This window comes from Massilia sp. CFBP 13721, from assembly GCF_014842025.1.
Taxonomy (GTDB): Bacteria; Pseudomonadota; Gammaproteobacteria; order Burkholderiales; family Burkholderiaceae_D; genus Telluria.
In genome coordinates this window covers 57,672-108,940 of record NZ_JACYUY010000022.1, presented here as the reverse complement: position 1 = coordinate 108,940, position 51,269 = coordinate 57,672, and the positions used below count along the sequence as shown (strand labels likewise).

44 protein-coding genes and 2 pseudogenes (1 of these 46 only partly in view) are annotated in these 51,269 nt (G+C 65.2%); 29 read left to right on the top strand and 17 right to left on the bottom strand.

What is annotated here, in order from left to right; all coding sequences use genetic code 11:
- Nucleotides 1–365 (top strand): annotated as a pseudogene (gene gyrB, locus IFT60_RS19525) (DNA gyrase subunit B); the annotation flags it as partial.
- 53 nt (nt 366–418) lie between these two features.
- Here the strand turns inward: gyrB and IFT60_RS19520 are convergent.
- A complete protein-coding gene (locus IFT60_RS19520; RefSeq protein WP_192054671.1) occupies nt 419–1,705 on the bottom strand; it encodes an MFS transporter in 1,287 nt (428 codons plus the stop codon).
- 336 nt (nt 1,706–2,041) lie between these two features.
- Entirely contained in the window at nt 2,042–2,446 is a 405-nt protein-coding gene (locus tag IFT60_RS19515) for a very short patch repair endonuclease (protein WP_192054669.1), read from the bottom strand.
- 262 nt (nt 2,447–2,708) lie between these two features.
- Between IFT60_RS19515 and IFT60_RS19510 the strand changes: the two genes are divergently transcribed.
- Entirely contained in the window at nt 2,709–3,905 is a 1,197-nt protein-coding gene (locus tag IFT60_RS19510; protein WP_197986398.1) for a DNA cytosine methyltransferase, read from the top strand.
- A 5-nt stretch (nt 3,906–3,910) separates the two neighbouring features.
- Here the strand turns inward: IFT60_RS19510 and IFT60_RS19505 are convergent, their stop codons facing one another.
- From IFT60_RS19505 to IFT60_RS19490, 4 genes are all read right to left on the bottom strand, one after another.
- The gene (locus IFT60_RS19505) at nt 3,911–4,591 is read right to left on the bottom strand and encodes a GIY-YIG nuclease family protein (protein WP_192054666.1); all 681 of its coding nucleotides are present in this window, start codon (nt 4,589–4,591) and stop codon (nt 3,911–3,913) included.
- A 202-nt stretch (nt 4,592–4,793) separates the two neighbouring features.
- The gene (locus IFT60_RS19500; protein ID WP_192054664.1) at nt 4,794–5,945 is read right to left on the bottom strand and encodes an acyltransferase family protein; all 1,152 of its coding nucleotides are present in this window, start codon (nt 5,943–5,945) and stop codon (nt 4,794–4,796) included.
- Nucleotides 5,946–6,078: 133 nt separating this feature from the next.
- The gene (locus tag IFT60_RS19495) at nt 6,079–6,642 is read right to left on the bottom strand and encodes a flavin reductase family protein (protein WP_192054662.1); all 564 of its coding nucleotides are present in this window, start codon (nt 6,640–6,642) and stop codon (nt 6,079–6,081) included.
- A 2-nt stretch (nt 6,643–6,644) separates the two neighbouring features.
- Nucleotides 6,645–8,273: an ATP-binding domain-containing protein gene (locus IFT60_RS19490; RefSeq protein ID WP_192054659.1), complete on the bottom strand. Its 1,629-nt coding sequence runs from the start codon at nt 8,271–8,273 to the stop codon at nt 6,645–6,647.
- Between the two features lie 132 nt (nt 8,274–8,405).
- On the opposite strand from IFT60_RS19490, the gene IFT60_RS19485 reads away from it, so the two are divergent.
- From IFT60_RS19485 to IFT60_RS19440, 10 genes are all read left to right on the top strand, one after another.
- Complete coding sequence (locus IFT60_RS19485; RefSeq protein WP_192054656.1) at nt 8,406–8,876, top strand: Rrf2 family transcriptional regulator; 471 nt, start codon at nt 8,406–8,408, stop codon at nt 8,874–8,876.
- Entirely contained in the window at nt 8,854–9,765 is a 912-nt protein-coding gene (locus tag IFT60_RS19480; RefSeq protein WP_192054653.1) for an NAD(P)/FAD-dependent oxidoreductase, read from the top strand. The genes IFT60_RS19485 and IFT60_RS19480 overlap by 23 nt, the downstream gene beginning before the upstream one ends.
- Before the next feature lie 90 nt (nt 9,766–9,855).
- Complete coding sequence (locus IFT60_RS19475) at nt 9,856–12,315, top strand: PAS domain-containing protein (protein WP_192054651.1); 2,460 nt, start codon at nt 9,856–9,858, stop codon at nt 12,313–12,315.
- Nucleotides 12,316–12,415: 100 nt separating this feature from the next.
- Nucleotides 12,416–14,287 carry an AI-2E family transporter gene (locus tag IFT60_RS19470; protein WP_192054648.1) on the top strand — a complete coding sequence of 624 codons (1,872 nt, stop codon included), beginning with the start codon at nt 12,416–12,418 and terminating at the stop codon, nt 14,285–14,287.
- 66 nt (nt 14,288–14,353) lie between these two features.
- On the top strand, nt 14,354–15,001 hold the full coding sequence (locus tag IFT60_RS19465) for an HAD hydrolase-like protein (RefSeq protein ID WP_192054646.1): 648 nt from the start codon (nt 14,354–14,356) through the stop codon (nt 14,999–15,001).
- 270 nt (nt 15,002–15,271) lie between these two features.
- Nucleotides 15,272–15,739 (top strand): MarR family winged helix-turn-helix transcriptional regulator, encoded by a 468-nt coding sequence (locus IFT60_RS19460; protein ID WP_192054644.1) that lies wholly within the window; start codon nt 15,272–15,274, stop codon nt 15,737–15,739.
- On the top strand, nt 15,736–17,796 hold the full coding sequence (locus tag IFT60_RS19455) for an FUSC family protein (RefSeq protein WP_192054641.1): 2,061 nt from the start codon (nt 15,736–15,738) through the stop codon (nt 17,794–17,796). The genes IFT60_RS19460 and IFT60_RS19455 overlap by 4 nt, the downstream gene beginning before the upstream one ends.
- Nucleotides 17,793–17,999, top strand: coding sequence for a DUF1656 domain-containing protein (locus IFT60_RS19450; protein WP_192054639.1), 207 nt, complete (start codon nt 17,793–17,795; stop codon nt 17,997–17,999). Before IFT60_RS19455 ends, IFT60_RS19450 begins: the two co-directional genes overlap by 4 nt.
- A 3-nt stretch (nt 18,000–18,002) precedes the next feature.
- A complete protein-coding gene (locus IFT60_RS19445; RefSeq protein ID WP_229510998.1) occupies nt 18,003–18,887 on the top strand; it encodes an efflux RND transporter periplasmic adaptor subunit in 885 nt (294 codons plus the stop codon).
- A complete protein-coding gene (locus IFT60_RS19440; protein WP_192054635.1) occupies nt 18,884–20,314 on the top strand; it encodes an efflux transporter outer membrane subunit in 1,431 nt (476 codons plus the stop codon). Before IFT60_RS19445 ends, IFT60_RS19440 begins: the two co-directional genes overlap by 4 nt.
- 234 nt (nt 20,315–20,548) lie before the next feature.
- Here IFT60_RS19440 and IFT60_RS19435 read toward each other — a convergent pair whose 3' ends face one another.
- The 3 genes from IFT60_RS19435 to IFT60_RS19425 are packed head-to-tail and all read right to left on the bottom strand — an operon-like array spanning nt 20,549 to nt 24,316.
- Nucleotides 20,549–22,759, bottom strand: coding sequence for a xanthine dehydrogenase family protein molybdopterin-binding subunit (locus IFT60_RS19435; protein WP_192054632.1), 2,211 nt, complete (start codon nt 22,757–22,759; stop codon nt 20,549–20,551).
- Entirely contained in the window at nt 22,756–23,748 is a 993-nt protein-coding gene (locus tag IFT60_RS19430; RefSeq protein ID WP_192054630.1) for an FAD binding domain-containing protein, read from the bottom strand. Before IFT60_RS19430 ends, IFT60_RS19435 begins: the two co-directional genes overlap by 4 nt.
- A 10-nt stretch (nt 23,749–23,758) precedes the next feature.
- Complete coding sequence (locus IFT60_RS19425) at nt 23,759–24,316, bottom strand: (2Fe-2S)-binding protein (RefSeq protein ID WP_192054628.1); 558 nt, start codon at nt 24,314–24,316, stop codon at nt 23,759–23,761.
- A 169-nt stretch (nt 24,317–24,485) separates the two neighbouring features.
- Between IFT60_RS19425 and IFT60_RS19420 the strand changes: the two genes are divergently transcribed.
- Nucleotides 24,486–24,908: a hypothetical protein gene (locus IFT60_RS19420; protein WP_192054625.1), complete on the top strand. Its 423-nt coding sequence runs from the start codon at nt 24,486–24,488 to the stop codon at nt 24,906–24,908.
- On the opposite strand, the gene IFT60_RS19415 is transcribed toward IFT60_RS19420, so the two are convergent.
- The 3 genes and pseudogenes from IFT60_RS19415 to folE form a co-directional block, all read right to left on the bottom strand.
- Nucleotides 24,909–25,538, bottom strand: a complete 630-nt coding sequence (locus IFT60_RS19415; protein WP_229510996.1) for a phosphatase PAP2 family protein — start codon at nt 25,536–25,538, stop codon at nt 24,909–24,911.
- A gap of 207 nt (nt 25,539–25,745) precedes the next feature.
- A pseudogene (locus tag IFT60_RS19410) lies at nt 25,746–26,021 on the bottom strand (transposase); the annotation flags it as partial.
- 69 nt (nt 26,022–26,090) lie between these two features.
- The gene (folE, locus tag IFT60_RS19405) at nt 26,091–26,657 is read right to left on the bottom strand and encodes a GTP cyclohydrolase I FolE (RefSeq protein ID WP_192054621.1); all 567 of its coding nucleotides are present in this window, start codon (nt 26,655–26,657) and stop codon (nt 26,091–26,093) included.
- A 147-nt stretch (nt 26,658–26,804) separates the two neighbouring features.
- Here folE and IFT60_RS19400 point away from each other — a divergent pair, with 147 nt between their 5' ends.
- Nucleotides 26,805–27,725, top strand: a complete 921-nt coding sequence (locus tag IFT60_RS19400; protein WP_192054620.1) for a hypothetical protein — start codon at nt 26,805–26,807, stop codon at nt 27,723–27,725.
- A gap of 6 nt (nt 27,726–27,731) precedes the next feature.
- Here the strand turns inward: IFT60_RS19400 and nudC are convergent, their stop codons facing one another.
- Entirely contained in the window at nt 27,732–28,550 is an 819-nt protein-coding gene (gene nudC / locus IFT60_RS19395) for an NAD(+) diphosphatase (RefSeq protein WP_192054619.1), read from the bottom strand.
- 311 nt (nt 28,551–28,861) lie between these two features.
- On the opposite strand from nudC, the gene IFT60_RS19390 reads away from it, so the two are divergent.
- From IFT60_RS19390 to IFT60_RS19375, 4 genes are all read left to right on the top strand, one after another.
- On the top strand, nt 28,862–30,211 hold the full coding sequence (locus IFT60_RS19390) for a N,N-dimethylformamidase beta subunit family domain-containing protein (RefSeq protein ID WP_192054618.1): 1,350 nt from the start codon (nt 28,862–28,864) through the stop codon (nt 30,209–30,211).
- A gap of 54 nt (nt 30,212–30,265) precedes the next feature.
- Nucleotides 30,266–31,330: a glycosyltransferase family 9 protein gene (locus tag IFT60_RS19385; protein ID WP_374001181.1), complete on the top strand. Its 1,065-nt coding sequence runs from the start codon at nt 30,266–30,268 to the stop codon at nt 31,328–31,330.
- Between the two features lie 334 nt (nt 31,331–31,664).
- Nucleotides 31,665–33,449, top strand: a complete 1,785-nt coding sequence (locus IFT60_RS19380; protein WP_192054616.1) for a glycoside hydrolase family 2 protein — start codon at nt 31,665–31,667, stop codon at nt 33,447–33,449.
- 295 nt (nt 33,450–33,744) lie between these two features.
- Complete coding sequence (locus IFT60_RS19375) at nt 33,745–34,575, top strand: AraC family transcriptional regulator (RefSeq protein ID WP_192054615.1); 831 nt, start codon at nt 33,745–33,747, stop codon at nt 34,573–34,575.
- Nucleotides 34,576–34,887: 312 nt separating this feature from the next.
- Here IFT60_RS19375 and IFT60_RS19370 read toward each other — a convergent pair whose 3' ends face one another.
- Nucleotides 34,888–36,063, bottom strand: a complete 1,176-nt coding sequence (locus IFT60_RS19370; protein ID WP_229510995.1) for an MFS transporter — start codon at nt 36,061–36,063, stop codon at nt 34,888–34,890.
- Nucleotides 36,064–36,542: 479 nt separating this feature from the next.
- On the opposite strand from IFT60_RS19370, the gene IFT60_RS19365 reads away from it, so the two are divergent.
- Nucleotides 36,543–37,571 carry a lysozyme inhibitor LprI family protein gene (locus IFT60_RS19365; RefSeq protein WP_192054611.1) on the top strand — a complete coding sequence of 343 codons (1,029 nt, stop codon included), beginning with the start codon at nt 36,543–36,545 and terminating at the stop codon, nt 37,569–37,571.
- Here IFT60_RS19365 and IFT60_RS19360 read toward each other — a convergent pair whose 3' ends face one another.
- On the bottom strand, nt 37,572–39,527 hold the full coding sequence (locus tag IFT60_RS19360) for a DEAD/DEAH box helicase (protein ID WP_192054609.1): 1,956 nt from the start codon (nt 39,525–39,527) through the stop codon (nt 37,572–37,574).
- A 4-nt stretch (nt 39,528–39,531) separates the two neighbouring features.
- Nucleotides 39,532–41,328 (bottom strand): DEAD/DEAH box helicase, encoded by a 1,797-nt coding sequence (locus IFT60_RS19355; RefSeq protein WP_192054607.1) that lies wholly within the window; start codon nt 41,326–41,328, stop codon nt 39,532–39,534.
- A 150-nt stretch (nt 41,329–41,478) separates the two neighbouring features.
- Here IFT60_RS19355 and IFT60_RS19350 point away from each other — a divergent pair, with 150 nt between their 5' ends.
- The 9 genes from IFT60_RS19350 (at nt 41,479) to IFT60_RS19310 (ending at nt 49,560) form a co-directional block, all read left to right on the top strand.
- Nucleotides 41,479–42,024 (top strand): glutathione peroxidase, encoded by a 546-nt coding sequence (locus IFT60_RS19350; RefSeq protein ID WP_192054605.1) that lies wholly within the window; start codon nt 41,479–41,481, stop codon nt 42,022–42,024.
- A gap of 145 nt (nt 42,025–42,169) precedes the next feature.
- A complete protein-coding gene (locus tag IFT60_RS19345) occupies nt 42,170–43,084 on the top strand; it encodes a universal stress protein (RefSeq protein WP_192054603.1) in 915 nt (304 codons plus the stop codon).
- Between the two features lie 5 nt (nt 43,085–43,089).
- Nucleotides 43,090–45,990 carry a monovalent cation/H+ antiporter subunit A gene (locus tag IFT60_RS19340; protein ID WP_374001180.1) on the top strand — a complete coding sequence of 967 codons (2,901 nt, stop codon included), beginning with the start codon at nt 43,090–43,092 and terminating at the stop codon, nt 45,988–45,990.
- A complete protein-coding gene (locus tag IFT60_RS19335) occupies nt 45,990–46,334 on the top strand; it encodes a Na+/H+ antiporter subunit C (RefSeq protein WP_192054602.1) in 345 nt (114 codons plus the stop codon). Before IFT60_RS19340 ends, IFT60_RS19335 begins: the two co-directional genes overlap by 1 nt.
- Complete coding sequence (locus tag IFT60_RS19330; RefSeq protein ID WP_192054600.1) at nt 46,331–47,950, top strand: monovalent cation/H+ antiporter subunit D; 1,620 nt, start codon at nt 46,331–46,333, stop codon at nt 47,948–47,950. The genes IFT60_RS19335 and IFT60_RS19330 overlap by 4 nt, the downstream gene beginning before the upstream one ends.
- Nucleotides 47,947–48,465 carry a Na+/H+ antiporter subunit E gene (locus IFT60_RS19325; protein WP_192054597.1) on the top strand — a complete coding sequence of 173 codons (519 nt, stop codon included), beginning with the start codon at nt 47,947–47,949 and terminating at the stop codon, nt 48,463–48,465. The genes IFT60_RS19330 and IFT60_RS19325 overlap by 4 nt, the downstream gene beginning before the upstream one ends.
- Nucleotides 48,449–48,727: a K+/H+ antiporter subunit F gene (locus IFT60_RS19320; RefSeq protein ID WP_192054595.1), complete on the top strand. Its 279-nt coding sequence runs from the start codon at nt 48,449–48,451 to the stop codon at nt 48,725–48,727. The genes IFT60_RS19325 and IFT60_RS19320 overlap by 17 nt, the downstream gene beginning before the upstream one ends.
- Nucleotides 48,724–49,128 (top strand): monovalent cation/H(+) antiporter subunit G, encoded by a 405-nt coding sequence (mnhG, locus tag IFT60_RS19315; RefSeq protein WP_192054592.1) that lies wholly within the window; start codon nt 48,724–48,726, stop codon nt 49,126–49,128. The genes IFT60_RS19320 and mnhG overlap by 4 nt, the downstream gene beginning before the upstream one ends.
- Nucleotides 49,129–49,200: 72 nt before the next feature.
- Nucleotides 49,201–49,560 (top strand): DUF1428 domain-containing protein, encoded by a 360-nt coding sequence (locus tag IFT60_RS19310; protein ID WP_192054591.1) that lies wholly within the window; start codon nt 49,201–49,203, stop codon nt 49,558–49,560.
- A 58-nt stretch (nt 49,561–49,618) separates the two neighbouring features.
- On the opposite strand, the gene IFT60_RS19305 is transcribed toward IFT60_RS19310, so the two are convergent.
- Nucleotides 49,619–50,122 (bottom strand): single-stranded DNA-binding protein, encoded by a 504-nt coding sequence (locus tag IFT60_RS19305; protein WP_192054588.1) that lies wholly within the window; start codon nt 50,120–50,122, stop codon nt 49,619–49,621.
- Between the two features lie 521 nt (nt 50,123–50,643).
- On the opposite strand from IFT60_RS19305, the gene uvrA reads away from it, so the two are divergent.
- A protein-coding gene (gene uvrA / locus IFT60_RS19300) for an excinuclease ABC subunit UvrA (RefSeq protein WP_192054586.1) crosses the window boundary here: on the top strand, nt 50,644–51,269 show its beginning. 2,224 nt of this gene lie beyond the right edge of the window; the window shows 626 of its 2,850 coding nt (coding positions 1–626); the start codon lies at nt 50,644–50,646; the stop codon falls past the right edge of the window.

The following is a 51,269-nucleotide window of genomic DNA, read 5'->3' as shown; positions in this document are numbered from 1 at the left end:
GCGTACTGGCGAATGCCGCCGCCACCTTCCAGGGCCTGATGGGCGAAGGCGCCATCATGCGCCGCGGCGACGGCGAGAAGATGAAGGAATTCGCCGTGCGCGAATTCCATGAAGCGATGATCTGGCTGCGTGAAGAAGCCGAGCGCGGCGTGTCGAAGCAGCGTTACAAGGGTCTGGGCGAGATGAATCCGGAACAGCTGTGGGAAACCACGATGGACCCAACCGTGCGCCGCTTGCTGAAAGTGCAGATCGAGGACGCGATTGCGGCGGATCAGATCTTTACGACGCTGATGGGGGACGAGGTGGAGCCGCGCAGGAATTTCATCGAAAGTAATGCGCTGCAGGCGGGGAATATCGACGTCTGATTTTTCGGCAGCTCATCAAAAAGCCAACCCACGAGGTTGGCTTTTTTTCGTTCTCAGCTTTCTTCGGGAATCGGGTCAGTCACCAAGAAGTGATAGCACATCGCACTCATGAAGGCGATGCCAGCGCCCGTTAGCAAGGCTGGCACAAAAGACCAAGCCTGCGCAATATAGCCGGTGAGGATCGGCGCCAGCGCGCCGCCGAGAAAGCCGCCGAAGTTCTGCAGGGCGCCGAGCGAGGCGATTCGGCTACGCGGCGCCACCGCCGTGACGAGCGACCACGAGCATGCCGACGAGGCATTCGCCAGGAAGATCACGATCGAGATACAGGCCACGGCGACGGTATTGCTCTCGACCAGCGCGGCCGGAATCGTGAACGCCACCATGCCCAGCATGGACACCACCACTGCCCGGCGCCGGCTGGCGACTGGTGACGCCGCATGGCGCGTCACCCGGTCGGATGCCCAACCCGCCACCAGTGCGCCGGCAAAGCCACACAGGAACGGAACCGAGGCAGCGAACCCTGCCTGCGCCAGTTCCATATGGCGCTGGGTACGCAGATAGCCGGGCAGCCAGGTCAAATAAACCCAGTTCAGATAGACCGAGCCGAAAAAGCCGAGCAGCATGCCCCAGGTGGCGCGATACCGGAACAGCGCGCGCCAGGATGCAAAACTCGTCGCCGGCGCCGCCCCGGCCGCCTGCCCTTCGTCGAGATAAGCACGTTCGGCTTCGGACATCTGCGCACGAACTGGATCGCGGTACAGGCTGACCCAGATGAGCGCCGCGACCAGGCCGAGAGCACCTGTCATGAAGAAGGCCCAGTGCCAGCTGGTCGCCAGGATCAGCGGCGTCAGGATCAGAGGCGCAAGCGCGACACCGAGCGGCGATGCCGAGTTGTAGATGCCTGTCGGCGTGCCGCGTGCGCGTAGCGGAAACCAGTTGCTCACAACTCGTGCCGCCGCCGGAAATTGTGGCGCTTCCCCGATCCCAAGCACGATGCGTGCGACCACGAACCAGCCGAAACTAGCGGCGAGTCCGCCTGCCGCCTGCGCCACCGACCAGATTACCAGCCCTGCGCCGAGCAACCAGCGCGGGCCGATCTTGTCGACCAGGGCGCCGACTGGCAGCTGGCAGAGCGCATAGCTCCAGGAAAATGCGGAGAGCAGCAGACCCATCTGGCCGAGCGAGAGGCCGAGGTCGGCGCGGATGTATTCGTTGGCGACGGCCAAGGTGGCGCGGTCGAGGTAGTTGATGACGCCGGTGAGGACTAGCAGGATGAGGGCGACCGTTTGGCGGCGGCGGATGCGTAGGGGCGCGGCTTCGTAGGCGGAGGTAGCGTTCATTTCAGAATGCTACCAAATGAGCGTTGATAGGATGAAAGTTTTCTGAGGCTGCGATACCTCCACATGTACATCACCGAACCGCAACTGTACAATAGGCAGGTTGGTCCCAACGAGCGCTACCTGAAGGTAGAGGAAGCTCACACATGTAAAACAAAGTGCTTAGGCGCTACTGATCCTGGACAAAGTGCCGTCCAATAAGCGCGTAATTCCTGCCAATGGTTTTTTGTTAACGCACCACGTTTCGCCCCGACCGGAGTTATCATCCGGACGAGCCCAACCGCCATGATGAACGCCGTTGAACTCGACTGCAAACCGGAAAACGTGCCGTGCTCGGTTCTATGAAAGGAATTCTCCGATTCTTGTCATAAGCTCAGGATCGCGCAGTTCGCATTCCCACAGCACCATTACCCTCCATCCAGCGTCTACCAGAGCATGCACATTACGTTCGTCCCGCGCTTTGTTGGCACTAAGCTTAGCCATCCAAAAATCGACTCTTGATTTTGGAATTCTGGCATGTTGGCACGCAGGATGGGAATGCCAGAAGCAACCATGAACAAAAATTACTTTTCTACGACCAGAGAAAACAAGATCAGGCGAACCTGGCAAACCTCGAACATGCAGTCTGTAGCGGAACCCTGCACCGTGAATCATGCGACGTACCAGCATCTCAGGCCGGGTGCCCTTGCTCCGAACGCGGGACATGATGTCGCTTCGCATAGCAGCACTAATACTGTCGACCATTCTTGCTCCTTACAGCCGCTCGCTACCCCAAGCAGCATTCGCTAGCATTGATACGCCTCAACGAGGCTGAACCTCTTAGTTGGGGGAAGACGACAGATTTTTAAAGGTGCGCGCTAACACATGACGCACCTTATTTGGAATACTGTACAAACATACAGTAAAATGGCGTCATTCTGATTGCCAACCCACTTACTCTTATTTTTAGGAACGTTCGAGCGTAGTGTTTCAATTAACTTGACCCTATTTGTAGAACGAGAATGCTATGCCAATTAACTCGATTGAACTATTTGCTGGTGCTGGAGGATTAGCCCTCGGGTTCTCCAGTCACGATGTAATTCACAAGGCGATCGTAGAGTGGAACACACATGCGTGCAACACTATTCGACTCAACAAAGCCGAAAATGTCGACCCAGTAGCACATTGGCCTGATGTCAGTGAAGGGGATGTGCGGCAGTTCGATTATAGCCGCTTTAAAAATATTGACCTTATATCTGGGGGACCACCTTGCCAGCCGTTTTCACTTGGCGGAAAACACGGAGGCTTCCTTGACGTACGTGATATGTTTCCACAGGCAATCCGCGCTGTGCGTGAAACGCAGCCCCGTGCTTTCGTATTTGAGAACGTTCAAGGGCTTACCCGCTCTGCATTCTCGGACTATTTCAAATATATCCTATTGCAACTGACCTTCCCCTCGCTTGCTGCTCATGAGGGAGAAGAATGGTTAGTTCATCTATCGCGCCTTACTGAGCACAAAGCGTCAGGAGCGGCGAATGAGTATGACGTCGAATGGAAGTTGGTTAACGCCGCAAACTACGGTGTTCCACAAAAACGTATGCGGGTGTTTTTTGTAGGCTTCCGTAGAGATCTAAAGATAAAATTTGAATTCCCCTCGGAAACGCATAGCCAACACGCGCTACTCTATTCACAATGGGGAAGCGGTGAGTATTGGCGTGATCATCAGGTTGCAACAAAGGATCAGCCAAAACGACCAGTTAATATTGATCGCGTCCTGAAAGCGATCGAAAAAGCACATGCTGAGCGAGCACTCGAACGTTGGCAAACTGTTCGAGATGCGATCCGTGATTTACCTGACCCTGAGTTCAGTTCGTCTCTCCCATTGGTGCAAGCTCACAAATTCCAGCCTGGCGCGCGCTCATACCCAGGACATACTGGGAGCCCTTTGGATGAACCTGCAAAGGCGCTAAAAGCTGGCGACCATGGAGTTCCCGGTGGTGAAAACATGCTTCGCCGCCCAGATGGCAGCATCCGTTATTTCACAGTCAGGGAATCTGCAAGGATCCAAACATTTGATGATTCTTTCATTTTCGAAGGAACTTGGTCTGAAACCATGCGGCAACTCGGCAACGCAGTGCCGGTTCGATTAGCAGCCGTCATGGCAGGAGCGGTATGCGCTCACTTGAAGAGGTTGGATCAGAGAGCTCTGGACTTAGCGGCTTGATCAAATCAAGGATTGATTTCAAGCCCATGCGGATAACGTTTGCTTGTCTTGTAGAGTACCATTCCGTAGCTTATGATGGCTCCGCGCCAGCCGTTGCCGAGATGGCTAACAATAACTTGAAGTAGGTTATTTGCAGCAGGCTCAACCAACGCCACATCAATTCTCCCCGCAAGCTCGTCTGTCGGAACGTCGTACCGGAATACATAGGGCAGCTGGGATTTCATTGCAGCTAGCAAATGTCCCAGCTCAACGGTACCGTCTTGATCCAACCGAAGATTGATGCGAAAATTTTCGATAATTGGATGCTGCTGGTCGAACTTACCAGGCTTGGTTGTATCCCGCTCTTGTCCTGGATCTTTCGGGCCAAAGCCCGCTCCATTCCACATGCTAGCGTTCTGCTCTTTAAATAAACCAATCAATATACTTTCATTGGCAGCAGTGCTCATGCTTTTATCAAGTAACAAAGCCTTATAAGCGAGCAGGCTTAGATCGATGTTACGGCGTCCTCGCAGCTTGGCGAGGTGCTGCGACAATCGATCCTTAACGTTATTTGCCTTACCTATATACCGTGGAGCGCCGTTGTAGATCAATAGATATACTCCTTGCGCGGAGCGTGCATCTGCTTGAAATTCCTGTAAGTTCGCAATAGCGAGGTCGTTGAGAGGCGAAGCAGGCAGCGCTTCCAACGTATCCTTAAGTTGATAAGAAACTGTGCGAAGGAAATCGAAAACGTATAAGGAGTGCAAGTGGGGACCAAGTAGATGAGAAAAATATATACTACCTCATCAACACGGAACCGGCAAACTTGACTGTTGCGCTTTACATGGCTTAAGGGAATAAGCTAAATTATTTAGATGCTAGTTCATAGAGGATCAGTAATACTAGAGCTCATCGCAACACAATATCCTTTGCCGCCAACCCACGGAGCGCCTGCACCGCTCGCGATCCACCAGTTATCCGGGTCATTCGACCCAGCGGCGCTTCCACGCAACGGAAGAACATCGCGCCACCAGCAATACTAGCAGCCCATGCAACCACCGTCCCGATCAACTGCCACCCCGCCTGCGCTGGCACGAATTTATTAAAGCCGGAATTTACTATCAGGCAAACCGGAAAGTGCACAAGGAAGATCGAATACGAATTCTTGCCGAGCCAGTTCGCAACCGACCATCCAGCGCTTGAGCAAACCCTCACCCGCCCCAGCAACATCAGCACACACGCCACGCTTAGCGCCACCGCAATCCGGCTCCTGAAATCCAGCATCAACGCCACCAACGTCGGCACCGCCATCATCAAGAACAGCAGCAGCACCGCCCGCGGCCGGCGCGCCGCATCGCCCGCCCACCACGCCAGCATACCGAGCCCGTAACTGCCAAAGAAATACGGCGCCCACACATCCCAGTCCGCATCCCGGTTGAAATAGAACAGCGAGGAGACAACAACGACCGTCAGCACGCCAGGCACCAACCATAGCCTATGTGGACCATTAAACAAGCGCCCGCACAGCCACAGCAGCAACGCCGCCCCCGCATACAACTGAAAATCGATCGCCACATACCAGGCTCCAGCCGACAGCGATTCATACCCCAGCACGCTGTGCAGCAACAGCACATGCGCCGCCAGCTGCGACACGCTCGGCGCAGCGGAAATCGATTCATGCGTCATCCACATGGATGCAATGGCAGAGGCGCCGGCAGCGAGCAATGTGGCGACAATGAATGGCGGCGCCAGCTTGACGTAACGCCGCCATATCGCAGAAAGAGGATTACCCGGCCGCGCCACCCCATCCGGCGCCAGCGATTTGGCGGCGAGGAAGCCGCCGATGACGAGGAAGACCTGCACGGCGATGCGTGCGTCCCCGGCCAGCCAGTCGAATAGCGCCGGCGCCAGCGGCCGCGCGTGGTCCGCCATCGGCCCATAGAAGGCCAGGTGATGCAGCACGATCAGCTGCGCGGCGACCGCCTTTAACAGATTGATGAGTACAAATTGTGTTTGCTGCGACCCCGCTGCTGCGGGCGCTATGCGATCTTCTACTGCCATCCACATCCCGACGCTATCTTCAACAATGCTTCCCGACCCTACCGAAGCAAACTTGCTGCCGATACCGCCGACCGGCCGCCATCATAGCCGAGCGTGCCAAACTGTTACCACTCCGTACACAGTTTGAAACATGTTAAGGATCGAGCGCCAGGATCGCGGGCGTGCGGCGCCGCATGATTTTGTCCGGCACAAGGAATGTGCCGCCGCCCGCGTAATGCAGGGTGCGCGGATGGCGTGGCGTCGGTGCGACCCGCGCCGCGATCACTTCCCAGATGAAGAAGTTGTATTGATCGACCAGCCTGTCGTCGTGCAGGCGGCAGGCGAACTGCGCGTGGCATTCGGCGATGCCTGGCGCCGCGATACCCTGCTGCTGCTCCGGGCTCAGGCCGAGTCGTTCGAACTTGTCGCCGTCGCGTCCGGAACTGGTGCCGATCGCGACGACCTCGTCGATCAAGGCTGTTGTCGGCAGGTTGAGGACGCACTCGCGGCTGCGCCGCACCAGTTCGAAGCTACGGTTGCCCGAGGCGATCACGCAGCCGACCAGCGACGGCGTAAATTCCATCACCGTATGCCAGCCCAGGGTCATGATGTCGCGCTCGCCTTCATGGGCTGAACTCAGGAGCAGCAGCGGCCCGGACTCCAGGTAGCGCCGCACCTGTTCGACCGGGAAGTCGCGCTTGTTGACCTGGCGCCCCATGCCTACATGCGGTCCAGCAACTGCAACGACGCCCGATCACTCATCACCAGCACCAGTTTCAGCCTCGCCCGCGTCATCCCCACGAACAGTTTGCGCAGCACCGTCTCCGTCATTTCCTCGAAATCGATCTCGGTAAAAATCAGCGCCGGCGCGGATTGGCCCTTGAAACGGTAGACCGATTCCGCCAGCAGCCCGCCTTCGCGGAATACCGGGTTGCCGAACAGGTCATACGCGCCCGTGAACGATTTCAGCGTATGCGCGTCGCTCAGCTTATCCAGGTTGAGGATGGCCGACTTTTCGCGGCCGCGAAAGGAACACAGGGCGATGTCGTGGCGGCCGAAGCCGGCGGCCAGGCAGGAGGTGACCGCGCGCCGGGTCTGGGCCAGCATGGCCTCGACGTCGCCTTCGGGATAGGTCAGTTCCTCGATGTCCGCACCCTTGAAGGGACTGCCCGCTTCCACCGGTTCGCGCGCGGCGCCGATCGATTTCAGCATCTGCACGATCTGGCGCGGGCTGCGGTAGTTGGTGTCGGAATGGAGTTTCACCCAGCCGGGCAAGGCGACCATCTGCTTGCCATATAAATTCTGGTCGGGGTCTTCGAGCCAGATGGCGCGGCCGTCCGGCTTGACCATGCCGAGCACGATGTCGCGCCAGCTGGTCGAGAAGTCCTGGCCTTCGTCGACGATGAGCACGTCGTATTGCCAGGTTTCGGGCAGCGCTACTTCGGCCAGCGCGGTTTCGATGTCGTTCCAGACCGCGGGCGAGCCGTAGTCGGGCGTCTTGTCCTGGGCGCGCATCCAGGCGTCGCACAGCATGTGGAAGGTGGAGACGCGCCCGCCCGGCGGCACCAGCCGCTCGATGTGGTCGGCCAGCGGGCGGTTGAAGCAGACGTACAGCGGGCGCAGGCCGGCGTCGAGCGCGGCCTGGTATTCGGCCAGCGCCAGTTGCGTCTTGCCGCTGCCGGCGGTGCCGACCACGCGCAGGCGAAATGGTGAAAACTCGAGCCGGCGCGCCCAGGTGGCCAGGCCGCCGGAGAGGCGCGTCACCATTTTGGTGGCCGAGCCGATCATCGAGCTGGGGTCGGGGCGCAGGCTGAGGGTGTCGCCGAGGAAGCGGGTCACCTTGTCGAAGTCGTCGGTTTTATCGGTGATCGGCAGCGCTTCGCGGATGATCCGGCCGATGCGGCCCTTGTTGGTGGCGTCGATGATGTGGCTGGGATCGATGCCGGCCAGGTGCGGGTCGCGCACGGTGTAGTCGGGGCAGTACAGCAGGTAGTCGATCGACAGTTCGCCGTTGTAGCGCCGCGTGAGCCCTTCGATCGTGTGCAGGATGTGGGCGTGGATTTTACGGGGCTTGCCCTGGAAGTTCTTCAGCAGCCCATCGCGGGTTTCGTTGAGAAAGCCGGCGACCTGCTCGATCAGCAGCATGCGGCCGTTGGGGGCGAGGATGATGAAGTCGACGTCGCCGTACACCGAGTAGCCGTTCTCGACATTGGTCCAGTGGACGCCGTGGTAGATGTGGTACGGCGTGTCGCTGAGGCGCTGCTCGAGCAGGGACAGGGTTTCGATCTCGCGTGCGGCATTTCCGGTGACGGACATCTCGCGCCAGCCGGCAGGATGGATTTGGGCCATGGATCGACGCTTCGCAGAAGGGGAAGATGTCAAGATTGTAATGCTGTTCGACGGAAGGAAACACACCATTGAATACGCGACGCAGATAAACCCTCCGTGCACGCCGCGCCGTTTTGTACTATCATAAGTTACATGAGACGCGATTCCCGACTTTCCTCGATCCTGCACCTGCTGCTGCACATGGCCCACAGCGCACGCCCCCTCACTTCGGAGGAGCTGGCCGGCTTCCTGCAGACGAACCCGGTGCTGGTGCGGCGCACCTTGGCCGGCCTGCGCGAACGGGGCTACGTCGGCTCCGGCAAAGGCCATGGCGGCGGCTGGACCATCACGGCGGATTTAAAACAGGTATCGCTGCGCGACATCTACGAGGCGGTCGGCGCACCGACCGTGTTCGCGATGGGTAACCGGGTCGACCATCCGGAATGCCTGGTCGAGAAGGTAGTGAACCAGTCGCTGGCGAGCGCCTTCGACGAAGCCGAGGCGTTACTCATCAAGCGCCTGAGCGACGTTTCGCTGTTTGAACTGTCCGAACGCTTCAATGCGCACTATGCAGAACATGCGCAGCACCTGGGGGAACACCATGCACGTCACAACGACACCTGAATTCGACGCCATCGTCATCGGCGGCAGCTATGCCGGCCTGTCGGCCGCCACCCAGCTGGCGCGCGCGCGCCGCCGCGTGCTGGTGATCGACGCCGGCCAGCGCCGCAACCGCTTCGCCCACGCCTCGCACGGCTTCCTGACCCAGGACGGTACCGAAGCCGCCGTCATCGCCGCCACCGCGCGCGGCCAGCTATTGAACTATCCGAACGTGCGCTGGATCGAGGGCACCGCTGCGCAGGCTCAGGCGCAGGGCGACGGTTTTATCGTCACACTGGCCGACGGCACGGCCTGCACGGGCCGGCGGCTGGTGCTGGCCACCGGCGTGCGTGACGAACTGCCGCCCATCGCTGGCTTGCAGGAGCGCTGGGGCCGCAGCGTGTTCCACTGCCCGTATTGCCACGGCTACGAACTCGATGCCGGCGCCATCGGCGTGCTGGCCGCCGGTCCGCTGTCGATGCACCACGCGCTGATGCTGCCCGACTGGGGCACGGTGACCTTGTTCCTGAACGGCGCTTTCGAGCCAGATGCGGCGCAGCTGGCGGCGCTCGACGGGCGCGGCGTCACGCTCGAGCGTACGGCCATTGCCCGCATTGACGGCGCGGCCGACGTGGTGCTGGCGGACGGGCGCATGCTGCCGATGGCGGGCCTGTTCGTCGCCCCACAGATGCATGCGGCCAGCCCGATCGCGGCGCAACTCGGCTGCGCGACCGAAGATGGTCCGATGGGCGCGTTCGTCGGCACCGATGCGATGCAGGCGAGCAGCGTGCCCGGCGTGTTCTGCTGCGGCGATATGGCGCGCGCTGCGGGGAATGTCGCTTTTGCCGTGGCCGATGGCGCCATGGCCGGCGTGGCGGCGCACCGGTCGTTGATGGAACTGCATCCGGCTTGAGGCTGGCACGCAACAGACAAGCGTGCGTATCATGGCTGAGCTAGAATCGTGGTCTTTCCACGATGCGGCGCGTACACGATGAAGTCCCCGATGAAGTCCCATCAGGCAGGATTGACTTTCGGCGGACTGAAACACGTGCTGGCCGATGCAGTACGCGGCGCCTCGTACGACGTCATCCTGCAAAGCCTGCTCGACGAGGTGCGGCGCCTGATCGGCGAAGAGGCGTGGTCGGCTTTCTACGCGCTCGACGCATCATCCGGCCGCCTGCGCATGACTGCCGCATCGGGCATGCCGGCCGCATTTGCCGCCGCCCTGGCCGAGCTTCCGGTCGGACCGCAGGAAGCCTCGTGCGGACGCGCGGCCCACAGCGGCCAGGTCGTCATCGTCGAGGATGTCCTGTGCGAGCCGCTGCTGCGGCCCTATCTCGGCCTGGCGCAGGAACACGCCGTGCGCGCCTGCTGGTCGTTTCCCCTGCACTCGCCGGGTGGCCGGGTGCTCGGCACCCTCGCCTTCTTTCACGGCGTGCCGCGCGCACCGGATACAGCCTTGGCCGGCGAGATCGGCTATTTCACCGACCTGCTGGCCCTGCTGACCGAACGCCACCTGCGCGAACAGGAAAACGCGGCGCGCCATGACGAGGCCGCGCATGAACTGGCCGCCATGGCGGAGGAATCCGAACGCCGGCGCAGGCTGTACGAAACCGTGCTGTCGAATACGCCGGACCTGGTCTACGTGTTCGACCTCGAGCACCGTTTTACGTATGCGAACGCGGTGCTGCTGCAGATGTGGGGCCGCAGCTTCGAGGAATCGGTCGGCAAGACTTGCTGGGAACTGGGCTACGAGCCGTGGCACGCGGCCATGCACGACCGCGAAATCGAGGAAGTCAAGGCCACGAAAATGCCGATCCGCGGCGAAGTGCCGTTCGATGGCGCCTTCGGGCGGCGCATCTATGATTACATTTTCGTGCCCATACTCGGGCCGGACGGCGAAGTCGAGGCGGTCGCCGGCACCACGCGCGACGTCACCGAGCGCAAGCGCTTCGAGGAAGAGCTGAAAGGCAGCGAGCTGCGCTTCCGCACGATCACCAACGCCATGCCGCAGATGGTGTGGACGGCGCTGCCCGATGGCGCGATCGACTACCACAACCAGCAGTTCGATCAATTCGTCGGCTGCCAGGCGGGCGCGGTGGCGGGCACGACCTGGGCCGAAGACCTGGTACATCCGGACGACCAGCAGCTTGCGCGCGAACGCTGGGCGCACAGCGTCGCCACCGGCGCCACCTACGAAATCACGCTGCGCATGCGCTATCACACCGGCGAATACCGCTGGGTGCTGGCGCGCGCCCTGCCGCTGCGCAGCGAGAGCGGCGAGATCGTCAAGTGGCTCGGCACCGACACCGACATCCACGAAGCCAAGCTGAACGAAGAGGCGCTGCAGGAAGCGCACCACCGCAAGGACGAGTTCCTGGCGATGCTGGCGCACGAACTGCGCAATCCGCTGGCGCCGATCAGCGCCGCGGCGCAAGTGCTGCGCCTGGCGCCGAACAACCCGGACAAGGTGCGCCAGTACAGCGAGGTGATCTCGCGCCAGGTCAGCCACATGACGACGCTGGTCAACGATTTATTGGACGTCTCGCGCGTCACGCGCGGCATGGTGCAGCTGGAAAAGGCGCCGGTCGACGTGAAGGCCGTGGTCACCAGCGCCGCCGAACAGGTGCACCCGCTGGTCGAAGCCGGTAAGCATACGCTGGCGCTGCAGCTCGGTTCGGCCCCGGCAAGCGTGCTGGGCGACCGTGCGCGCCTGATCCAGGTGACTGCCAACCTGCTGGCGAACGCCGCCAAGTACACGCCGCCGGGCGGCCACATCACGCTGGCGCTCGACGTCGCCGACGGTGTGGTCCGGATTGCGGTGACGGACAACGGCAACGGCATCGAACCGGCCCTGCTGCCGCAGGTGTTCGACCTGTTCGTGCAGGGCAAGCGCACGCCGGACCGGGCCCAGGGCGGCCTCGGGCTGGGGCTGGCGCTGGTGAAGAACATCGTCGGCATGCATGGCGGCCACGTGGCCGCGCACAGCGCCGGGCCTGGCCAGGGCAGCAGGTTTACGGTGGCGCTGCCGGCCATTGCGCAGCCGGCGCGTGCCCCTGCTCCGGTGCCGGCACCGCTGACGCCGGCGGGCCGCGCGCTGCGCATCATGCTGGTCGACGACAACGTCGACGCCGCCGCTACCCTGTCCGCCCTGCTGGCCGCCGCCGGCCACACGGTGCAGGCGATCAACGACCCGCGCGACGCCGTCGGCGCGGCGCTGGCGCAGCCGCCCGACGTGTTCATCCTCGATATCGGTATGCCGCTGATCGACGGCCACGCGCTGGCGCGCCAGCTACGCGCGCAACAGCCGCTGGCGCAGGCGCTGTTCGTGGCGCTGACCGGCTACGGCCAGAGCAGCGACCACGAATCCTCGCGCCAAGCCGGCTTCGATTGCCATTTCGTGAAACCGGTCGAGGCGGCGCGCTTGCTGGCCACTCTCGCCTCACAAGCCGGCGCCACCTGATCGTCGGGTTTGTCATTAATGCTAGACTGCTGGCGCCGGCAATAGCACGCCGTTGCCACACCGTTACCATGCCCAGCACTGCCGGAGTTCCAAGTTCCCGATGCGCGAATCAAGCCTGTTGAACAACCTCACCGCGAGTTCGGTCGTTACCGCTTCCTGCTTCCTCGGGCTGCTGTATTTCGGGCGCGACGTGCTGGAGCCGCTGGCGCTGGCGACGATCCTGAGCCTGGTTCTGGCGCCCCTGATCCGCTCGCTGCGCCGCATCGGCCTGCCGCGCCTGCCGGCGACGCTGCTGTCGGTGCTGCTGGCCGGTACCTGCGTGGTCGGCGTCGGCACCATCCTCGCATTCCAGCTGGTCGCCGTGACGCGCGACCTGCCCGAATACCGCGCCGCCATCCGCTCCAAGATCGAGCGCGTGCGCGAGATCACCGAGCGCCCGTTCGCACGCCTGGAAGCGGAACTCAGCGCCGTGGCGCCGCAGTCTCCCTTGCCGCCGCTGCCGCCGGTCACGGTACGGCGCGGCACGCTGACCACCGGCGCGAACCAGCCGCTGCCGGTGGAGATCCGCGCGCCGCGCGCCACCACGCGCGACACCCTGGCGCGCCTGTTCGCGCTGGCCTGGGGGCCGATCGGAGAAACCGGCCTGGTGCTGGTGCTACTGATTTTTATCCTGCTCGAGCACGAATCGTTGCGCGACCGCGTGATCCGCCTGGCCGGCCAGGCCGAGATCAGCCGCACGGTGCGCGCCCTGTCCGATGCCACGCGCGGCGTGTCGCGCTTCTTCCTGTCGCAGTTCGTCATCAATCTGACGTTCGGCGCGCTGGTCGGCGTGCTGCTGTGGGCCTTCGGGGTGCCGCATGCGGTGCTGTGGGGGGCATTATCCGGCCTGCTGCGCTTCGTCCCCTACGTCGGCATCATGGTGGCGGGCGTGCTGATCGCCATTTTCGTGGCGGCTATCGATCCGGGCTGGTCGCTGGCCCTGTCTTGCCTGGCGCTGTTCATTTCGCTGGAACTGGTGGTGGCGCACGTGGTCGAGCCGAAAGTGTACGGCCACAGCTCGGGCCTGTCGCCGCTGGCGGTGATCGTCTCGGCGCTGTTCTGGGGTGCGATGTGGGGGCCGGTCGGGCTGCTGCTGTCCACGCCCCTGACGCTGTGCCTGGTGGTGGCCGGGCGCCACGTGCGCGCGCTGGAACCGGTGACGATCCTGCTCGGCGACGTGCCCAACGTGAATGTGGCCCAGCGCTTTTACCAGCGCGTGCTGGCCGGTGAGACACACAGTATCATTTCCGACGCGCGCAGCTACCTCGACCGCCACAGCTTCGCGCGCTATTGCGACCAGATCCTGTTGCCGGGGATTTCGATGGCCGCCGCCGAACAGCGCAGCGGCCAGCTGGAAACCGGACAGATTGCCCACATCCGCACCACCATCGCCGACGTCGCCGCGACGCTCACGCCGGTCTCGAGCGCACCGATGAGGAAGCGCCGGCGCGGGCGCGTGTCGCTGCTCGATGCGAATGTCGGCGCCCACCTGCGCCAGATGCGCGAAGCACGCCTGGGACGCTGGCAGGGCTCGCTCGACGTGCCATCGCACTCGATCGTGCTGTGCGCCGGCCTGGGCACCGAACGCGACGACCTGCTCACCGAACTGCTGGTGCGCGCCTTGCGCGAACTCGACGTCGACGCGCGCAGTGTCGTCATCGGCGCCGACCAGGATAATCCCGGGCCGGACAAGGCCGACCTGGTCTCGACCGTGTTCCTGATCTATCCGGTCGAATCGATGCTGGAAGCGTGGCAGCGCGTGGCCGACGAATTGCGCGCGGGCTTGCCGAACGCGCTGCTGGTGACGATCCGCCTGCCCTTTGGCGAAAATGCCGCCAACCAGGCGGTGGTGCAGGAACACGTCGACATGGTGCTGCGTTCGTTCGAGGAAAGCCTGGCCTTCGTCGTGCCCGAGCGCGCCGACCAGGCCTGAGGTGCGACACGAAATGCGCTGCACCGGTACGCGGGTCATGATCGTGCTTGTGTATCATCCGGGAGCATGAGCTACCGTCTTGCCATCTTCGACTTCGACGGCACCCTGGCCGACTCGTTTCCGTTCCTGCTCAGCGTGTTTAACCGCATCGCCGACGAGCACGGCTTTCGCCGCCTCGACCTGAGCCAGGTCGAGCGCCTGCGCCACTACGACACGCGCGCCATGATGCGCCACGTCGGCATGCCCGCCTGGAAATTGCCACTGGCCGCCGCCAGTTTTAAATCCCTGATGCGCGAGAATGCCGGCCAGGTGCGCCTGTTTCCGCAGGTCGACACCGTCTTGCGCGAACTGGCGCTGTGCGATATCAAACTGACCATCGTCTCTTCCAACGCCGAGGACAACGTGCGCCGGGTGCTGGGGCCGGAACTGGCGCCCCTGATCAGCCAGTACGAATGCGGGATGTCGATTTTCGGCAAGACCGCGCGCATCCGCAAGGTGGTCAAACGCGCGGCGGTAGCGCCGGCGGCAGCGCTGTACATCGGCGACCAGGCCACCGACGCCGAGGCAGCGCGTAAAGCCGGCGTTGCCTTTGCGGCCGTGCACTGGGGCTTTGCGCCGATCGAGGTGCTGCGCAAGGTGGATCCAGAACACGAGTTCGATTTGCCGGCCTCGCTGGCGGCGATTGCAACGCTGCAAGCCAAACGTTTCCCGTAGGGTGGGCTCCGCCCACGCGGTTCACCTGTTGATCAGCTGCGGCTTGTCACACACCTCTCCACGATGATCACACCTTCGTTAATGGCAGACGCGTTGCGGTATGCATCGGTACGACCGCGTGGGCGGAGCCCACCCTACGAAACCTACCCTGCACGATGATCATACCGCCGCGATGCCGGACACGATGCGGGACGCATCGGTGCGATCGCGTTCCAGCAAGAATTTACTTCGCATGCTAAACTTTCATAATCAAACTAAAAGCCGGACCCCATGGACGCCTTCGACCAGACCCTGATCCAATTGACCGCCACGCTGACCCACGCTTCGCGCGCCTATAAATCGATGGCGGACAAGGTGGCGTCGCAGTACAGCCTGTCGCAGGCGACGGCGCTGCCGGTGCTGATCCTCGGCCGCCTCGGCCAGGACGGCGTGCGCCCCGGCGTGCTGGCCGATGCCCTCGGGCTGGAACCGTCGTCGCTGGTGCGCGTAGTCGACCTGCTGATCGAGAACGGCCTGATCGAACGCCACGACGATCCGCAAGACCGCCGCGCCAAGCTGCTGCAGCTGACGCAGGACGGCAAGACCCGCGCCGCGCAGATGGAGGAAGCCCTGATTCCGTTCCGCCGCAGCGTGTTCGACGGCCTGGCCCCGGCCGACATCGCCGCCTGCCTGCGCGTGCTGACACACGTCCAGGCGCAGATCGGCAAGCCGGAGTCCACCGGAGAGAAATTGGCGTGACCTTGTTGTCGAAAAACGAGGCGCTGTTCTCCATTAAAAGTTTTGCGGCAGCGATGCTCGCGCTCTATCTGTCGATGCGCATCGGACTGCCGCGCCCTTTCTGGGCGCTGATGACGGCCTATATCGTCGCCGCCCCCTTCGCCGGCCCGACCCGCTCGAAAGCGGTCTATCGCTTCGGCGGCACCCTGCTGGGCGCGCTGGCCACGGTGCTCATCGTGCCGCTGTTCGCCAACTCTCCCGAGCTGCTGTCGCTGGCGCTGGCCTTGTGGGTCGGCGCCTGCCTGTACGTCTCGCTGCTCGACCGCACGCCGCGCTCCTACGTGCTGATGCTGGCGGGGTACACGGCCGGGCTGATCGCCTTCCCGGCCGTGAACGACCCCGGCACCATCTTCGATATCGCGCTGGCGCGGGTCGAGGAGATCCTGCTCGGGATTACCTGCGCCACCGTGGTCCACTCGCTGTTCTTCCCGCAAGGCTTCGGGCCGGTGCTGCTGGCGCGCCTCGACCACGCGCTGCGCGACGCGCAAAGCTGGATCGCCGACGCGCTGGCGCCGGCGGGCACGGCGAACGCCTCGCTCGATCGGCGCAAGCTGGCCGGCGACATCACGGAGCTGCGCATGATGGCGGTGCACATCCCCTTCGATACTTCGCACCTGCGCTGGACCGCGCACGCCATCCACGCATTGCAGGAGAGATTGGCCGCAATGGTGCCGCTGCTGTCCGCGATCGAAGACCGCCTGAAAGCCTTGCGGGGGCTGGGCGCGAACGATGCGTCGGCGCGCTGGCGCGCGCTGCTGGGCGACATCACCGCCTGGACCGGGACTCGCAAGGGCGGCAAGGGAGATGCGCCGCCGGTGACGCCGGCCGCCCTGCGCGCGGCCATCGATGCGCTGACGCCGGCGCCGGCGCGCCACGCCGATTGGCGCGACCTCCTGCAGATCAACCTGGGCGCGCGCCTGCGTGCGCTGGTCGACGTCTGCGTCGACACGCAAGCGCTGCGCACCCATATCGGCGCCGGTACCGCCGGTACGCTGCCGCCGGCCGCCTACGACCTGCCGGCCGTGAAACCGCAGGCGCTGCACCTGGACCGCGGCATGGCGCTGGTCTCGGCCGCCGCGGCGGTGATCGCCACCCTGGCCGGCTGCGCGTTCTGGATTGCGACCGGCTGGCCGGCCGGCGCCGCGGTGCCGATGATGGCGGCCGTGATGTCCTGCTTCTTCGCCACCCAGGACGACCCGGTGCCGTTCATCAAAGGTTTTCTGGTGTGGACGATTTATTCGGTGCCTTTATCCGCCTTTTATCTGCTGGCGGTGCTGCCGGCGGTGCACAGCTTCGAGATGCTGATGCTGGCTTGCGCTCCCGCCTTCCTGGTGCTCGGCGTGCTGATTGCGCGCCCGGCCACTTTTGGCCGGGCCATGCCTTTCCTGTTCGGCATCGCCGGCACGCTGGCGCTGCAGGACACGAATACGGCCGATGCCGCCTCCTTCATCAATTCGACGCTGGCGCAGCTGGCGGGCCTGGCCTTGGCGGTGCTGGTGATCGGCGTGTTCCGCAGCGTCGGCGCCGGCTGGACCGCGCGCCGTTTGCTGCGCGCCGGCTGGGGAGAACTGGCCCAGATCGGCGACGGCCGCAACGTGCCCTCGGTGGCGGCATTCTCGGCGCGCATGGTCGACCGCATCGCCCTGCTGACGCCGCGCCTGGCGCAGGCCGGCGCCCAGCAGGATTTGCAGGCGGCCGACGCGCTGGTCGACCTGCGCATCGGCTTGAACATGACGCAGTTGCTGGCCGTGCGCGGGGAACTCGGCCGCAGCCAGGCCGCGCTGTGGGCGCTGCTCGAACACTTGTCCCAGCATTTCGCAGCGCGTCCGCGCGTGGACGTGGTCGAGGACGAGCACCTGCTGGCCTCGATCGACAATGCCCTGCGCTCGGTCAGCGCCGCCGCCGATTCCAGTGCACGGCGCGATGCGCTGGCGGCGCTGGCCGGCATCCGGCGCGACCTGTTCCCGCAGGCGGCGCCCTATGAACCTTCTCCCCTTCTTGACATGGAGATCCGATGATCGGCGAAGTCAGCCTCTATGGCATTTATTTTCCACCGCTGTTATTGCTGGCCCTGCTCGCATTCGGGATGTCTCGCCTGTGCAGCAAGCTGCTCGCGCTCACCGGCTTTTATCGCCACGTGTGGCATCCGGCGCTGTTCGATTTTTCGCTGTTCGTGATGGTGCTGGGCAGCCTGGTTTTTATTGGATCCAACTGGTTTTGAATGATGAACTTCTCTCCTAAAGCAATCGGCCGCGTCGGCATCACCGTGCTCGCCGCCGCCGGCGCCATTTATGCCGGCTGGCAGCTGTGGCGCCACTATGAAATCGAACCCTGGACCCGCGACGGCCGTGTCAAGGCGTATGTGGTGCAGGTCGCGCCCGACGTCACCGGTCAGGTCACCAAGGTCTTCGTGCACGACAACCAGCAGGTGAAGGCCGGCGACGTCCTGTTCGAAGTCGACCGCGCACGCTTCGACCTGGCCCTGCGCCAGACCGAGGCGGCCGAGCAGGCGGCGCAGGCCGCGCTGAACCAGGCGCAGCGCGAAGCGCGCCGCAACGTCCAGCTGGACGACCTGGTGGCGCAGGAAACGCGCGAGCAGGGCCAGTCGCGCGTCGAACAGGCACGCGCGGCGCTGGCGCAGGCGACCGTCAACCGCGATACCGCGCGCCTGAACCTGGAGCGCACGCGTGTGGTGTCGGTGGTGAGCGGTTCGGTCACCAACCTGGATTTGCGCGCCGGCGCCTACGTCAGCGCCAGCCACCCGGTGATGGCGCTGGTCGACCGCGGCTCCTTCTATGTCGAGGGATACTTTGAAGAGACCAAGCTGGCGGCAATCCACCTGGGCGACCCGGTGGCGGTGTCGCTGATGGGCGCGAACAAGAAGCTGAGCGGCCACGTCGAAAGCTTTGCCGAGGGGATCTCGGACCGCGACCGCAGCACCGGCACCAATATGCTGCCGAACATTAACCCGACCTTCAACTGGGTGCGCCTGGCGCAACGCATTCCCGTGCGCGTGGCGCTCGATCCGGTACCGCAGGACGTGCGCCTGGTGGCGGGACAGACGGCGACGGTGCAGGTGCTGCCTAATACCGGGAAGAAGACGTCATGAGGCGCCGTTCGTTTTCTCTGGCAGCGCTGCCGCTGTTGCTGGCCGCCTGCGGTACCGTGGTCGGCCCGGATTACCGCATGCCGCAGCAGGCCGTCGTGCAACGGCCGGACGCCGCCGCGCCGTTCCTCGGCGCCGCTTCAAAACCGTTCAGCCAGCAGCCGCTGCCGGCGCAGTGGTGGCGCCTGTACCGGGACAGCACGCTCGACGGCCTGGTCAAGCAGGCGTTCACGGCCAACACCGACCTGCGTGTGGCGTCGGCCAACCTGGCGCGCGCCCGTGCCGTGCTGGCCGAAGCGGAACAGATCGGGCGGCCCGCGGTCGACGTCTCGGCTGCGCCCGCGTTTGGCCGCGCGGCGGGCGCGCCCTCCGGCATCGGTCACGCACTGCCCGACCACGCCAGCTATGACGCCGGCCTGCACGTGTCCTACCAGCTCGACTTGTTCGGCAAGCTGGCGCGCGCGGTCGAGGCGGCAGATGCCGACACCCAGGCGGCGCAGGCGGCGAGCGACCTGGCGCGGGTGACGGTGGCCGCCGAAACCACGCGCGCCTATGCCGAAGCGTGTTCGGCCGGCCAGCAGATCGCGATCGCGCGCCAGTCGGTGGCCTTGCAGGACCGATTCGTGCAGTCGACCGCGCAGCGTGTGAAACTCGGGCGCGGCACGGCGCTCGACAACAGCCGCGCGCTGGCCCAGCGCGAGCAGCTGCGCGCCGCCGTGCCGCCTCTGGAAGCGCAGCGCCGCGGTGCGCTGTACCGGCTGGCGCTGTTGACGGGCGAGACGCCGTCGCACTTCCCGCAAGCGGTGGCCAACTGCGAACGCGCGCCGCAACTGGCCAGTGCGATCCCCGTCGGCGACGGCGCCGCCCTGCTGCGCCGCCGTCCCGACATCCGCCAGGCCGAACGCACGCTCGCCGCCAGCACCGCGCGCATCGGCGTGGCGACGAGCGAGCTGTACCCGCAGATCAGCCTGGGGCTGTCGGCGGGCAGCACGGGTTCGCTGTCCGGCTTCGGCGAGGGCAATACCTTCCGTTACAGCCTGGGGCCGCTGATTTCATGGTCGCTGCCTTCAACCGGCACGGCGCGCATGCACATCGCCCAGGCCGAAGCGGGCACGGCGGCGTCGCTGGCGCGTTTCGATGGCGTCGTGCTGAACGCACTGCGCGAGACGGAGACGGCGCTGAGCAACTACGCGCGCGAGCTCGACCGCAATGCGGCGTTAAAGGCGGCGCGCGACCAGAGCGCGACCGCATCGCAGCAGGCGGCCAAGCTGTACCGCTTCGGGCGCACCGATTTCCTCACCACGCTCGATGCCGAGCGCACGCTGGCATCGAGCGAGGCGGCGGTGGCGGCGTCGAATGCGACCTTGGCGGCCGATCAGGTGGCGCTGTTCCTGGCGCTGGGTGGGGGTTGGGAGCAGGCACCGCAGTAAGGGGACGCCGGAGCAGACCCGTAAGGTGGGCGGGTCCCCCGCCCACGCGTTCAACGCACGCCAGCACATCGAAATGTTTGCGCTCACCGCGTTGTTGTGGGTGGGTGCCCCGTGCCCACGCGGAACGCCGAGCAGACAAGACACCCGTTTCGAACTGCGAACGTGCGTTGAACGCGTGGGCGGAAAACCCGCCCACCTTACGTCCTTGCGTTCAACGTTTCGACCTGCTTACCATCACAACAGCTTATCCAAGGTAATCGGCAAGTCCCGCACCCGCTTCCCGGTCGCATGAAACACGGCATTCGCCACCGCCGCGGCCACCCCGGTGATGCCGATCTCGCCAATCCCTTTCGCCCCCAGCGGATTGACGTGCGGATCGTCTTCGTCCACCACCTCGACCTCGATGTGGCCGATGTCGGCATTCACCGGGATGTGATATTCGGCCAGGTTGCCGTTCACGGCGCGGCCGTTGCGCGCGTCAAACACGGTTTCCTCGAACAGCGCCATACCGAGCCCGCCGACGATGCCGCCCATCAGCTGGCTGTGGCCGGTTTTCGCATTCATCAGCTTGCCCACGCCATACACCCCGACCACGCGCGCCACGCGCACGGTGCCGAGCAGTTCGTCGACGTGGACTTCGACGAAGACAGCGCCAAACGCGTGCATCGAATAGTGCTTGCTCGTGTCGCCGGGGTCGGCGCTGGCCACTACCTCGACCAGACCGCTGCCGTGGCGAGATACGATCGCCGCCATCGTTTCCCGTCTGGCCGGATCGGCGCGCAGGAACAACTCCCCATTCTGCACGTCGACCTCCTCGGCCAGCGCGCCGAACAGCGGCGAGGCTTCATTGGCCACGGCAATCCCGGTCAGTTTCAGGCGCAGCGCATGTCCCGCCGCCAGCACCGCCGGGCCGACGCTGGCCACCGTCGTCGAGCCGCCGGACACGGGCGCTTCCGGCAGCGTCGAATTGCCCAGCTCGAAACTGACCTGCGCCACCGGCACGCCCAGCGCGTCGGCGGCGATCTGCGTCATGACGGTGTACGTGCCGGTACCGAGGTCCTGCGTACTCGAGCGGAACACGGCGCTGCCGTCCGGGTGGATGGTGGCGGACGCCTTGCCCTGCGAGCGGTTGGTCGGATAGGTCGCCGTCGCCATGCCCAGGCCGACCAGCTTGTCGCCCGCGGCCATCGAGCGCGGTTGCGGGTTGCGCCGGCTCCAGCCGAAGCGGGCGGCGCCGGTTTCATAACACTGGCGCAGCGATTTGCTGGAGAACGGCAGGTCCTTGCCGGGGTCGCGCTCGGTGTAATTGCGCAGGCGCAGTTCCAGCGGGTCGATGCCGAGTTCATACGCCAGTTCGTCCATCGACGACTCCAGCGCAAACGAGCCCGAGGCCTCACCCGGCGCGCGCATGAAGGTCGGGGTGCCGAGGTTCATGCGCGCCAGGCGGTGCGTGGTTTCCTGGTTCGGACTTGCGTACATCATGCGCGTCATCAGGCCGCTCGGCTCGATCCAGTCTTCGATCATCGAGGTGTAGGCGATGGTGTCGTGGGCGCTGGCCGTCAAACGCCCGTCGGACATGGCGGCCAGGCGCATGCGCTGGTCGGTGACCGGGCGCTGGCCGACCGGCCCGAACATTTGCGTGCGGTCGAGCGCCAGTTTTACTGGCCGTCCCACCATCTTCGCCGCCATCGCGCACAGCACCACGTGCGACCAGACCGAGCCCTTGCAGCCGAAGCCGCCGCCGACATACGGGCACAGCACCGTGACCTTGTCTTCTTCGATGCCGAACGTGCCGGACACCGTTTTCTGCACGCCCTTCATGTACTGGGTCGAGTCGTACAGGGTCAGGTATTCTCCGTCCCAGGCGGCGATGGTTGCATGCGGCTCGATCGGATTATGGTGTTCGACCGGAGTGCTGTAGGTGATGTCGATGCTGGTGCTGCCCGAGAGCAGGCCCGCCTGCAAATCGCCACGCCGGGTGTCCGGCTTTTGCGTCAGCACCTTTTCCGGCTGGTGTACGTACTGCTTGGCGACCTCGAAATCGAGACGCGCCGCCGTCGTCTCGTAGTCGATGCGCAGGCGGCTTGCCGCCTCGCGCGCGGCCTCGAAAGTCTCGGCGACGACCACGGCCACCGGTTGGTTGTTGTAGTGGACGTCGGCATCCTGCAGCAGCGACAGCACGCGCCCGATCGGCGGCGACACTTTACCTGCCTTGGTTTCGCGCGGCAGCTGCAGCACGTTTTCGTGGGTCATGACCAGCAGCACGCCGGGCACCGCTTCGGCCTCTTGCGCATCGATCCGGCTGATGCGCCCGCTCGGGACGGTGCTGGTGACGAGAAAAGCGTGCGCCAGGCCGGCGACCGGATGCTCGGCCGAATAGCGTGCGCTGCCGCTGACCTTGGCCCAGCCGTCGGTACGGTTGATGGGGGCGCCGATGTTCTTCATGCGAGTCCTCCTGCAGTGCGCACTGCGCGCACTGCGCGTACGATTGCGCGTTGCGCCAGTTCGACCTTGAATGCGTTGTGCGGGAATGCCTGGGCGCCGGCCACGGCCGCCGCCGCGGCTTGCCGGATGAGCGCATCGTCGGGCGCCCGCCCGCGCAATACGTCTTCCGCCTCGACCGCACGCCAGGGTTTATGCGCGACGCCGCCCAGCACCAGGCGCAGGTCGCGCACGGCGCCATCCTGCACGTCCAGCGCGGCCGCTACCGACACCAGCGCAAAGGCATAGCTGGCGCGGTCTCGCACTTTTACGTAGTGCGAATGGGCGAAGGTAGCAGGCGGCAGGTCGATCGCCGTGATCAGTTCGCCCGGCGCGATGACCGTATCGAACTGCGGTTCGTCGCCCGGCAGGCGGTGGAAGTCGGCGATCGGGAGCACGCGCTCGCCATCGGGCCCGGCCAGGCGCACGCTGGCGTCGAGCGCCACCAGCGCCACCGCCATGTCCGATGGATGGGTGGCGATGCAGGACGGGCTGGCGCCGAGGATCGCGTGGATGCGATTGAAACCGCCCAGCGCCGCGCAGCCGCTGCCCGGTTCGCGCTTGTTGCACTGTTTGAAATGGGGATCGGTGAAGTAATAGCAGCGCGTACGTTGCAGCAGGTTGCCGCCGACGGTCGCCATGTTGCGCAGTTGGGCCGAGGCGCCGTTCAGGATCGCTTCCGACAGCACCCGGTACGGCCCGCGCACCAGCGCGTGATTCGCCGCCGCCGTATTGCTTGCCATGGCGCCGATGCGCACGCCGCCGTCGGGCAGCTGTTCGATGCCGTTCAACGCGATGCGGCTGACGTCGACCAGCCGCGTCGGTTGTTCGACCCCGCTTTTATACAAGTCGAGCAGGTTCGTGCCGCCGCCGATGAATTTGCTGCCGGGGGCACTTCCCAGTTCGATGGCATGGGCGACGTCGCGCGCCCGTTCGTAGGATATCGAATGCATGGCGCCCCCTTTATGAACCGGCGGCGACGCGGATCGCCGCCACGATGTTCTGGTAGGCGCCGCAGCGGCACAGGTTGCCGCTCATGCGCTCGCGGATCTCGTCGTCGCTCAGTGCCAGCGGCCGTTCACCCTGGGTGATGCCGCTGGCCTGGCCTTCGGCTATTTCTCGCAGCAGCGCCACGGTCGAACAGATCTGACCCGGCGTGCAATAGCCGCATTGGAAACTGTCGTGGTCCATGAAGGCGGCCTGCACCGGGTGCGGCGCGCCATCCTGGGCCAGTCCCTCGATGGTGGTGATTTCGCGGCCGTCGTGCATGACGGCCAGGGTCAGGCAGGAATTGATGCGCTGGCCATCGACCAGCACGGTGCAGGCGCCGCACTGGCCGCGGTCGCACCCTTTTTTGGTGCCGGTCAGGACCAGCCGCTCGCGCAGGGCGTCGAGCAGGCTGACGCGCGGTTCGATCAGCAACTGGTGCTCGGCGCCGTTGATGCGCAGCGTCAGGGGCTGGGGAGGAACGTAAGGCGGCGCGATGGGAGTCGTCGCTGAAATCTGGTCGTCGTCTGGCATGATCTCGCTCGTGTCGGTAGGAAGACAGGAACTTGATCATCGCCGAATTCAATATAACGCGAAGTTCGGGAGAGCGGACACGCTGTCCGCCGGCAGAGTTGCGCCCCAGGAAAGCCACGTTCTATACTAGCCCCGGGCCGTTGTCGCGCCCCAACCTGGAAACCCACGCATGCGCCTACCTCATCTGCTCGCTTCCCTGCTCGCGCCCCTGCTGCTCGCCGGCTGCGTCGACGGCTCGGCCACGTATTACATCAACGGCAACCAGCACGCGCTGACGGTACGCGCGCTACAGGAATACTTCTGGAGCAAGGAAGTCACGCTGGATGTGCTGGCCTCGCGCATGCCCGATTGCCAGCGCCGCATCCCGCTCGGCAAATTGCCAATGGCCGACGTGGAAATCGAGCTGTTTGAATCCGGAGAAAACACCTATACGCTGCGCGCCGGCGATGAGGCCTGGCGCGTCGAGACCGCAACCTGCAGCGAACTGGAAGCGCCGGAACAAGTGACGGGCAAGCCGCTTGGCCTGTATCACCTGGATGAGAACAACAAGCTGGTGTTCGAGAATGCGGAGCCGGAAGCGCCGCCAAAGTAATCAGGGTCTTAACCAGCCTCTTGCGATAGGCGCCGCCAACACGCGGCGGTAGACAGCCTGCATCGTTGTCACCAGCAGCGTCGCCAGCGCCTCGCCGGCGCGGGTGCTCACGAAAGCCGCCGCCAGGCTGGAAACGACCAGCGCGCCGATCATGTCCAGCGGCCAGTGCACACCGAGGAATACGCGCGCCCAGGCCACGACGACAGCCAGCGCCAGTAAACCCAGCCCGCAACAGCGCGCCTCGCGCAGGCGGCTCAGCGCCAATGCCAGCGCCACCGAGAACATGCTGGTCGCGTGATCGCTCGGGAACGAGCTGTCCGGCGCGTGATGGAGGAAGTTCTGGCCGATCTCGAGCATGAAGGGGCGCGGATGGAACCACACCAACCCGATCAGTTTACTCATCGTCAGCGCCACCACCGCCGCCAGCAAGGCGCGTACGGCCGCTTCGCGCTGGCCGGCGCCGCCCGTCCACATCAGCACCAGGCCGATCGGCACCACCAGGATGATCCATTCGGCGGCGAAGATCGCGCCGTGCAGGCGCCAGCCGGCCAGCCCGGAGGCCGCATTGATCAGGGAAAACAGGAAGAGGTTCAGGTGGTCGAACATGGCGCCGGGATGAAAGGATGACAATGTTCCCAGCGTAGCTCAGCAGTTCGCGCGCACGATTCGAAATCGCAACAGATTGTGACAAGACGGCGCGCGAGACGACGGACAGCTGTTAAAGATCAATCGACATCACTGCCGCGCCTGAACTTTTTGCCCAGATGTTGCACAAACGCATCGCCCTCTTTAACGCGGGCGTAATAGCCGATGCAACTGCGCCATTTCCACGTCCCGTCCCAGCTTGTCGAGGGTTTGTTCGAGCAGCGTGCGTTCGCCGTCGCGCAGCATGGTCCACTGCGTAAAATATTCGTGCACGGTGCGCCAGGGTGGAAAGTCGCGCGGCAGGCTGCGCCAGGCCGCCCCCGTGTGCAGGAAGTACAGCACCGCGCAGTACACGTCGTAGAGGTCGTGCTTGCGCGGACGCGTCTTGCGGCGCGCCGCCTCGAGCATGTCGCGCACGAGCGCGAATTGCTCGCGCCCGATGTCGCTGGGGAATTCGGGCCGTGCCATGTCATTCTCCCCAAATTAGCTTTGAGAGGAAGATGTGGAACAGGTTCCCGACGTATGCTTACTTCAAGTTCAGTCGCGGGCGAGCGCCAGGAATTCGGTACGCAGCGCCAGGTTCGGCTGCAATTCACCCAGCATACACGAAGTGATCGTTTCCTCACCCTGCGTGCGAATCCCGCGGCTTTCCATGCACATGTGGCGGCATTTCACGACAACGCCGACCGCTTTGGGCTCCAGCACTTCCATCAGCGCATTCGCGATCTGCATCGTCATGCGTTCCTGCACCTGCAGGCGTTTGGAGAAAATGTCGACCAGGCGCGTCAGCTTCGACAGGCCGACGATTTTCCCGTTCGGCAGGTAGCCGACGGTGGCCTTGCCGAAGAACGGCGCCAGGTGGTGCTCGCAATGGCTGTAGACCGGGATGCCGCGCACCACGATCAGTTCGTTGTACTGCTCGGCGCCGTCTTCGAACGCTTTCAGGACGGAGACCGGATCCTGGCCGTAGCCGGAGGTCCAGTGTTTCCAGGCTTTACTTACGCGCGCCGGCGTTTCATGCAGGCCGGGACGGTCCGGATCTTCACCGAGGCTGGCCAGCAGCCGGCGCCAGTCGTTTTCGGTGAATGCTTCTTTGTCAGACATGGGCTTACCTTAAAAATACGATTGCCGTCAGTATATAGAAAATGGGCCGATGGCACCGGGGGCTGCCATTTTCTTGAGCAAACCAGACTCGGCTGTTGTGGCGATGCGCTAGCGTCGATTTGTTTATTAACGCGACGGAGGCGGCCTATGTTCGGAAGCTCGGTACTGGAACTGGCAATCGGTTTGACGTTTTGTTACGGAACGGTGGCGCTGATCGTCGCCACCGTGCAGGAAGCGCTGGCGGCGGCCTTCCGCCTGCGTGCCAATACCCTGCTGGCGGGGATCAAAAGCATGCTCAACGATCCGCGCTTCACCGCGCTGGCGCAGATGGTGTATGCGCACCCGCTGGTCAATCCGCACAGCGACGGCCGGACGGCCGACGAGCGCAACCTGGCGACCCGGCCGTCCTACATCGAACCGGCTTACTTCGCGATCGCGCTGATCGACAGCATCCAGCACGTTCCCGGCAACTTTGCGCGCCTGGGCGCCGACATCGACGCGGTGGCCGACCCGCAAGTGCGGCGCGCCCTGCAGGGGCTATATGCGCGCGCCGGCGGCGACCTCGAACGCTTCCAGGCGCTGATTGCCGGCTGGTTCGACAATGCGATGCAGCGCCTGTCGGGCAGCTATAAACGCAAGCAGTTGCTGATCTCGTTCCTGATCTCGCTGCTGCTGGCGATCCTGTTCAACATCGACAGCATCGCCCTGTTCCGCACCCTGTGGCAGCAGCCGCAACTGGCGGCCCACATCGGCGCCGCCCCGACCGTCCTCGACGCCGAGACGCTGCGCCAGCTGTGGGCGCTGCCGATCGGATGGACGAGCTTCCCGCCCGTGCTCGACACCGCCTTCGCGCTGCAGGCGGCCGGCTGGATCGTCACCGCCTCGACCACCCTGTTTGGCGCGCCGTTCTGGTTCGATCTGTTACAGCGTGCAGTGCAGTTGCGCAGTACCGGCACCCGTCCCGATGCCGGCGGCACCCAGGTGCAGGTGGCGGCGTCGAGCACGGGCAGCATGCCGGCGGCAATCGAGGTGCGTACGACGCCGGCGCTGCCGGCAGTCAGCAACTGAGCAGATTTACCGCCCCGGTGGCCGGTGCGCGTCGACCAGCACGCTTGAAACTGAGATGTGCGGCACGCGTTCCGGCCATTCGTCATTCGGGCCGAACCAGCGCGCTTCGGCGATTTCCGTCGGGTCGACGCGGATTTCTCCCCCCGCATAGTCCGCCGTAAAGGCGATCATCAGCGAATGCGGGAAGGGCCAGGACTGGCTCGCGAAATACTGCAGGTTCGTCACCTGCAGCCCCACCTCTTCATATACCTCGCGGTGGATCGCTTCCTCGATCGACTCGCCCGCTTCCAGGAACCCGGCCAGCGGCGTGAAGCGCTTCGTTGGCGAAGCGATGTGCATCGCCATCAGGTAGGCGTCGCCCTTGCGGATCAGGACCATCATCGCCGGCGAAATACGCGGATAGGCCAGGTGGCCGCAGTTACTACATTTAAAACTGCGCTCGTGCGCCACGCGCGCCATCGGCTGGCCGCAGGCGCCGCAGAAGCGGTGCGTGCGCGCCCATTCCGCGATCTGCGCCGCGCGTCCGGCCAGGCCCAGCATCGATTCGTCGAAGTCCCCGAATAGCGAACGCAGGCCGCGCCAGGCATAGCCCTGCGGTAGTTCCTCGCGCTCCAGCCAGCCGGCCTGGCAATAGCGCTCGCCCAACAGCCCGACCGGCTGTTCGTTGGCCGGATCCAGCCCCAACGCGGCCAGCGTGGCGGCGTCGGGCAATGCCAGGTCGGCTTCGCGCAGCAGCAGGCGCCCGCCGTGGAAGATGAAGCTGAGCGGGTCGGCATGGTCTTGCGGCGCCATCAGCGGCGTGAAGGTCGAAGGCGTTTTCAGCATCGTTGGATCGTCGGTAAAAGTCGGTGTCCCATCATACCGCGCGCGACGCCGCTGTGTTCGGTGCACGCCATCTCCTGTACTGCTGACCCTGGCACATTTCCTCAGACCGTTTTCAGCGGACGAGGTTTCCTGATTCTTCATCCGATCCAACCTGCGTCAGCCGCGTTTGGCGTGCCGAACTAACGGCAACTCATCTTGCTCAAAGATGAACGAATCGCTGCGCCAGATCAGGAGAAGACGATGGACTTGAGACCCGTCATGTCCGGCATGGGCCAGACCCCGCGCTGCACGCGTCCGCCTGCGGAGCCGGCATGATCCGCGCCTATCCCGGCCGTGCCAGCGTGCTGCCCGGCGAACGCCTGGTGCTGCATGTCGCCACCGACAGTGCGCGCTTTCGCGTGCACTTCTATCGCTGGCACGATGGCTTCGAGGCCATGCACAGCTCGTCCTGGCAACCGGGCGAGCGCGAGCGCGGCGCCGGCGACGACTGGGACTGGCCGCCCTACGAATTTTCCGTGCCGGCGCATTGGCGTTCCGGCGTCTACATCGCCCATTTCGAAGAAGCCGACGGCAAACTCCCGCTGTCGCTCGCGCTCGCTTCGGCGGCCGCCCTGTTCGTGGTGCGCGGCCGGCGCCATGGCGGCATGCTGTACAAACTGCCGCTCTCCACCTGGCACGCCTACAACCTCAGCGGCGGCGGCTGCTTCGGGCGCAACCCGCCGGCCTCTAGCGACCCGCCCGGTTCCCGCGTTTCGCTGCAGCGGCCCGGCGGCGGCATCGGTGGCCCGGCCTGGGGTGCGCCCGATTATTACGACACCGCTTCCGCGCGTTACAGCTTCGCCCACTGGGATGCGCGTTTTATTCGCTGGCTGGCGCGCCAGGGCTATACCCCGGAATTCTGCACCGACCTCGACATCGACGCCGATCCCGGCCTGGCGCTGCGCTACCGGTTGCTGGTGGCGGCCGGGAACGACGAATACTGGACGGCGCCGGCGCGCGCCGCAGTCGAGGATTTCATTGCCGCCGGCGGGAATGCGGCCTGGTTCGCCGCCAGGCTGTGCTGGTGGCGCGTGCACCTGGTCGACGGCCGCTTCCTGGTCTGCCACCAAAGTGGCGCGCACGGTGCCCATGACTGCTGGTGGCCAACGCACGGCGCCGGGCAACCGGAGGACCGCCTCGGCGGCGTCAGCCACCGCCATGGCGGCAGCTGGCGCGATGGTCCGCGCCAGACCGGCGGCTTCATCGTTCAGCAGCCCGAGCACTGGGTATTCGCCGGCACTGGTTTACACCGCGGCGCCGCCTTCGGCGCCGATACCTGGCCGCCGCTGGCCGGCTACGCCTGCGACGGCGTACCGCTCGACAGCTTCGAGCGCACGGGCGGGCATGCGCTGCTGTCGGCCTGGGCCGATGAGGACGGCACGCCCGACGGCTACCAGTTGCTGGCCGCCTGTCCGCTCGATTGCCGCTGGCAGGAACTGCCGGCGCGCGAGCGCCACGCGGCCGGCGAAGGCGTGCACGCGGCGGCACTGGGCCTGTTCGAACGCGGCGGCACCGTCTTCGCCGCCGGCACCAGCGACTGGGCGCAGGTACTGGCCGACGGCCGCGACCGTACGGTCGAACGCATCACCCGCAATGTCCTCGACCGCCTGCTGCTGCATTGACCCCTGCTTTCGGCCATGACCACCAATTTGCGACCGCAATCGAAGGAGGAAACCGTGTCCCGGCGTCCGCTCCTGCACCGACTCGAGGTCGACTCCGTCGTCGTGTTCCGCGCGCTGCACCTGGGCGACATGCTGTGCGCCGTGCCAGCCCTGCGCGCGCTGCGCGCCTCGCTGCCCAAGGCGCGGATCACGCTCGTCGGCCTGCCCTGGGCGCGCCAGTTCGCGCGCCGTTTTCACCACTACATCGACGACTTCGTGGCTTTTCCCGGCCATCCGCTGCTGCCCGAACAGGAGACGCGCCATGAAGAGCTGACGCCCTTCTATGCCGGCCTGTGCACGCGCCGCTTCACGCTGGCGCTGCAGTTGCACGGCAACGGCGTGGTCACCAACGAAATCGTGGCCGGCTTCGGCGCCCGGGCGATGGCCGGTTACTGCGCTGGCAAGGCGGTTGCCACCGAGCGCACGGTGCTGTTCCCGTATCCGGAAGTGGGGGCCGAGCCGGACCGCCTGCTGCGCCTGGTCGAACGCCTGGGCGCCAGCGCCGCCGGCGACTACCTCGAATTCCCGCTGGCGCCGGAAGACCGGCAAGAGCTCGAGGCCAGCGGCATCGCCGCCGGTCTCGTCCCCGGCAATTACATCTGCGTCCATCCGGGCGCAAAGAAGCGCAGCAATCAGCCCGAGCACCGCTGGCCGCCGCAGCGCTTCGCCGAAGTGGCCGACCGCCTGGCCGCCGAATTCGGCGTCGGCGTGGTGCTCACCGGGACCGCCGACGACGCCGACCTGGTGGGCGAAACGGCACGCCACATGCAGGCGCGCGCGGTGAATGCGGCGGCGCCGATCTCGATCGGCGCCATGGCGGCGCTGATGAAAAATGCGCGCCTGCTGCTCTGCAACGACACCGGCGTGTCGCACGTCGCCGCCGGCCTGCGCCTGAAAAGCGTGGTCATTTTCAGCCGCGCCGACATCGCGCGCTGGGCGCCGCTCGACCGCGACAAGCACCGCTGCATCTGGGACCCGGACGCGCAACGTTCCGGGGCCGTACTGCAGCATGCGCGCGCGCTGCTGGCGGGGACGGATCCGAACCGGCAGCGCCGGGCGGGGTTGTGGCCGTATTTTTGATGTTGTTGTGCAGGCGTAGGTAGAGCTGTTGCTTGTCGCGCTATCGGTAGGTTTGATCCGCATGGGCACGAGTGCCCATCCTACGGACACGTTATCAATCAGCGGTTTGCGGGAGCTCGCCACGAAAAGTGACCGTAGGGTGGGCTCCGCCCACGCGGATCAAACATACCGATAACAGCGCAGGCAACAGCCCCACAAAAACCTGATGATCCCCTCTAAAAAACCCTGTCGTACGCCGACGACATCGCGCAATTTTGCTGCACTTCAGGCGTAGACTTTTCTTCAAGGCGCCCCAAAACAGCAGTCCCCTCCACCCTCAGGTTTCACCCACATCATGCGCAGCCTCGACACCCCCAGCACGCCCCATCCGCGTCCGCAGATGGTGCGCGCGCAGTGGGCCAGCCTCGACGGCTGGTGGGAGTTCGCCTTCGACGATGCCAACGCCGGCTTGTCCGGCCGCTGGTACAACGGCCGTGAACTGCCCCAGCGGATCCTGGTCCCGTTCCCCTACCAATCCACGACGTCCGGCATCGGCAGCCGCGAGATCCACGAAGTCATGTGGTACAGCCGCAGCATCGACGTCCCCCCGGACTGGAACAGCGGCGCCCTGCTGCTGCACTTCGGCGCCGTCGACTACCGCGCCGACGTCTGGGTCAACGGCCGCGTGGCGGGGCGCAACCGCGGCGGCCACGTGCCGTTCTCGTTCGACATCGCACCTTATCTGAAAGCCGGCACCAACCGCATCACGGTGCGCGTGGAAGACCGCCAGGACCCGTACCAGCCGCGCGGCAAGCAGTCGTCGTCCGGCACGCCGGTGCGCATCTATTACTACTGCACCAGCGGGATCTGGCAGAACGTCTGGCTGGAACCGGTCGCCGCCCTGCGCATCGACTACCTGCGCATCCTCGAGGCGAAGCCCGACGGTACGCTGGCGTTGAACGTGCACCTGCACGGCCCGTCGCGCGACTGGGAAGCCGAGCTCGACGTACTTGACGGCCTCGATTCGGAGACGATCTGCGCCCAGGCGCGTAGCGAAAGCCGCGGCGCGGTGTTGCGCCTGCAGGCGCAGGTTCCCAATGCGCGCCCATGGTCGCCGCACGACCCGCACCTGTACAAACTGCGGGTGCGCCTGCTGCACCGCGGCCAGCCCGTCGACAGCGTCGAATCGTATGCCGGCCTGCGCTCGATCGAACTCAAGGACGGCTGGTTCCACCTGAACGGCGAGCGCATGTTCCTGCTGATGGCGCTCGACCAGGGCTACTGGCCCGACACGCTGCTGGCCGCGCCGGACGACGAAGCCTTGCGCGACGACGTCGCCTGGGCCAAGCGCTTCGGCTTCAATGGCGTGCGCAAGCACCAGAAGATCGAGCACGAGCGCTGGCTGTACTGGTGCGACCGGCTCGGCCTGATGGTGTGGGAAGAGATGCCGAACGCGCGCTCCTGGTCCGAGGAATCGGAAGAGCGCCTCGAGATCGAGTGGCTGCGCGCCGTGATGCGCGACGCCAACCACCCGGCGATCGTGGCCTGGGTGCCGGTGGTCGAAAGCTTCGGCTTTCCGGAACTGGTGAGACACCCGCACCAGCACGATTTCCTCGAAAGGATGGTCGCGCGCACGCGCCTGGTCGATGCGACGCGTCCCGTCATCGACAACGACGGCTGGCAGCACACCGACGTCACCGACGTCTGCACCATCCACGATTATTCGCATCCGGTCGAGAAGCTGCTGGAACGCTATGCCGGCACCCTGCAGACCGGGCTGCCGCCACCCGCCACCTGGGTCAAGGGCCGCAACCTGTTCCTGGAAGGGACCCAGTACCGCGGCCAGCCGATCGTGTTTTCGGAAGTCGGCGGCTACCTGATGGCGCCCGACCGGCCCGAGCGGCGGCGCGACCGTTTATATGACCATTACGGCAACGTGCAGAACGAAGACGAGCTGGCGCAACGCTATTGCCGGCTGATGGAAGGACTCGCTTCGCTGCCCTTCCTCGCCGGGCTGTGCTACACCCAGCTGACCGACGTCGAGCACGAGCAGAACGGCCTGTTGACGGCCGCGCGCGTGCCGCGCCTGCCGCCGGAGCAGCTGGCCGCGCTGCATCGCCAGCTCTGGCCGAACGCGTAGAGTCTATCCCGGTAGTCCGGAGGAAGCTGAGAGCGATGCATGGCAAGCGCGGGCAAGGCGCGAGGAGGGCGCATGGCGGGCCCATACAACCGACGAGCAACGCAGCATCCGCTTGTCATGCGCGCTTGCAGCGACTCTGGACTACTGGGATAGGCTCATAGGCCACCGGCCGGCTTCGTCAACTCGAGCGACAACATGGTCGTTTCGGCCCCCTCTGTCAACAATTCCGTCAATTCGCTTCCTAAAAAATAGCAGATCGTCCAGAATAGGCTGCTCATCCTCAAACATGGAGCTTATGGACAAGATCTCGTCGCTGGTCGGCCGCTACTCGTTTCGAGCCCGGGTATTTTTCAATGGGATGTTTTGCGACTCGAATGCCTTTGCCGAAGATAAATCGGCCGGGCAGCTGCACCTGGTGCGCAAGGGTCCGGTCGTGTTCCGCCACGAGGGAGCGCCGGCGCTGCGGATCGACCAGCCGGCGATGGTGTTTTATCCGCGCGGCACGGCTCATGTGCTGGAGGTGCCCGACGGCGCCATCGCCACCCTGCTGTGCGCCCACATCTGCTTCGAGGACGGCGGCGCCAATCCGCTGGCGCGCGCCCTGCCCGCCTGCCTGTACCTGCCGCTGGCCGGCATGCCGGCGCTCGGGCACACGCTGGAGTTGTTGTTCGCCGAAGCCGCCGGCAAGGAGCAGGGGCGCGACGTCATCCTCGACCGCCTGTGCGACGTATTGATGATCCAGGTGCTGCGCCACGAATTCGAAACCGGGACCTTGTCGATCGGCTTGCTCGCCGGCCTGGCCGACCGCCAGCTGGCGCCGGTGCTGGGGGCGATCCACGCGCGCCCGCACGAACCCTGGCAACTCGAGACGCTGGCGCGCGAAGCCTGCATGTCGCGCGCGCGCTTTACGGAGCACTTCAGGAACGTGGTCGGCATGCCGCCCGGCGAATACCTGACGCGCTGGCGCATCGGCATCGCCCAGAATTTGCTGAGGAAGGGGATGCCTGTAAAAGTGGTCAGCAGCCAGGCCGGCTACACCAGTGCGCCTGCATTCACGCGGGCATTCACGGCATTGGTGGGGGTGTCGCCACGGCAGTGGCTGAAGGAGATCGTGCCGGTCGCATGATGCGCATGCGACCGTGGGGCTGTTGCCTGTACTGCTAACGGAATGTTTGATCCGCATGGGCACAAGTGCCCATCCTACGGATTATGCCAACGGCGATCGTACAAAACCCGGATACGTAACGTGTCCCGTAGAGGATGTGAAAAAAACGTCAGGGCAAGGCGCCGAGTCGAAGACAGTACGAGTGTACGGCGAGACGAGGCAACGCAGCCATGGCGATTTTTTCACATCCTCGTAGGATGGGCACCCGTGCCCATGCGGATCAAGCAAACTGATACCGCCCCACGCAACAGCGCCACGTGCGGTCGCAGGGGATTACTTCAACAACCGGGTACGGCTGGCAACGAAGGCGATCAACAGCGACAGGCCGCCGACATAAGCGATCGCCATTTGCATGCCGACGTGGTGGGCGATGGCACCGATCACCGGTGGGCCCATCAGGGTGCCGCTGTAGGCCATGCTGGCGACACCGGCCAGGGCGACCGGGCCCTGGGCGCCGGCGGCGCTGAACACGAACGGGAACAGCAGCGACAGGCCGAGGCCGGCGACGGCGAAGCCGGCAAGCGCAACGTAGGCGTTCGGCGACAGCACGGCGAAGAACAGGCCGGCGCTCGACACCAGGGCGCCGGTGGCGACCAGGCGCTGGGCGCCGAAGCGCACTTTCAGCTTGTCGCCGACCAGGCGCGACACCAGCATCATCGCCGAGAAGCAGGTCAGGGCCAGCGGCGCCAGGCCGTCGGTCGCGCCGAAGTGTTCTTTGAGGAACACGCCGCTCCAGTCGGCGATGCTGCCTTCCGACATCGAGCCGAGGAAACCCAGCAGGCCTAGCAGTGCCATCGGACCGCGCGGCAGTGCGAACTTCTTCTTTTCGACCTTCTCGACCGCATCGTCGGCGTCGAGCATGGTGTAGGCGCCGTACAGGGCCAGGGCCAACGGAATGGCGACCATCACGAAGTGGGTCGCCGGGGCGATCTTCAGGCTGCCCATCAGGCTGCCCAGCGTGGCGCCGACCAGGCCGCCGGCGCAGGCCAGGCCGTGCAGCATCGACATTTCCGATTTACCGGTCTGCTTTTCGCGCTTCGAGGCGGCGGCATTCATGGCCACGTCGTAGGTGCTGGCGGTGATGCCGAGCATCAGCACGGCCATCATCAGGCGCGACACGGTCGGCGCCATGCCGATCGACACCAGTACGCCCAGCAGGGCCAGGCCGGAGATCAGCAGCGATTTACGCGCGCCGAAACGGCCCATCAGGAACGACGAAACCGGAAACGACAGCAGCGCGCCGACGCCGCCGCACAGCAGCACCATCGACAGGGCCGAGTGCGACACGTGCACGCGCTCGGCCAGGGCCGGGATGCGGCCGGCCCACGAGCCCATGATCACGCCGAACAGGGCGAACATGATGGGCAGCGCATATTGTTGAACTTGAACGAGAACCGGGCTGCGCGACGAAGAGATCGAGGCGGGGACAGCGGGAACAGTGGTGTGCATTATTTCTAAACCGAGAAATGTAAGCCTGAGCTTCAGTGCTGTCCGAGAGGCTCCACTCTTCGGGAAAAGCGTTGGAACGGTGGCGTCTTTGCGACTGCTCTGCCGTTCGTAACTGACTGCTGACAGGGGGGTAAAGTACAAACGCCAACCGTATGTTGGTTGGCGTCAAGAAGTGATGGGTGGCAATTCTACGCAAACGCGCCGCGTTTTTTGCTTTCCGTACGGAAAAAAATTATGCCCGTTGCGTCGTGTTCACAGTCGATTTATCAAGTAGTTGGCAGAGCTGAATCAGCTGTTTGCGGACGTGCACGAGAATGGCGTTAAAGCCGTTACGGACTGTAAATTTTCTTGTCGAAACTCTGCCATATCCGGCAATTCGGCCTCCAGGCAGGGAAATAAAATTGCGCCATCTCACCATCCTCTGCAGATGTCCACGGTAGCGTTAAAACTTCCAATAGGAAACTTTTTAGGAGAGTGTCATGCCCCGTGCGACTTGGCCGTTTTTGCTTGCAAGCCTGCTCAGCACCGCTGTCCAGGCTGCGCCGTATCCGAACGTCTACGGTGCTCCGCCGGAAGTGCTGCGCAGTAGCGACTGGTACCGCCAATGCCTGCGCGTCAAAAACGAACAAGCACGGCAGATGATGGATAGCAGGGCCGGCGCAAGCGCGCGCTGCGACGCCTCCGCCCTGTACTACGACACCCTCAACCAGCCGGAAGCGAATAAGGCCGACTGGCAGCGGGTCCATGCCTGCGCCGCGCGCACCAACGCGCACGGCGTGTTGATGATGCTGTATGCGAATGGCGCCGGCGGCACTCCGCAGTTCGACCTGGCCTTGAAACATGCCTGCAGCATCCAGAGTCCGGTCGACGAAATGAAGAGCCGGATCGAGCACGTGCGCCGCCGCGCCAGCGGCGATGACCGCGCGGCGATCGACGTCTGCGACGACGCCAGCACCGACATGCGCAGCCGCTGCGCGGCGGTGCGCGAACGCCAGCGCGATAAATCGCGCAGCGGCCAGCTGGCGGCGCTGGCACGCGGCTGGAATGCGAAGGAGCAGTTGGGCCTGGAGATGGCGACCAAGGCCGCCCATTACTTTGCCCAGCACCGGGTCGACTACGAGACCGATGCCGGCAGCAGCGCCACGCGCGCGCTGCAGCTCGACGTCCAGGCGGCCGAGCTCGACCAGTTCGCGGACGACGTGCTCGCGGCCGAGGCGGGCAAGGCGCCGCGCTTCACCGACGCCGAGTTCGACAGCCTGGAACAGAAGATGAATGCGACCTACCGCCAGTTCATGCTGAACCGTCCGGCCAGTACCTCCTACCTCGGCACGATCCGCAAGAGCGGCGTCGAAAAGGCGCAGCGCGCCTGGCTGGCCTACCGCGATGCGATGGAATTGTATGGCTCGATCCGCCACCCGCAAGTGCCCGGTTCCGGCTGGCGCGCCCAGCTCACCGCGCGCCGATTGAAGCAGCTCACGGAACTCGACAACGCCGCAGCGGGCCGCTGATCAAGGCGCCCGGAACAGCGGCAGCACCTCGGCCGGCACGTCGTCGGTGCTGAGCATCACCAGGCGATGGCTGGCGCGGGTCATCGCCATGTACAGTTTGCGGGCATCGGCTTCGCGCGCGCCACCAGCATCGTCCCCGCCTGCCGTCAGCAGGCTTTCCATCCCCAGCAGGAACACGGCGCCGCCTTCGAGGCCGGTGGCCGTTTCCAGGTTCGCCAGGCGCAGGTAGTCGGGACCGTAGCCGGCCGGCGGCTGCTTTTTATCCTTGTTCAGCCACCAGACGCGGTCGGCGCCGAGCGCGGCGCACAGGCGCCGGTACAGCAGCTGTTTCGGCGTGTCGCCGCCGTAGATGACGAGGAAGCTCGACAGCGGCAAGCCGTGCCGCTCGACCAGCGCCACGATCTCGTTGACGGCGCGGTCGACCGCATCCTGCGGCGTGTCGACGCGCAGCAGGATCGGCGCGGCGCCCTCCTCCATATCCGTAAAATCCGGTTCCAGGTAATGCTCGGGATCGGCCTGCACGGCGCGCGCCAGCAAGGTGCCGGCCGTGTGCAGGATCGCCTGCGTGGTGCGGTAGGAGCGCAGCAGTTTCTTGGTGCGTCCAGCCACGTCGAGGCCAGCGTTGCGCCAGCTGAGGCGGCTCTTCATGAAGCCCTGGTTCGGATCGGCGCACAGGAACAGGCGTCCCTGCGGGCGCAGCGCCAATTTGACGGTATGGAACCAGGAAGGCGCGAAGAATTGGGCCTCGTCGACCAGGATGTGTTCGTAGCGCTCCAGGGCGCCGTGCGCGGGTGCGCGGCAGACCTCGAAGGCGACCGCGCTCCACATGCGCAAGCCCTCGGCGTACAGCGCGCTTGTCACCGCTTCGAACAGGTTCCAAATGTCGTGGCGCTCCTTGGCGCGCAGCGAAAAGCCGCGGCCGGCGCGGCTGGTGTCCATGTATTCGGCCTCGCTCGTCACCAGCATCTCGTTGAGGAAATCGAATTCCTCGATCAGTTGGCGTTCCCCCAGTTTCAGGTCCGGCCAGCGCCCGCGCAGGCGTGCGACCAGCTGCGGCAGGTACGCCGGATCAGGCGGCATCGCCAGGGGCGCATGGAACAGGCGGCGCCACTGGCGGTGGATCCAGGCGGAATAGGTCGTGATCTCGAGATTGGCCGGTACGCGCCCGTGCGCGCGGTGCAGGCGTTCGCGGATGTCGGCCACGATCGGCGTGTTGTGGATCAGGACCAGCACGCGCTCGCGCGGATGCATCTCGGCCAGCAGCAGCGCGCGGCTCAGGGCAATCAAGGTCTTGCCGCTGCCGGCGACGCCGTTCACCAGGCGCACACTGAGGTCGGTGACGGCCTGGGCCTGCTCGTCGGGGAGTTCCAGATCGAGCTTGCTGGCCCACTCCTGCTGCGGATCGAGGAACAGCGCCAGGCTGGCGCCATTGCTGCGCCTGAAACGCTTGCGCGCCGCGGTCGGCAGCGGGATGCCGGATTCGGGAAAGAAGCGCGTGCGCAGCGCGTCTTCCGCGTCCGGTGGGAGGGGCCGCTGGAATGCCGCCAGCCCCGCCGCGCCGCCGTCGACAAAGCGTTCGCGCGCCAGCAGGTGCACGTTTGCCACGTCGAGCTGGCGTGCGAGTGCGGCTGCTTCCGCGTCGGCGCAGCTCCACAGCACCAGCAGCAATGGCAGCGCATTCGGCATCGCGGCGCGCCAGGCCGCTACCTGGGCGTCGAAGGCGGCGCGCGTTTCGCTTGCGAACAGTTGATGAACGTCGAGCCCGTCGAAGGGTGTGTCGACCACGGCCAGCGCCAGCCAGCCGCGTTCGGCGTGTTCGATGAACAGGTCCGGCGCCGCGCTTTCATCGCGCAAGGGCTTGCGCACGATGCTGGCATCGTCGAGGCCATTCAGCACGCGCCGCTGCTGCAGCTGGCGGCCGCTGGCGCGCGTCCATTCGGGAATGAAGAGGGCCACCGCGTCAGAACTCGATGCGGCGCGCCGCCGCCAGCAGGCTGCGGTACAGCTGCAGGTTGTACGCCATGCGCGCGTCGTTGGCACCGAACTGCGGCGGCAGCTCGGGGCCGATGATCACCAGCTTGGTCATCGCGCGCGTCACCGACACATTCAGACGCTCGGGCTGGAAGAAGAAGTCGGCGATCGCGGCCAGGAAGCGCAGGTCGCCGGCAGCCAGAGAAAGGATGACCAGTTCGCGTTCCTGGCCCTGCATCCGCTCGACCGTATCGGCGACGATGGCGCGCGCCGTGTGCCAGCCGAATTGGTCCGCCAGGGCATTGCGCACCGTGCGTCCATGGGCGCGAAACGGCGTGACGATGCCGATCTCGTGCGGCGCCAGGCCGCCTTCGATCGCCGCGCCACAGAGGCCGGCCACCAGCTGCGCATCCTCATGATTGCGGCTGCGCGCGCTGTCGTCCAGGGTCGGAATGAAGACCAGGCTGGCCGCGTCGCGCAGCGCGGCGTCGTACGGGTCGCCATCCTCGCGCGGCTGCAGGTGCAGTTTGCGCGCGCGGTTGGGGCCGGCCGCACGCAGGCGGTTGCCGTAAAACGATGTACTTGGCCAGGCCGCCAGTTCCGCGTTCAGGCGGTAGGTATCGGTCAGCATCACGCTGTCGACATTATGAAACGTCAGCTTGGCGAAGATCGAGCCGGGCAGTTCGTCCAGCACCGAGCGCGCCAGCAGCACCGGCGGCAGCTGCTTCTGGTCGCCGATGAAGACGAAGCGGGCGCCGCGCCGCATCGCCATCAGGGCCAGCGGCAGCGTCACCTGGCTCGCTTCGTCGAACAGCACGGTGTCGAACTCGCAGTTTTCCAGTCCCTTGCCGCAGGTGGCGAAGGGCGTGGCGCCGACCACGTAGCCGCCTTCCAGCGGCCGCCCATGCCATTCGGCGAAGCTGGCGGCCAGCGTCACGCCGGGCTGCAAACCGTCGACCTGGGTCAGGCGCCCGATCTTGGCCACGCGCACGCCCTGGCCGGCGACTTCCTGGGCGATCTTGTTGAGGGCATTGTTGATTGCCATGTGGGTGTGCGAGGTGATCAGCACCCGCTCGCCGCGTTCGACCAGCAGGCGCACGGCCAGGGCCAGGACGCGCGTCTTGCCGGTCCCGGGCGGCCCCTGGATGCAGGCGACCTGCTCGGCGGCGACGATTTTACCCACCGCTTCGGCCTGGGCCGCGTTCAGGCCGGCCTGCAAGGCAATCGCTTCGGCCTCTTCGAAATCGCGTGGGTCGAAGTCGTTGCTGATGTGGCCTTCCAGCAGCGGCATCAGGCAGCGATGCGCGCGTGAGGGAGGATGTGCCTGGCCAATGTCGTCGAGCGCTTCCTTGTAAAACTTGGTGAGGTCGAAGTCGTCCGGGTCGGCATAGCAGGGCAGGTCGGCGGCCTCCTTCACCACCCGCGCCGCCTGGTGGATGCGCAGCAGCCAGCGCCCTTCTTCTTCCGCCTCGAAGACGGCGCCGCGCGCCAGCATCAGGTTCAAGGGCGAGCCGTCGTGCAGGCAGACCAGGTCGCCCTCGCGAAAGCGCGATTCGCCGCCGCCCGTCCAGGCCCAGGCCGTGCCCTTCTCGGGACCGGCCTCGATGCGCAGGAAGCGCTGGCACAGGCCCTTGGCCAGCCGGTCGGGCAAGGGCTGGCGCCAGACCTCGATTAACTTTTCCTGCGCCGCCTCGCGTTCGCGCGCGACGAACTCGCGCAAGCCGTCCAGCAACCGCGCCTGGCGGCGCACGCGTTCGGCGTTGGCGTTGTTCGGTTCCTGCGTCATGGGGCGGCTCGTCTTTTCACAGCATGGCTTATAAGGGGCGGGAACGGCGCCGTCAAGCACGGCCGCGTGACGGCAGTTTTTGGTCCCCGCCAGCATGCTCGCGCGCGGCGCGGTAGGATAGCCATTTACGCAACCCGGAGGACAGACCCCATGAGCACGCTCTTTGATATCCCGCTGCACCGCCTCGAGGGCCAGGACGCCACGCTGGGCGAGTACCAGGGCAAGGTCATGTTGATCGTCAACGTCGCCTCGCAATGCGGCCTGACGCCGCAATACGCCGGCCTGGAAAAACTGTTCGAGCAGTACGAGGCACGCGGCCTGGTGGTACTCGGCTTTCCCTGCAACGATTTCGGCGCCCAGGAACCGGGCAGCGAAGCGGAGATCGCCGATTTTTGCCAGCGCAACTACGGCGTGCGCTTTCCGATGTTCGAAAAGGTGGAAGTCAACCGCGAGGCGCGCCATCCCCTGTACCGCGAACTGATCGCCGCCCAGCCGCAGGCGCGCCAGGCCGAAGGCAGCACGTTCGGCGACAAGCTGGCCCAGCACGGCCTGAGCCCGAAGAACCCGTCCGACGTACTGTGGAACTTCGAGAAATTCCTGGTCGGCCGCGACGGGCAAGTGGTCGCCCGTTTCGCACCCGATGTAAAACCGGACGATCCGGCGCTGGTGGCGTCGATCGAGGCGGCGCTGGGCTGAAGCACCCGCCGCGCTGCCCCGTGGAGCCGGGCCCTGCCTTAAAACCAGCTTAACGGCGAGTTTTGCCCGGCTAATGCGTTGCCGTCTTTGCCACAAACCCGTTAAAGTAGACCGGGTTTGAGTCCTGGACCTGGTGGAGGCACGCGTGAACCACAGCATTGATGCGGCAGAGCCACGAAGATTGCTGCTCGCAACCGACCTGAGCGCGCATTGCGACCGCGCGCTCGAGCGCGCCCGGCTGCTGGCCGCCGAATGGCAGGCCGAGCTGGCCATATTGACCGTGCACGAAGGGCCGGACGTGCCGGCCGAAGTCATCGGCTGGCTCGATGGCGACCGCGAGCAGCATGGCGCCGAAGCGGCGGCGCAGCGCGCGCTGCTGCGCGACTTCGAGGGCAGCGGCGTCACTCCCAGCCTGCACCTGGCCGACGGTCCCGTGGCCGACGCCATTCCGGCCACCGCGGCACGCCTGCGCAGCACCCTGGTCGTCAGCGGCAGCGCACGCGCCGAAACCCTCGGCCACCTGCTGCTCGGCTCGACCGTCGAACGCCTGGCGCGCACGCTGACGCAACCGTTATTAGTGGTGCGCCAACGCGCCCGTGCGCCTTACCGCCGCATCCTGGTGCCGACCGATTTTTCCGCCGCCTCCCGCCTCGCGCTGGAAACCGCCTTTTCATTTTTCCCGGAGGGCGCCGTCACGCTGTTCCACGCCCAGCAGGGCGGGATGGAGGCACTGGCCGGCCAGACGGGCGCCGATGCCGCGCCCGCACGCGCCGAATGCGTGCGCTTCCTCGATGGCTGCTGCCTGCCCGCCGGCGCACGCGCCCGGCTCGAGGTCGTGGTCGCCGCCGGCAGCCTCGATTCGCTGCTGGCGCGCCACGTGCAGGAACACGCGATCGAACTGGCCGTGATCGGGCTGCACGAGCAGCCCGGCGTGCTGCGGGTCCTGATGGGCAGCACGGCCGAACGCCTGCTGCGCGGCCTCGCCTGCGACACGATGGTGGTGCGCGCAGCCGATGATGATGACGATGCAGTCGGGGCTTCCCCGCCACGACCGGGATAACGCCAGTGCTGTCGCTGATCGTCCTCCTCCCCTTCCTCGGCGCCCTGGTCGCCGCCTGCATGCCGACCGGCTCGCGCAACCGCCCGGCGGCCGTGGCCGGCGCCGCCACCCTGGCCGCGCTGACGCTGGCGATCAGCGACTTCAAGACAGTCAGCAACGGCGCGGTTCTGCGCGAACGCTACGACTGGCTGCCCGACTTCGGCCTGAACCTCGCCCTGCGCATGGATGGCCTGGCCTGGGTGTTTACCGTGATGGTGCTCGGCATTGGCTTGCTGGTGCTGCTGTACGCGCGCTACTACATGTCGCGGCGCGACCCGGTGGCGCGCTTCTTCGCCTACATGCTGGCCTTTATGGGCTCGATGCTGGGCGTGGTCCTGTCCGGTAACCTGATCCAGCTGGTGATCTTCTGGGAACTCACCAGCGTCACTTCGTTCCTCCTGATCGGCTACTGGCAGCACCGCAACGACGCCCGCCGCGGCGCGCGCATGGCGTTTACGGTAACCACCGTCGGCGGCCTGTGCCTGCTGGCCGGCGTGCTGATGCTGGGTCATATCGTCGGCAGCTACGACCTCGACGCCGTGCTGGAAGCCGGCGGACGCGTGCGCGCCCATGCCTGGTACCTGCCCACCCTGGTCCTGATCGCGCTGGGGGCGCTGACCAAGAGCGCGCAATTCCCCTTCCACTTCTGGCTGCCGCACGCGATGGCGGCGCCGACCCCGGTATCGGCCTTCCTGCACTCGGCGACCATGGTCAAGGCCGGCGTCTTCCTCTTGATCCGCCTCTGGCCGGCCCTGTCCGGCACCGACGAATGGACCTGGATCCTCGGCACTGCCGGCGTCTGCACCCTGCTGATCGGCTCCTTCTTCGCGATCTTTCAGAACGATATGAAGGGCTTGCTGGCCTATTCCACCATCAGCCACCTCGGCCTGATCGTCACCCTGCTCAGCATCGGCTCTCCCTTGTCGGTGGTGGCGGCGGTATTCCACACGATGAACCATGCGGTGTTCAAGGCCTCCTTGTTCATGGCGGTCGGCATCATCGACCACGAGACCGGCACGCGCGACATGCGCCTGTTGAGCGGCCTGGGCAAGGCGATGCCGTACACCGCCGCGCTGGCGATCGTCGCCAGCGCCGCCATGGCCGGCGTCCCGCTCTTGAACGGCTTCCTGTCGAAAGAGATGTTCTTTGCCGAGACCATGCAGGTGGGCGGTACCGAAGACTGGTCGATGTCGTATGCGGCGGTCGCCATGGGCGTGTTCAGCGTTGCCTATTCGCTGCGCTTCATCAGCGTCTTCTTCGGCCCGCCCGCCACCAACCTGCCGCAACAGCCGCACGAGCCGCCGCGCTGGATGCGCTTCCCGGTCGAATGCCTGGTGGTGCTGTGCATCGCCGTCGGCGTGATGCCCGACCGCGCCGTCGGCGAGGTGCTGGGCGTGGCGGCGCAATCGGTGCTGGGCGCGGCCCTGCCTGAATACGACCTCGGCATCTGGCACGGCTTCAATTTGCCGCTCATGATGAGCATCGCCGCGCTGGCCGGCGGTTTGCTGTTCTATGTCGTCTTGCGGCGCTATGCCGACCTGGCCGAACGCGAGCGGGTGCCGGTGCTGCACCGCCTGAACGGCGCCCAGGCCTACGAGAATGTCATGCTGGCGCTGACGCAGAGCGCCGTCTGGCTGCTGCGCTGGAGCGGCACCCGCCGCCTGCAATTGCAGCTGCTGGTGCTGGTCGCGGCGATGGTCGTGGTGCCGCTGTTGCTGGTCGACCCGCTGCCGGCAATGCCGCCGCTGCGCGTGACCGACCTCGATCCGCTGTTCGCGCTGCTATGGGTGATCGGCGCCGGCTGCGCGCTGGGCGCGGCGCACCAGGCCAAATACCACCGCCTGGTCGCCCTGATCCTGGCCGGCGGCACCGGTGTCGTCACGAGTCTGACGTTCCTGTGGATGTCGGCGCCCGACCTGGCGCTGACCCAGCTGATGGTCGAAACCGTTACCACCGTGCTGATCCTGCTCGGCCTGCGCTGGCTGCCGCCGCGCTTCCCGCCGGCCGGGCTGGCGCCGCGCATCCCGCTCGGCAGCTGGCTGCGGCGCGGGCGCGACGGCACCATCGCCGTCGCCGGTGGCCTCGGCATGGCGGCCGCCACCTACGCCCTGCTCGCCACCGAGGCGCCGGCCACCATCAGCGATTTCTTCGTCGAGCGCGCCCTGCCCGAAGGCGGCGGCGCGAACGTGGTGAACGTACTGCTGGTCGACTTCCGCGGCTTCGACACGATGGGAGAAATCACGGTGCTGTCGATCGTCGCGCTGACCGTGTATGCGCTGCTGCGCCGCTTCCGCCCGGCGCCGGAAAGCGTCGCCATTCCGGTGCAGCAGGCCAGCGACGTCGACCCGGCCGTCAGCCAGAGTCCGGCGCAACAAGCCAGCACCGGCTACCTGATGATCCCGGCCGTCTACCTGCGTTTCCTGCTGCCCTTCATGGGTATCATCGCCGTCTACTTCTTCATGCGCGGCCACAACCTGCCGGGCGGCGGCTTTGTGGCGGGACTGATCTTCGCCACCGCCATCATCGTCCAGTACATGGTGGCCGGCACCGACTGGGTCGAATCGCATTTGCGCTTGCGCCCGCACCGCTGGATCGCCTGGGGCCTGGTCACCGCCTGCGTCACCGGCCTGGGCGCCTGGCTGTTCGGCTACCCCTTCCTCACTAGTCACACCGCCCACCTCGACCTGCCGCTGCTGGGGCAGATCCACGTGCCGAGCGCCTTCGTGTTCGACCTGGGCGTGTTCCTGGTGGTGGTCGGCACGACCATGCTGATCCTGGTCGCGCTGGCGCACCAGTCGCTGCGCAGCCACCGCGCCCCACCCGGGGCCGGACGCAGCGCCCTGCCCCCAACCAAGGAGATTGCCTGATGGAGCTCGTGTCTTCGCTCGCCATCGGCATCGTGTTCGGCGCCGGCATCTGGCTGCTGCTGCGCCCGCGCAGTTTCCAGGTGCTGACCGGCCTGATGCTGATGTCGTATGCCGTCAACCTGTTCATTTTCATCATGGGCCGCGTCTGGCTCGACGAGCCGCCGCTGACCCCAGCCGGCACCGTCCCCGATCCGCGCATACTGGCCGACCCGCTGCCGCAGGCGCTGGTGCTGACCGCGATCGTGATCGGCTTTGCCACCACGGCCTTGTACCTGGTGGTGATGATCGGCGCGCGCGGCCTGACCGGTACCGACCACGTCGACGGCGAGGAGCCTGAGGTATGAGGCCTGAACATCTTGTCATCCTGCCGATCCTGCTGCCGCTCCTGGTCGGCGCGGTGCTGGTGCCGCTGACCCAGGGCAGCCACCGTTTCAAATTCGCACTCAGCTATGCCTCGGTACTCGGCTTGCTGGTCACGGCTTGCGCCTTGATGATGAATGCCGACCGCGGCGCCTGGCCCGACGGCATCGGCGTCTACCTGGCCGCCAACTGGGCCGCGCCCTTCGGCATCGCCCTGGTGGCCGACCGCCTGTCGGCGCTGATGCTGCTGCTGACCGCAGTGCTGGCCCTGGCCTCGCTGCACTTCGCGATGCAGCGCTGGAGCCGGATCGGCGTACATTTTCATTCGCTGTTCCAGTTCCTGCTGATGGGGATCAACGGCGCCTTCCTGACGCACGACTTGTTCAACCTCTTCGTGTTCTTCGAGGTGATGCTGGCCGCCTCGTATGGCCTGGTGCTGCACGGATATAACGCCGAGCGCCTGCGCGCCAGCATGCAGTACATCGCGGTCAACCTGGCCGCCGCCCTGATGTTCCTGATCGGTACCGCGCTGATCTACGCCACCACCGGCACCCTCAACATGGCCGATCTCGCCGTGCGCATCGCCGCCATGGGACCGGATCAGGTCGCGCTGCTGAAAGTGGGCGTCGCCGTGCTCGCGCTCGCCTTCCTCGCCAAAAGCGCGATGTGGCCGCTGGGCTTCTGGCTGCCCACCACCTATGCCGCCGCGTCTCCCCCGGTGGCGGCGATGCTGGTCTTGATGACCAAGGTCGGCGCCTACGTCATCCTGCGCCTGTGGCTGCTGCTGTTCGGAGAACAGGCCGGGCTGGCCGCCGGCTTCGGTTACGACGCCCTGGTCTGGGGCGGGATGGCGACCATCGTCTTCGGCGCCGCCGGCATGCTCTCGACCGACACGGCCGGGCGCATGGCCGGCTACAGCGCCATCGTCTCTTCCGGCACCCTGCTGGCGGTGATCGGCTATGGCCAGCCCTCGCTGGTGACGGCGGGGCTCTATTATCTGATCGGCTCGACGCTGGCGGTGGCCGCCTTCCTGCTGCTGATCGAACTGATCGACCGCATCCGCACCCCGGGCGCGGCGATGCTGGCGCTGACCATGGAAGCCTGGGCGGTGGAAGACACGCCCGACGAACCGCGCGGCAAGGGCGTGCCGGCGGTCATGGCTTTCCTCTCGCTGGCATTCGTCGCCTGCGCCCTGATGATCGCCGGCCTGCCGCCGCTGTCCGGCTTCGTCGCCAAGTTCGGCATGTTCCACGCGCTCCTGAACCCGGAACCCGGCAGCGGCGCCATCGGCGCCACCGGTTTTACCCTGATCGCGCTGGTGATCGTCTCCGGACTGATCGCCATCATCTCGATGCTGCGCTTCGGCGTGCGCACCTTCTGGGCCGCCGAGATCGTCACGCCGCCGCGCCTGCAGTTGTCGGAAGTGGCGCCGATCACGGCGCTGCTGCTGCTGTCGCTGGCGATGACGGTACAGGCGCGCCCGCTGTTCGACTACCTGACACGCGCCAGCGCCGACCTGCACCAGCCAGGCAAGTATGCGCGCCGGGTGCTGCTGGAGCCACCGGTGCCCGGCCCCACCGCGCAAGAGGTGGCGCCATGACCCGTTGGCTGCCGTATCCCTGGGTCTCGCTGACGCTGTGCGCGCTGTGGCTGCTCTTGAACCAGGCTTTCGACCTGGCCAGCATCCTGCTCGGAGCGCTCCTCGGCATTGCGCTGCCGCTGCTGCTGCGCGGCCTGCAACCGTTCGGCTACCCGCGCCTGCATGCGCCGTTGACGCTGCTGCGTTTGCTGGGCATGGCCTCGGTCGAGGTGGTCCGCTCCTGCTTCAACGTCTGCCGCATCATCCTGTTCGCGAATCACGCGGCCGTCAAATCGGAGTTCATCCGCATCCCGCTGACGATGCGCGATCCCTACGGCCTGGCCATGCTGTCCTGCCTGATCAACATGACGCCGGGCACGGTCTGGGTCGAGATCCTGCCCGAGAGGTACGAACTGTCGCTGCACGTGTTCGACCTGCACGACGAACAATGGTGGATCGACACCATCAAAACGCGCTACGAGCGCCCCCTGATCGACATTTTTGAACCCAGGAGCACCCATGGCGACCCTGCTTGAACTCGCGATCGGCTACGCGCTGGTCTGCGTACTGGTGGCGATGCTGCTGTGCGCGCTGCGCCTGCTGATCGGCCCCTCGGCCCACGACCGCGTGCTGGCCCTCGACACCCTGTGGATGGCGGGCATGCTGCTGGCGCTGGTGCTGGGCATCCGCTTCGGCACGCAAGTGTATTTCGAGGTGGCGGTGCTGATCGCGCTGGTCGGCTTCGTCTCGACGGTCGCCATGGCGAAATTTTTGATGCGCGGGGAGATCATCGAATGAGCGGCATCGCCGATTTGCCCGACTGGGCTGCCTTGGTGGTGGCGCTGCTGCTGTTCATCGGCGCCTCCATCATCCTGATCGGCGCCCTCGGGCTGCTGCGCCTGCGCACCTTTTACCAGCGCATCCACGGCCCGGCGATCACGATCACGCTCGGCGCCGGTTGCATCCTGATCGCCTCGATGGTCTACTTCACGGTGGCGCAAGCGCGCCTGGTCGTGCACGAGGTGATCATCGCCGCTTTTCTGCTGATGACGGCGCCGGTGGTGTCGATGCTGATCATGCGCGCCGCCGTCTACCGCGACCTCCGTGCGCGCAAGCACGACGCCGGCGCCACCGCGGGCGGCGTGTACACGATCGTCGAGGCGGAAACGCCGGCCAGTCCGGCGCCGGGCAGGGACTAGTATCAAGATTTAGGACGGATTTTTTGGCACTTCATCAAGGTCTCACCTGTACTCAACCTGAAGGAGAGCATCATGGCCTACGTCGATGGTTTTGTGATTCCGGTTCCCAAGAACAAGCTCGATGCCTACCTGGAGATGGCGCGCCAGGCAGCCACGATCTGGCGCGAGCACGGCGCCATTGAATTTCGCGAATGCGTCGCCGACGACGTCAAGCCGGGGCAGCTGACTTCCTTTCCCCAGAGCGTGCAGCTGAAGGAAGACGAAGTCGTGATTTTTTCCTGGGTCATCTATGAATCGCGCGCCAAGCGCGACGAGGCCAACGACAAGATCATGAACGACCCGCGCATGACCGAACTCATGAAGCCGGAGAACATGGCGTTCGACGGCAAGCGCATGATTTATGGCGGCTTCGAGATGGTGGTCGACAAATAGGCGCAAAAAAACCCGCAACTTGCGTTGCGGGTTGTGTAATTGCTCGACAGCTTGCCACTCAGAACGGAATGTCGTCATCCATGTCCGAGAAGTTCGGCGCCGGACGCTGTGGCTGCGGACGTGCTGCCGGGGCCGGTGGCGCCTGGCGTGGGGCCTGGCGCTGCGGTGGGGCATCGTAGCCGCCGCTGTCGTCCATGCCCATGCCGCCGGCGTCGCCGCCCATGCCGGCGCGGCCGCCCAGCATCTGCATGTTTTCAGCGACGATGTCGGTTGCGTAGCGCTCGATGCCGTCCTTGTCGGTGTACTTGCGGGTCTGCAGGCGGCCTTCGACGTAGACCGACGAGCCCTTTTTCAGGTACTGGCCGACGATCTCGGCCAGGCGGCCGAAGAACGAGATACGGTGCCATTCGGTCAGCTCTTTTTGCTCGCCGGTGTTGCGGTCCTTCGACTTGAACGAGGTGGCGACCGCGATGTTCGCGATGGCGTCGCCGCTCGGCATGTAGCGGATTTCCGGATCGCGGCCGAGGTTGCCGACGATGATGACCTTGTTGACTGATGCCATTGTGTTACTCCTTCAGGATGTGTGAGCCCTGGCTCTGCACTCTGCCTAAGCGCCAGGGAACTGGGTGATACAGCACGATATTATGGGGCCACCGGACCAGTTCTAAAAGTGGATTTTTTGCGGTGGTTCAAGCGATCTTGCGGATACAAACCGGGCCGCGGTCACGCATGATCTGGCTGGACGCGTGGGCGGAGGATCCGCCCACCTTACGGGTCTAAAACCACGTTTCGCATGTCCTGCACCTTCCTTCAACCCCAGCCAAAAATATTTTCGGATTCTGAACTGTTTGCCATTGAAGCGCGCCGCAAACGGCCCACCTAGGACCGACCGAGGTATTGTCGACTTCCGCCCCCGTGTCACCTTGGCATGGCAACTTGCCATCCCTGGTACACCCGAGTACTGGATGAATATACAGCCGCAACAAAAACGCGCTAAACTAGCAGATTCCCCCTCGATTGGCCCGCCAACGCGACAGTATCGTGCGCGGCCCCGCAAAACTTATTGAAAGCCTGCCAAAATTAATGGAAGAAATTCGTATTCGTGGTGCCCGCACTCACAATCTTAAAAACATCAATCTCGATCTGCCGCGTAACAAGCTGATCGTCATTACGGGCCTGTCGGGTTCGGGTAAATCCTCGCTCGCGTTCGACACCCTGTATGCCGAAGGCCAGCGCCGCTACGTCGAATCGCTGTCGGCCTACGCGCGCCAGTTCCTGCAATTGATGGAGAAGCCCGACGTCGACCTGATCGAAGGCTTGTCGCCGGCGATTTCCATCGAGCAGAAGGCGACTTCGCACAACCCGCGTTCGACCGTCGGCACCGTCACCGAGATCCACGATTACCTGCGCCTGCTGTACGCACGCGTCGGCACGCCCTACTGCCCGCAGCACCCGCACGAACCGCTGGCGGCGCAGACCGTGTCGCAGATGGTCGACGCCGTGCTGGCCATGCCTGAAGGCACGAAGTTGATGATCCTGGCGCCGGTCGTCGCTGGCCGCAAGGGCGAGCACAGCGACCTGTTCGCCGGCATGCAGGCCCAGGGGTTTATTCGCTTCCGCATCCAGAGCGGCGTCAATCCAGCCAGGATCTACGAGATCGACGAATTGCCGAAGCTGAAGAAAACCGAAAAGCATTCGATCGACGTCGT

Coding starts and splice junctions, on each gene's coding strand:
- IFT60_RS19350 (WP_192054605.1), top strand. CDS start 41,479: ATGAGCACGCTCTTTGATATCCCGCTGCACCGCCTCGAGGGCCAGGAC.
- IFT60_RS19515 (WP_192054669.1), bottom strand. CDS start 2,446: ATGGTCGACAGTATTAGTGCTGCTATGCGAAGCGACATCATGTCCCGC.
- IFT60_RS19485 (WP_192054656.1), top strand. CDS start 8,406: ATGAGACGCGATTCCCGACTTTCCTCGATCCTGCACCTGCTGCTGCAC.
- IFT60_RS19510 (WP_197986398.1), top strand. CDS start 2,709: ATGCCAATTAACTCGATTGAACTATTTGCTGGTGCTGGAGGATTAGCC.
- IFT60_RS19495 (WP_192054662.1), bottom strand. CDS start 6,642: ATGGGGCGCCAGGTCAACAAGCGCGACTTCCCGGTCGAACAGGTGCGG.
- mnhG (WP_192054592.1), top strand. CDS start 48,724: ATGAGCGGCATCGCCGATTTGCCCGACTGGGCTGCCTTGGTGGTGGCG.
- IFT60_RS19365 (WP_192054611.1), top strand. CDS start 36,543: ATGCCCCGTGCGACTTGGCCGTTTTTGCTTGCAAGCCTGCTCAGCACC.
- IFT60_RS19335 (WP_192054602.1), top strand. CDS start 45,990: ATGGAGCTCGTGTCTTCGCTCGCCATCGGCATCGTGTTCGGCGCCGGC.
- IFT60_RS19325 (WP_192054597.1), top strand. CDS start 47,947: ATGACCCGTTGGCTGCCGTATCCCTGGGTCTCGCTGACGCTGTGCGCG.
- IFT60_RS19450 (WP_192054639.1), top strand. CDS start 17,793: ATGATCGGCGAAGTCAGCCTCTATGGCATTTATTTTCCACCGCTGTTA.
- IFT60_RS19330 (WP_192054600.1), top strand. CDS start 46,331: ATGAGGCCTGAACATCTTGTCATCCTGCCGATCCTGCTGCCGCTCCTG.
- IFT60_RS19440 (WP_192054635.1), top strand. CDS start 18,884: ATGAGGCGCCGTTCGTTTTCTCTGGCAGCGCTGCCGCTGTTGCTGGCC.
- IFT60_RS19390 (WP_192054618.1), top strand. CDS start 28,862: ATGATCCGCGCCTATCCCGGCCGTGCCAGCGTGCTGCCCGGCGAACGC.
- folE (WP_192054621.1), bottom strand. CDS start 26,657: ATGTCTGACAAAGAAGCATTCACCGAAAACGACTGGCGCCGGCTGCTG.
- IFT60_RS19420 (WP_192054625.1), top strand. CDS start 24,486: ATGCGCCTACCTCATCTGCTCGCTTCCCTGCTCGCGCCCCTGCTGCTC.
- IFT60_RS19430 (WP_192054630.1), bottom strand. CDS start 23,748: ATGCATTCGATATCCTACGAACGGGCGCGCGACGTCGCCCATGCCATC.
- IFT60_RS19305 (WP_192054588.1), bottom strand. CDS start 50,122: ATGGCATCAGTCAACAAGGTCATCATCGTCGGCAACCTCGGCCGCGAT.
- IFT60_RS19475 (WP_192054651.1), top strand. CDS start 9,856: ATGAAGTCCCATCAGGCAGGATTGACTTTCGGCGGACTGAAACACGTG.
- IFT60_RS19310 (WP_192054591.1), top strand. CDS start 49,201: ATGGCCTACGTCGATGGTTTTGTGATTCCGGTTCCCAAGAACAAGCTC.
- IFT60_RS19400 (WP_192054620.1), top strand. CDS start 26,805: ATGTTCGGAAGCTCGGTACTGGAACTGGCAATCGGTTTGACGTTTTGT.
- IFT60_RS19320 (WP_192054595.1), top strand. CDS start 48,449: ATGGCGACCCTGCTTGAACTCGCGATCGGCTACGCGCTGGTCTGCGTA.
- IFT60_RS19370 (WP_229510995.1), bottom strand. CDS start 36,063: ATGCACACCACTGTTCCCGCTGTCCCCGCCTCGATCTCTTCGTCGCGC.
- IFT60_RS19480 (WP_192054653.1), top strand. CDS start 8,854: ATGCACGTCACAACGACACCTGAATTCGACGCCATCGTCATCGGCGGC.
- IFT60_RS19445 (WP_229510998.1), top strand. CDS start 18,003: ATGAACTTCTCTCCTAAAGCAATCGGCCGCGTCGGCATCACCGTGCTC.
- IFT60_RS19375 (WP_192054615.1), top strand. CDS start 33,745: ATGGACAAGATCTCGTCGCTGGTCGGCCGCTACTCGTTTCGAGCCCGG.
- IFT60_RS19490 (WP_192054659.1), bottom strand. CDS start 8,273: ATGGCCCAAATCCATCCTGCCGGCTGGCGCGAGATGTCCGTCACCGGA.
- IFT60_RS19380 (WP_192054616.1), top strand. CDS start 31,665: ATGCGCAGCCTCGACACCCCCAGCACGCCCCATCCGCGTCCGCAGATG.
- IFT60_RS19500 (WP_192054664.1), bottom strand. CDS start 5,945: ATGGCAGTAGAAGATCGCATAGCGCCCGCAGCAGCGGGGTCGCAGCAA.
- IFT60_RS19460 (WP_192054644.1), top strand. CDS start 15,272: ATGGACGCCTTCGACCAGACCCTGATCCAATTGACCGCCACGCTGACC.
- IFT60_RS19465 (WP_192054646.1), top strand. CDS start 14,354: ATGAGCTACCGTCTTGCCATCTTCGACTTCGACGGCACCCTGGCCGAC.
- IFT60_RS19435 (WP_192054632.1), bottom strand. CDS start 22,759: ATGAAGAACATCGGCGCCCCCATCAACCGTACCGACGGCTGGGCCAAG.
- IFT60_RS19355 (WP_192054607.1), bottom strand. CDS start 41,328: ATGACGCAGGAACCGAACAACGCCAACGCCGAACGCGTGCGCCGCCAG.
- IFT60_RS19425 (WP_192054628.1), bottom strand. CDS start 24,316: ATGCCAGACGACGACCAGATTTCAGCGACGACTCCCATCGCGCCGCCT.
- nudC (WP_192054619.1), bottom strand. CDS start 28,550: ATGCTGAAAACGCCTTCGACCTTCACGCCGCTGATGGCGCCGCAAGAC.
- IFT60_RS19470 (WP_192054648.1), top strand. CDS start 12,416: ATGCGCGAATCAAGCCTGTTGAACAACCTCACCGCGAGTTCGGTCGTT.
- IFT60_RS19520 (WP_192054671.1), bottom strand. CDS start 1,705: ATGAACGCTACCTCCGCCTACGAAGCCGCGCCCCTACGCATCCGCCGC.